Source organism: Psychrobacter glacincola, from assembly GCF_904846215.1.
Classification (GTDB): Bacteria; Pseudomonadota; Gammaproteobacteria; order Pseudomonadales; family Moraxellaceae; genus Psychrobacter; species Psychrobacter glacincola.
Genome location: NZ_CAJGZK010000008.1, coordinates 57,672 through 115,342, shown reverse-complemented (window position 1 = coordinate 115,342; position 57,671 = coordinate 57,672). Strand labels below are relative to the sequence as shown.

General features: G+C 42.1%; 45 protein-coding genes, 1 tRNA gene, 1 other RNA gene and 1 pseudogene (2 of these 48 cut by a window edge). 33 read left to right on the top strand and 15 right to left on the bottom strand.

Features of this window, described 5'->3' with window-relative positions; all coding sequences use genetic code 11:
* The 6 genes from JMW90_RS06800 to JMW90_RS06775 all read left to right on the top strand — a co-directional run.
* Nucleotides 1-1,002, top strand: partial view of a hypothetical protein gene (locus JMW90_RS06800; RefSeq protein WP_201562504.1) — the 3' portion only. The gene continues 81 nt to the left of window position 1, outside the view; the window shows 1,002 of its 1,083 coding nt (coding positions 82-1,083); its start codon lies off the left edge, out of view; it ends in the stop codon at nucleotides 1,000-1,002.
* A gap of 791 nt (nucleotides 1,003-1,793) precedes the next feature.
* Nucleotides 1,794-6,257 carry a glutamate synthase large subunit gene (gltB, locus tag JMW90_RS06795; protein WP_201562502.1) on the top strand — a complete coding sequence of 1,488 codons (4,464 nt, stop codon included), beginning with the start codon at nucleotides 1,794-1,796 and terminating at the stop codon, nucleotides 6,255-6,257.
* Between the two features lie 197 nt (nucleotides 6,258-6,454).
* Nucleotides 6,455-7,876 (top strand): glutamate synthase subunit beta, encoded by a 1,422-nt coding sequence (locus JMW90_RS06790; RefSeq protein ID WP_201562500.1) that lies wholly within the window; start codon nucleotides 6,455-6,457, stop codon nucleotides 7,874-7,876.
* Nucleotides 7,877-8,031: 155 nt separating this feature from the next.
* Nucleotides 8,032-9,243, top strand: a complete 1,212-nt coding sequence (locus JMW90_RS06785; RefSeq protein WP_201562498.1) for an FUSC family protein — start codon at nucleotides 8,032-8,034, stop codon at nucleotides 9,241-9,243.
* A 595-nt stretch (nucleotides 9,244-9,838) separates the two neighbouring features.
* Nucleotides 9,839-10,630 (top strand): 3-oxoacyl-ACP reductase, encoded by a 792-nt coding sequence (locus JMW90_RS06780; protein WP_201562496.1) that lies wholly within the window; start codon nucleotides 9,839-9,841, stop codon nucleotides 10,628-10,630.
* A gap of 54 nt (nucleotides 10,631-10,684) precedes the next feature.
* Nucleotides 10,685-10,948 carry a hypothetical protein gene (locus JMW90_RS06775; protein WP_201562494.1) on the top strand — a complete coding sequence of 88 codons (264 nt, stop codon included), beginning with the start codon at nucleotides 10,685-10,687 and terminating at the stop codon, nucleotides 10,946-10,948.
* A 93-nt stretch (nucleotides 10,949-11,041) separates the two neighbouring features.
* Here JMW90_RS06775 and JMW90_RS06770 read toward each other — a convergent pair whose 3' ends face one another.
* Nucleotides 11,042-11,872, bottom strand: a complete 831-nt coding sequence (locus JMW90_RS06770) for a Cof-type HAD-IIB family hydrolase (RefSeq protein WP_227691891.1) — start codon at nucleotides 11,870-11,872, stop codon at nucleotides 11,042-11,044.
* A 499-nt stretch (nucleotides 11,873-12,371) separates the two neighbouring features.
* Between JMW90_RS06770 and JMW90_RS06765 the strand changes: the two genes are divergently transcribed.
* Nucleotides 12,372-12,857, top strand: a complete 486-nt coding sequence (locus JMW90_RS06765; protein ID WP_201562492.1) for a BLUF domain-containing protein — start codon at nucleotides 12,372-12,374, stop codon at nucleotides 12,855-12,857.
* 264 nt (nucleotides 12,858-13,121) lie between these two features.
* On the top strand, nucleotides 13,122-13,601 hold the full coding sequence (locus tag JMW90_RS06760) for a BLUF domain-containing protein (RefSeq protein ID WP_201562490.1): 480 nt from the start codon (nucleotides 13,122-13,124) through the stop codon (nucleotides 13,599-13,601).
* Nucleotides 13,602-13,879: 278 nt separating this feature from the next.
* Here JMW90_RS06760 and parC read toward each other — a convergent pair whose 3' ends face one another.
* Nucleotides 13,880-16,195 carry a DNA topoisomerase IV subunit A gene (gene parC / locus JMW90_RS06755; protein WP_201562488.1) on the bottom strand — a complete coding sequence of 772 codons (2,316 nt, stop codon included), beginning with the start codon at nucleotides 16,193-16,195 and terminating at the stop codon, nucleotides 13,880-13,882.
* Between the two features lie 690 nt (nucleotides 16,196-16,885).
* Here parC and JMW90_RS06750 point away from each other — a divergent pair.
* The 5 genes from JMW90_RS06750 (at nucleotide 16,886) to JMW90_RS06730 (ending at nucleotide 23,439) form a co-directional block, all read left to right on the top strand.
* Complete coding sequence (locus JMW90_RS06750) at nucleotides 16,886-18,613, top strand: AMP-binding protein (RefSeq protein ID WP_201562486.1); 1,728 nt, start codon at nucleotides 16,886-16,888, stop codon at nucleotides 18,611-18,613.
* Between the two features lie 453 nt (nucleotides 18,614-19,066).
* Nucleotides 19,067-20,851 carry an AMP-binding protein gene (locus JMW90_RS06745; RefSeq protein ID WP_201562484.1) on the top strand — a complete coding sequence of 595 codons (1,785 nt, stop codon included), beginning with the start codon at nucleotides 19,067-19,069 and terminating at the stop codon, nucleotides 20,849-20,851.
* Between the two features lie 230 nt (nucleotides 20,852-21,081).
* A complete protein-coding gene (gene rph, locus JMW90_RS06740; protein ID WP_011514467.1) occupies nucleotides 21,082-21,798 on the top strand; it encodes a ribonuclease PH in 717 nt (238 codons plus the stop codon).
* A gap of 45 nt (nucleotides 21,799-21,843) precedes the next feature.
* Nucleotides 21,844-22,335 carry a hypothetical protein gene (locus tag JMW90_RS06735; protein WP_201562482.1) on the top strand — a complete coding sequence of 164 codons (492 nt, stop codon included), beginning with the start codon at nucleotides 21,844-21,846 and terminating at the stop codon, nucleotides 22,333-22,335.
* Between the two features lie 279 nt (nucleotides 22,336-22,614).
* On the top strand, nucleotides 22,615-23,439 hold the full coding sequence (locus JMW90_RS06730; protein WP_201562480.1) for a hypothetical protein: 825 nt from the start codon (nucleotides 22,615-22,617) through the stop codon (nucleotides 23,437-23,439).
* 212 nt (nucleotides 23,440-23,651) lie between these two features.
* Here the strand turns inward: JMW90_RS06730 and hemJ are convergent, their stop codons facing one another.
* The 6 genes from hemJ to serB form a co-directional block, all read right to left on the bottom strand.
* A complete protein-coding gene (gene hemJ / locus JMW90_RS06725; RefSeq protein ID WP_201562478.1) occupies nucleotides 23,652-24,086 on the bottom strand; it encodes a protoporphyrinogen oxidase HemJ in 435 nt (144 codons plus the stop codon).
* Between the two features lie 91 nt (nucleotides 24,087-24,177).
* Complete coding sequence (gene bioB / locus JMW90_RS06720; RefSeq protein WP_201562476.1) at nucleotides 24,178-25,314, bottom strand: biotin synthase BioB; 1,137 nt, start codon at nucleotides 25,312-25,314, stop codon at nucleotides 24,178-24,180.
* Between the two features lie 343 nt (nucleotides 25,315-25,657).
* Nucleotides 25,658-26,164, bottom strand: coding sequence for a hypothetical protein (locus JMW90_RS06715; protein WP_201562474.1), 507 nt, complete (start codon nucleotides 26,162-26,164; stop codon nucleotides 25,658-25,660).
* A 169-nt stretch (nucleotides 26,165-26,333) separates the two neighbouring features.
* Nucleotides 26,334-26,723, bottom strand: a complete 390-nt coding sequence (gene aciT / locus JMW90_RS06710; protein ID WP_201562472.1) for an AciT family ciprofloxacin tolerance protein — start codon at nucleotides 26,721-26,723, stop codon at nucleotides 26,334-26,336.
* Between the two features lie 369 nt (nucleotides 26,724-27,092).
* Complete coding sequence (locus JMW90_RS06705) at nucleotides 27,093-28,118, bottom strand: DUF368 domain-containing protein (RefSeq protein ID WP_201562470.1); 1,026 nt, start codon at nucleotides 28,116-28,118, stop codon at nucleotides 27,093-27,095.
* A gap of 185 nt (nucleotides 28,119-28,303) precedes the next feature.
* Nucleotides 28,304-29,518 (bottom strand): phosphoserine phosphatase SerB, encoded by a 1,215-nt coding sequence (serB, locus tag JMW90_RS06700; RefSeq protein WP_201562468.1) that lies wholly within the window; start codon nucleotides 29,516-29,518, stop codon nucleotides 28,304-28,306.
* Between the two features lie 603 nt (nucleotides 29,519-30,121).
* Here serB and JMW90_RS06695 point away from each other — a divergent pair.
* From JMW90_RS06695 to JMW90_RS06670, 6 genes are all read left to right on the top strand, one after another.
* Nucleotides 30,122-31,684 carry a hypothetical protein gene (locus JMW90_RS06695; protein WP_201562466.1) on the top strand — a complete coding sequence of 521 codons (1,563 nt, stop codon included), beginning with the start codon at nucleotides 30,122-30,124 and terminating at the stop codon, nucleotides 31,682-31,684.
* A 194-nt stretch (nucleotides 31,685-31,878) separates the two neighbouring features.
* Entirely contained in the window at nucleotides 31,879-32,115 is a 237-nt protein-coding gene (locus JMW90_RS06690) for a PA3496 family putative envelope integrity protein (RefSeq protein WP_201562464.1), read from the top strand.
* Between the two features lie 407 nt (nucleotides 32,116-32,522).
* Entirely contained in the window at nucleotides 32,523-33,080 is a 558-nt protein-coding gene (locus tag JMW90_RS06685; protein ID WP_201562462.1) for a YecA/YgfB family protein, read from the top strand.
* 205 nt (nucleotides 33,081-33,285) lie between these two features.
* Entirely contained in the window at nucleotides 33,286-33,753 is a 468-nt protein-coding gene (locus JMW90_RS06680) for a YbjQ family protein (RefSeq protein WP_201562460.1), read from the top strand.
* A gap of 75 nt (nucleotides 33,754-33,828) precedes the next feature.
* Nucleotides 33,829-34,299 (top strand): YbjQ family protein, encoded by a 471-nt coding sequence (locus JMW90_RS06675; protein ID WP_201562458.1) that lies wholly within the window; start codon nucleotides 33,829-33,831, stop codon nucleotides 34,297-34,299.
* A 595-nt stretch (nucleotides 34,300-34,894) separates the two neighbouring features.
* On the top strand, nucleotides 34,895-35,818 hold the full coding sequence (locus JMW90_RS06670; protein WP_201562455.1) for a bile acid:sodium symporter family protein: 924 nt from the start codon (nucleotides 34,895-34,897) through the stop codon (nucleotides 35,816-35,818).
* Nucleotides 35,819-35,994: 176 nt separating this feature from the next.
* Here the strand turns inward: JMW90_RS06670 and JMW90_RS06665 are convergent, their stop codons facing one another.
* Nucleotides 35,995-37,080, bottom strand: a complete 1,086-nt coding sequence (locus JMW90_RS06665) for a formate/nitrite transporter family protein (RefSeq protein ID WP_201562453.1) — start codon at nucleotides 37,078-37,080, stop codon at nucleotides 35,995-35,997.
* Nucleotides 37,081-37,237: 157 nt separating this feature from the next.
* Here JMW90_RS06665 and JMW90_RS06660 point away from each other — a divergent pair, with 157 nt between their 5' ends.
* The 6 genes from JMW90_RS06660 (at nucleotide 37,238) to JMW90_RS06635 (ending at nucleotide 44,947) form a co-directional block, all read left to right on the top strand.
* Nucleotides 37,238-37,816 (top strand): hypothetical protein, encoded by a 579-nt coding sequence (locus JMW90_RS06660; protein WP_201562451.1) that lies wholly within the window; start codon nucleotides 37,238-37,240, stop codon nucleotides 37,814-37,816.
* Between the two features lie 119 nt (nucleotides 37,817-37,935).
* A complete protein-coding gene (locus JMW90_RS06655; RefSeq protein WP_201562449.1) occupies nucleotides 37,936-40,890 on the top strand; it encodes a valine--tRNA ligase in 2,955 nt (984 codons plus the stop codon).
* Nucleotides 40,891-41,025: 135 nt separating this feature from the next.
* A complete protein-coding gene (locus tag JMW90_RS06650) occupies nucleotides 41,026-42,069 on the top strand; it encodes an AAA family ATPase (RefSeq protein ID WP_201562447.1) in 1,044 nt (347 codons plus the stop codon).
* Nucleotides 42,062-43,771, top strand: a complete 1,710-nt coding sequence (locus JMW90_RS06645) for a hypothetical protein (RefSeq protein ID WP_201562445.1) — start codon at nucleotides 42,062-42,064, stop codon at nucleotides 43,769-43,771. Before JMW90_RS06650 ends, JMW90_RS06645 begins: the two co-directional genes overlap by 8 nt.
* 550 nt (nucleotides 43,772-44,321) lie before the next feature.
* On the top strand, nucleotides 44,322-44,546 hold the full coding sequence (locus JMW90_RS06640) for a TerD family protein (RefSeq protein WP_201562442.1): 225 nt from the start codon (nucleotides 44,322-44,324) through the stop codon (nucleotides 44,544-44,546).
* 134 nt (nucleotides 44,547-44,680) lie between these two features.
* A complete protein-coding gene (locus tag JMW90_RS06635) occupies nucleotides 44,681-44,947 on the top strand; it encodes a VWA domain-containing protein (protein ID WP_265089228.1) in 267 nt (88 codons plus the stop codon).
* Here the strand turns inward: JMW90_RS06635 and JMW90_RS06630 are convergent.
* The 5 genes and pseudogenes from JMW90_RS06630 to JMW90_RS06610 form a co-directional block, all read right to left on the bottom strand.
* A pseudogene (locus tag JMW90_RS06630) lies at nucleotides 44,940-45,077 on the bottom strand (transposase); the annotation flags it as partial. The gene JMW90_RS06635 and the pseudogene JMW90_RS06630 overlap by 8 nt on opposite strands.
* Before the next feature lie 95 nt (nucleotides 45,078-45,172).
* Nucleotides 45,173-45,709 (bottom strand): hypothetical protein, encoded by a 537-nt coding sequence (locus JMW90_RS06625; protein ID WP_201562440.1) that lies wholly within the window; start codon nucleotides 45,707-45,709, stop codon nucleotides 45,173-45,175.
* A gap of 257 nt (nucleotides 45,710-45,966) precedes the next feature.
* A complete protein-coding gene (locus tag JMW90_RS06620) occupies nucleotides 45,967-46,377 on the bottom strand; it encodes an MliC family protein (protein ID WP_201562438.1) in 411 nt (136 codons plus the stop codon).
* A 584-nt stretch (nucleotides 46,378-46,961) separates the two neighbouring features.
* Nucleotides 46,962-49,409, bottom strand: coding sequence for a YgiQ family radical SAM protein (locus JMW90_RS06615; protein WP_201562436.1), 2,448 nt, complete (start codon nucleotides 49,407-49,409; stop codon nucleotides 46,962-46,964).
* Nucleotides 49,410-49,591: 182 nt separating this feature from the next.
* A complete protein-coding gene (locus JMW90_RS06610; RefSeq protein WP_201562434.1) occupies nucleotides 49,592-50,059 on the bottom strand; it encodes an Lrp/AsnC family transcriptional regulator in 468 nt (155 codons plus the stop codon).
* A 274-nt stretch (nucleotides 50,060-50,333) separates the two neighbouring features.
* Here JMW90_RS06610 and rarD point away from each other — a divergent pair, with 274 nt between their 5' ends.
* On the top strand, nucleotides 50,334-51,356 hold the full coding sequence (gene rarD / locus JMW90_RS06605) for an EamA family transporter RarD (protein WP_265089227.1): 1,023 nt from the start codon (nucleotides 50,334-50,336) through the stop codon (nucleotides 51,354-51,356).
* Between the two features lie 110 nt (nucleotides 51,357-51,466).
* Here rarD and smpB read toward each other — a convergent pair whose 3' ends face one another.
* Nucleotides 51,467-51,943, bottom strand: a complete 477-nt coding sequence (gene smpB / locus JMW90_RS06600) for an SsrA-binding protein SmpB (protein ID WP_201562432.1) — start codon at nucleotides 51,941-51,943, stop codon at nucleotides 51,467-51,469.
* A gap of 239 nt (nucleotides 51,944-52,182) precedes the next feature.
* Here smpB and coaD point away from each other — a divergent pair, with 239 nt between their 5' ends.
* The 7 genes from coaD to lepA all read left to right on the top strand — a co-directional run.
* Entirely contained in the window at nucleotides 52,183-52,695 is a 513-nt protein-coding gene (gene coaD, locus JMW90_RS06595) for a pantetheine-phosphate adenylyltransferase (protein WP_201562430.1), read from the top strand.
* A gap of 71 nt (nucleotides 52,696-52,766) precedes the next feature.
* Complete coding sequence (locus tag JMW90_RS06590) at nucleotides 52,767-53,015, top strand: YfhL family 4Fe-4S dicluster ferredoxin (RefSeq protein WP_201562428.1); 249 nt, start codon at nucleotides 52,767-52,769, stop codon at nucleotides 53,013-53,015.
* A gap of 3 nt (nucleotides 53,016-53,018) precedes the next feature.
* Nucleotides 53,019-54,329, top strand: coding sequence for an adenosylmethionine--8-amino-7-oxononanoate transaminase (gene bioA, locus JMW90_RS06585; RefSeq protein ID WP_201562425.1), 1,311 nt, complete (start codon nucleotides 53,019-53,021; stop codon nucleotides 54,327-54,329).
* A complete protein-coding gene (bioD, locus tag JMW90_RS06580; protein WP_201562423.1) occupies nucleotides 54,326-55,045 on the top strand; it encodes a dethiobiotin synthase in 720 nt (239 codons plus the stop codon). The genes bioA and bioD overlap by 4 nt, the downstream gene beginning before the upstream one ends.
* A 66-nt stretch (nucleotides 55,046-55,111) precedes the next feature.
* An RNA gene (rnpB, locus tag JMW90_RS06575) (RNase P RNA component class A) lies at nucleotides 55,112-55,478 on the top strand.
* 175 nt (nucleotides 55,479-55,653) lie between these two features.
* Nucleotides 55,654-55,730, top strand: a tRNA-Met gene (locus JMW90_RS06570).
* A gap of 542 nt (nucleotides 55,731-56,272) precedes the next feature.
* Nucleotides 56,273-57,671: the 5' portion of a translation elongation factor 4 gene (gene lepA / locus JMW90_RS06565; protein ID WP_201562421.1), read on the top strand. Its footprint extends 398 nt past the window's final position; 1,399 of the gene's 1,797 nt are visible here — the first part of the coding sequence; the start codon lies at nucleotides 56,273-56,275; the stop codon falls past the right edge of the window.

Below are 57,671 nucleotides of genomic sequence, written 5' to 3'. Positions count from 1 at the left end.
CTGTTGGGTGTGACCACCGCTTTGGTATGGATGTTTAGTCAGACGCCAGCGATGGGTGCCAAGATAGAAAACGCGCCCATAGCAGCGCCGCAAGTACTAAGCGCAGAGCTTGAGCAGCCATTAAAAATTGAATCGCTGCATGAGCTTGATACCGATGTACAACCGATAAGTTTTGATGAAACGGTCCGTGATTTGCGCAGCTATCCTAATGAATTTAAAGATAAGCGTTATCTGCTTGCCAACAAAGGCAAGTGGACAGTACAGGTCATGAATGTTGCTGAAAATGAGGTGATTGTCAGTTATCTAGAAGGACGTGAAGACCGTAGTAAGTTTACATATTTTCGCTACCTTGATGAAAACAAGCAAGTGCGTTATATGCTCATCTATGGCGTGATGAGCAGTCCACAAGAAGCAGTCGGCGCGGCTAAGCTGATAGATTTTAAGCTGCCTGCCAATGTGCGAGTACTGCCTGAAGAGATTAATCGCTATGTCAGTATCATCGACAATTATGAGCGCCCTGATCCTGTAAAAGATCTGAGTACAAAACGCACACGTTCAGTCAATCTACGACCAACCAAGCGTGAAGTGCCCGTGCGTCAAAAAACATCAACAGTAAATAACAGCGAGCAAACTGCAAGCAGTGCGACCAATCGTACTCCTCAAGAATCGGCCAATAGCAATACAACTGAAAGCATTCGTCAGTCCGTTGATACCTCTGACACTTTGACGGTCAATGAAGAGCGTATTTTCGGTATAGAAGAGCAAGGTCCTACTACCTCAGTATCTAAGAATGCTGATACCAATATACCCCAAAAACCGCCAGTGGTTGCCACGCCTAAGCCGCCAACTGGCAGTGCTATCTCCAATAGTACAAACTTGGATAATAAAAATCCAAATGCAGCCTCGGCGAATAAAAACGCCAAGAATGGTTCTGGTAATGCGGCAGCGCCCAAAGCCAAAAACGACAGTATAAAGGAGCTCATTGAAGAAAAGAAAGATTGATTTTGAGTATGAATTTGCATTAAAAAGCTCACTTAAAAACATAGTGGGCTTTTTTATAAATAGTCTATTTATGGCTTCTAAGCTCTTATATCACAAATAATGATATAAACACTTACAAAATCTGACGGATGAATCGGTAGAAAAGACTAGATTTTTTGTCAATCATTCACTAATATAAGGATGGGCGACGTTCTGTATAGTTATCGTAAATGGTCATATATTAGCCAATTGGCTTTTATGAAATCCACAATAAACGATTAACAGAAAACATCGTATTCTCAAGCGCGGCTACTTACCAATCGGCTATTAGTTATCCACTATAGTCAGCATAGCGCAAGTGGCGCAACTTCTCTTATTATCATCCTTATTAGGATTGTTAAGGCGCTTGAATATAGGCGTCTTATATTCACATTTGATGGATAAACCGCGTTTTTTCAGCTACTTACTATTTTGGTCATTCAAGGTTGTAAAGCTCATATTGAACCCTATAACTGATACAAGATAGACAAGTAATTACGCTCAGTGCTCAATAACTTGGTTTGCTACGATTGATATTCAATGCTTTATCAAAGTTATCTTATCATTCCGCGTTAAATTGATGGCTTAAATGATGCTAACATACAGGGGACTGTGATAAGTATTTTATCCTACCCCATACAGTGGCAATAATTTTTCTGCTCGCGCTTTATTAATCCGGATATGTAAATATAATCCAGCCCGTTCTGCTTGCGGAAAACGGTTTATGCATCACATTGGTTGCATATACTGCCGCTTACTTAAAAGGACCAGCTATGTCAATGATTTCCTCCCATACGCATTTGGCCTCGCCAGATGACTTTTCTGACAATTGCGGCTTTGGTTTGATTGCTCATATTGAGGGTCAGGCCAGTCATGACTTGGTAAAAACAGCCATTCACAGCCTAAGCTGTATGACCCATCGTGGCGGCGTGGCAGCTGATGGCAAAACCGGCGATGGTTGTGGTTTATTATTAGCGACGCCCGTTGCCTTTTTTAGAGACATTGCAGCAGAGCAACAGTTTGAGATAACGGATAACTTCGCGGTTGGTATGGTATTCGTCAATCCAGATACGGCAACGGCTCAGCATAGCCTACAAGTATTAAATGAAGAGATTACCGCGCAAGGACTAGAGGTAGCTGGCTGGCGCGATGTACCACTTGATTTAAGTATTGTCGGTGAGATTGGTCGTCAGACATTACCAGATTTTAAGCAAGTATTTGTCAATGCGCCTGATAATCTGGCTGCAGATGACTTTAATCGTAAGCTGTTTGTGGCGCGTAAAAAATCTGAGCAACGCTTGGTTGATGATGAGCTGTTTTATGTGTGCTCATTAAGTTGTCAGACTATTATTTATAAAGGTTTGGTGATGCCATCAGATCTGCCTGCTTTCTTCTTAGATTTGCAAGATGCGCGCTTGGCATCGCATATTGTGGTATTTCATCAACGTTTTTCAACCAATACGCTACCGCGCTGGCCATTGGCACAGCCTTTTCGCTATTTGGCACATAATGGTGAGCTAAATACCATCTCCGGCAACCGCAGCTGGTCTGAGGCGCGTACGCCAAAATTAAAATCAGACAAACTGCCCAATTTGAACGAATTAACGCCATTGGTCAATAGCACTGGCTCAGATTCGTCTAGCTTAGATAACATGCTAGAAGTGCTGATGTCAGGCGGTATGAGCTTGTTTCATTCGATGTCAATACTTGTGCCACCTGCTTGGCAGAATGTCGATAGCATGGACATGGACTTGCGGGCATTTTATGAGTTTTACTCGCAGCATATGGAAGCATGGGATGGTCCTGCAGGTCTTGTGATTCAAGATGGTCGCTATGCCGTCTGTATGCTGGATCGAAACGGTCTGCGTCCATCACGTTGGGTAACGACGACGAATGGTTATATTACCGTCGCCTCAGAAGTAGGGGTTTGGGACTATAAGCCAAAAGACGTGCTTGCCAAAGGTCGTGTTGGACCGGGTCAAATGCTGGTCATCGATACGCAAATCGGTCAAATCATGGATACTGAGGCGATTGCAACCTTGCTTAAAAAGGCGCATCCATATCGTAAATGGTTACGCGACGAGGCGACCCATATCCGTGATGATGAGCGCTTAGAAGAAGAGATAGCTGCACAGGCATGTCGCGGTGAGCCGCTAAAGGCCTTGCAAAAAATGTATCATATCACCAATGAAGAGCGTACAGAAATCATCCGCCCGAACGCTGAAAATGCGCAAGAGCCAGTTGGTTCGATGGGTGATGATACGCCAATGGCGGTACTGTCACAGCAGATTCGTCATGTCGGTGATTTCTTCCGCCAGCAATTTGCACAGGTGACCAATCCACCGATTGATCCCCTACGTGAATCTATTGTGATGTCGCTACAGACGTGTCTCGGCGCTGAAACCAATGTGTTTGCGCCATCAGCACGCGACGCGCATCGTATTATCTTGTCATCGCCGGTGTTGTCAGCCAGCAAGATGCAGCAACTTGAAGCCTTGGCTGATCCTGCCTTTAAGATGGCACGTATCGACCTAAATTATGAGCGTACGCTAGAGCTTTCCGCTGCTATCATCGCTATCTGTGAGCAAGTTGCCAGCAGTATTCGTGCTGGTCATACCTTGATTGTCTTGTCTGATAGAGACATCGCGGCAGACAAAGTCCCTGCCAACGCCATAATGGTCACAGGGGCGGTGCATCATTATCTGATTGCACAAGGTATTCGTACCGATGCCAATTTAATTATTGAGACTGGTCTGGCTCGTGACTCGCATCAAGTAGCGGTCCTAATTGGCTTTGGCGCGACCTGCGTTTATCCCTACTTGGCTTATGATGTGATTGATGATTTGGTTGCCACAGGTGAGCTGCTTGGCGATCCAATTCAGGCAAGGGTAAATTTCCGTAAAGGCTTAGATAAAGGTTTACTCAAAATCTTATCAAAAATGGGCATCTCCACCATTGTGTCATATCGCGGCGCTCAGTTATTTGAAGCGGTTGGTCTTTCTGAAGAAGTGGTGAGCTTGTGCTTTAAAGGCGTGCAAAGCCGTATTAAAGGTGCAACCTTTGCAGATTTGGCCGCAGATCAAGCGCAGCTTGCGGCAAATGCCTTTAAACGTCGTGCGCCACTTGATCAAGGCGGCTTGCTAAAGTTTGTTTTCAATAAAGAGTATCATGCCTTCAATCCTGATGTGATTAATAGCCTACATACGGCGGTACGTACAGGAAACTATGACAATTATCTTCAGTATGCAGAGATCGTCAATAGCCGTCCAGTCGCCACTTTACGGGATTTATTAGCGCTTAAAACCGACAACCCTCTCGACGTTGATGAAGTTGAAGACATCTCAGCCATTTTGTCGCGATTTGACTCCGCTGGCATGTCACTAGGCGCATTGTCGCCAGAAGCGCATGAAGCCATCGCTATTGCTATGAATACTATTGGCGGTCGCTCAAACTCAGGTGAGGGCGGTGAAGACCCTGTTCGCTACGGCACTATGCGCAACTCAAAAATTAAGCAAGTTGCCTCTGGTCGTTTTGGGGTAACGCCTGCCTATTTGCGCTCAGCAGAAGTTATGCAAATCAAAGTCGCGCAGGGTGCAAAACCTGGTGAAGGCGGTCAGCTACCGGGTGGTAAGGTCAATGCTTTAATCGCTCGTCTGCGTTATTCTGTGCCGGGGGTGACGTTGATTTCACCGCCGCCGCATCATGATATTTATTCGATTGAAGATTTGGCGCAGCTTATTTTTGATCTTAAGCAAGTCAATCCAGATGCGCTCGTGTCGGTTAAGTTGGTCTCACGTCCAGGCGTTGGTACGATTGCAACTGGTGTGGCAAAAGCTTATGCCGATTTGATTACCATCTCAGGTTATGACGGCGGTACGGCAGCATCACCACTGTCGTCTATCCATCATGCAGGCTCGCCATGGGAGCTTGGTCTTGCTGAAACCCATCAATCACTACGCGTTAATGGCTTGCGTCATAAGGTTCGTATTCAAACCGATGGCGGTCTAAAGACAGGACTTGATGTGGTCAAAGCCGCCATTCTTGGTGCTGAAAGCTTTGGTTTTGGTACCACGCCGATGATAGCCGTTGGTTGTAAATACTTACGTATTTGCCATTTAAATAACTGCCCAACGGGCGTTGCCACTCAAAAAGCCCAGCTACGCGATGATCACTTTATCGGTGAAGCTGAGATGCTGATTAACTTCTTTAAATTTGTCGCAACCGAGACTCGCGAATGGCTTGCAAAGCTTGGCGTGCGTACGATGGAAGAGTTGGTTGGACGTACTGACTTACTTGATATATTAGAAGGCAACACGGCTAAGCAGCAACATCTTGATTTATCGCCTCTACTATTTAGCCATCCTGCTAGTAGTGGCAAAGCACAAACCTGTCAGGTTGAGCGCAATGAGCCATTTGACAAAGGCTTGCTTGCTGAGCAAATGATTAGTGATATGCTGCTTAATATTCGTCAAGGCAACGGTGGTGACTACAGTTATGACGTTGGCAACTGTGATCGCTCTATTGGGGCGCGTATCTCAGGTGAGATTGCAGAAGTATGGGGCAATCTTGGCATGAGTGACAAACCCATTAAGTTGCACTTGACTGGCACTGCAGGGCAAAGTCTAGGTGTTTGGAATGCTGGTGGTTTGCACATTGAGCTTGAAGGCGATGCCAATGATTATGTCGGTAAAGGCATGGCGGGTGGCGAGATTGTGATTTATCCACCCAAAGACTCCGGCTTTATGGCGCAGGATACTGCCATTATCGGTAATACTTGCTTGTATGGCGCAACAGCTGGCAAGTTATATGCTGCGGGTACGGCAGGGGAGCGTTTTGGTGTTCGTAACTCAGGTGCTCATGCGGTCATCGAAGGCACAGGCGACCATTGCTGCGAGTATATGACGGGCGGTATCATTACCATACTTGGACGTACTGGTCTTAACTTTGGCGCAGGCATGACGGGTGGATTTGCTTATGTACTCGATTTAGAAGGTGATTTCTTTGATCGCTGCAACCATGAGTTGATTGATTTAAATCGTATCTCAAGCGAGCAGATGGAAAGCCACCGTATCTACCTACAACAGGTGATTGAGACGCATGTCAATAAAACAGGTAGCGCATGGGGTCAGACCATATTGGCAGACTTCGAGCATTATGCGCGTAAGTTCTACTTGGTTAAGCCAAAAGCCGCGAACGTTGCTACTTTGCTTAAGACCACGACCGCTGATCCGCAATAGTTGATCTGATTTATGGATAGCGTTGTGTACCATAATGTATAGATAGTAGAGGTAGACAACGTTATTTCAAAGATGGATTTATAGATGTTTTGAGCAGGTAAATGACAGCCTATATAAGTAAATTTGTCTCATTGAGGCTGCCTATATCGACTGTCGTTAGCCACTATAAAAGACCCCTATATAAAAGAGACAATACCATGGCAAAACGCTTAGAAAATAGCTTTCAGTTTTTAGATGTGCCACGGCTTGAGCCGATCAAAAAAGACATCGCCACGCGTTCAACGGAGTTTGTTGAAATTTATCAGCCGTTTGAAAGTGAATCAGTCGCTCAGCAATCGCATCGCTGCTTAGAATGTGGCAATCCGTACTGCGAATGGAAGTGCCCTGTCCATAATTACATTCCTAACTGGCTAAAACTGGCGGCTGAAGGTCAAATCTTCCAAGCCGCAGAATTGTGTCATCAAACCAATACTTTGCCTGAAGTCTGCGGGCGTGTTTGTCCGCAAGACCGCTTATGTGAAGGTTCTTGTACACTTAATGATGGCTTTGGTGCCGTGACAATTGGTAATGTCGAGAAGTATATCAATGACACCGCTTTTGCACTCGGCTGGCGTCCTGATATGTCTAAGGTGATTTGGACAGATAAAAAGGTTGCCATCATCGGTGCAGGACCGGCAGGACTTGGCTGCGCGGATATCTTGGTTAGAAATGGTGTCAAACCCGTTATCTTTGATAAACGCCCAGAGATTGGTGGTTTATTAACCTTTGGTATTCCAGAGTTCAAAATGGAAAAAGATGTCATGCGTAACCGCCGTGTCATCTTTGAGGGCATGGGCATGGAGTTCCGTCTTGAGACAGAAATCGGTACTGATGTCAGTATTGATGAGCTGTTAGGCGAATATGACGCCGTATTTATGGGTATGGGTACTTATACTTATATGCGTGGCGGCTTCGCTGGTGAAGAATTGGAGGGTGTTTATGACGCCCTCGATTACCTGATTGCCAATGTCAATCGCTGTAATGATTGGGAAAAAGACTCAGCAGAGTATATCGACCTAAAAGGCAAGAAAGTCGTGGTATTGGGTGGTGGCGATACCGCGATGGACTGTAATCGTACCAGTATTCGTCAAGGTGCTGAGCAAGTATTCTGCGCTTATCGCCGTGATGAAGAAAATATGCCAGGCTCACGTCGTGAAGTGGTCAATGCACGCGAGGAGGGGGTTGAGTTCTTATTTAATCGCCAACCGACTGAAATAATTGGCTTAAACGGTAAGGTCAATGCGGTAAAAGTAGTAACGACGCATCTGGGCGCACCAGATGAAAACGGTCGTCAGTATCCTGAACCGATTCCAAACTCTGAAGAGATTATCCCGTGTGATGCGGTGATTATGGCCTTTGGTTTCCGTCCTAGTCCTGCTGATTGGTTTGACTCGCAGCAGATTTCTATGGACAAGTCAGGTCGAGTATTGGCAGCAGAAAAGCAAACCTTTAAATTTCAAACCAATAACCCCAAAATATTCGCCGGTGGCGATATGGTTCGCGGTTCTGACTTGGTAGTCACTGCCATCTGGGAAGGTCGCGAAGCGGCTGAAGGGATATTAGATTATTTAGAAGTGTAGTAATTAGCCTGATTGACACCCAAATGCTCACTTAACCTTGTCTTTTTTTGGTGATGTGCGAGCTTGTTTTGACACTTAACGTCTTTTATCTTTTAATAGGTAAAAGGCGTTATTTTTATACTTTTTTTAATTCTAATTCTCATTAATGATAAGAGATGTCCTGCGTGAAGCCGACTTTTTTACAACGATTTACCGCTCCCGTGATAGAGCCATACGCTCGCTATCAGCATGCTGATGTTCTGCATGCCATACGTTTGGGTATAGCTATCATACTTGCGCTCTTGGTCAATAAAGTGACTCACTTCCCGCATGGCGAATGGACGACCATTACTGTTTTTATCATTCTAGGGTTATTACAGTATCAAGGTGCCATATACACCAAGGCGAAAGAGCGGGTACTTGGCACGTTACTGGGTATTGGTACTGCGCTTGGGATTTTATGGTTTAACCAAAGTGCGGGCGCATGGTTGTGGGTAGATTATGCGCTCATTGGCCTGATCAGTGGCCTTATTGGCTATCTAGCGGTTAAGAATTTAGGTTATACAGGGCTACTTACCGGTATTACCATGTTAATGATTGTCTCAAATCTGGGTCAAAGCAGTATCGGTCAAGATGGTATTTATCGCGCTCTCAATATCTTACTCGGCACTGGCGTTGCGGTAGCGGCGACCTTAATTTTACCGCTGAAGTCTACTTTGATGTGGCGATTTTTATTGGCCAGTAACTTGGAGGCCTGTAGCAGTCTTTATGCTGGGGTGGGCAATCACATCGATGCGGCTGAGGTGTTAGGGGATGAGCACGTAAACCCAGCTGCCCTTGCCGTCGAAGGGGTACCTGTTGATAAAACATTGGTCGCGGAGCTACAACAGATTAACAATCGGCTATTGGCCGTGCGCCCGCATATTGCAGCAACCGCTAGTGAATCAGGAATCAAAAAAGGGACGCTGGAGACTATTCAGCGCACGCATCGAAATATTATTGGTACGATTGATTTACTGTTAAGTGCCGCGCCGCGCTTGGCTAATATTGAGATTGATGATGAAAATCATATCTTGCTTATACACTATCAACATGAATTAACGCAAGCGATGCAGCATATGGCGGCAGTACTGCGCAGTCCTAGCGATGAAGTGTTTCGTCCCATTACCCGTATCGCGGTATCAGCATACCCAAGTGTAGAAAGTTTGGGCTTTGAGTGGCAAGGTTACTTTTGGCTGACCCAAACCTTACAAGTACAGTTGCAGGAGCTCAGTGACTTATTACAAGAAACCAAACCGCAATGGTTTGCCGCCTCCGGTCTGCGCTACCAGCGCCGTGAACAACGCCGAATTGAACACAAAGGGAGCGAAACCGATTTGCATTTATAAATAGAATTGGTCCCAAATAAAAGAAGTACAAATGTTATAAAGCACTACTGGGGTTGATTTTTCTTGCTTGCTGTAGCTAGCCGACAGAGGCTGCGAATCATTAACCCCAGTAGTGCTGTACCCTTTTAAAAGTGGATTAACTATACCAAATATCACTCATAAAAAACGCTGACTATTTAAAATCAGCGTTTTTTTTGTGCAGTATATTCTATGATATAGGTATGGTATCGTTGATTATACGATTAGGGTTATGATGCGCGTTCATTTAACGCACAGTCATTTAAAGAGCAGCAGCTTGAGTAGGTTGGGTGCTATAGTCAATCCAAAATAATATCAATATAAAGAAACCGAGCGAAAGCTATACACTAGTATGGTCATCGGGGTTGATGCTGTGGTGACTTTATAGCGAACAGGCTATAGCCCATACTAGGAAGGTACTGCTCACGCAATGATAGCAATCAATCATGCTATGATGAGCATGATTTGTTCTATAGCCAGCGCGCTTTAAGCATGGTCAGAGCGCTTTAAGTATAGTCAGAGCGCTTTAAGTATAGTCATATTCTAACCATAACATAATAATAAAGGATGCAATCTCATGGCTCAAACCGTTATTCCGGTCATTCTTACTGATAAAGTCGCCATCGTCACAGGCGCAAGTCGTGGTCTCGGCGCTCAAATCGCCATGCAGATGGCAGCGGCAGGCGCGAGCGTTTGCGTGAATTATTTGCATAGTAAAGAGGCGGCTGAAAAAGTGGTTGCTGATATCGAAGCAGAAGGTGGGCGTGCTTTTACTTATCAAGGGGATGTAACTGATTTAGCACAAATGCAAGCAATGGCAGCAGAAGTTATAGAACGTTTCGCATGTATTGATATATTAATTAATAATGCCTTGCCGAGCTATCAGTTTAACCCGAGTGCTGATTACACCAGTATCGAGACTGTGAAATGGGCACATTTTTCTCAGCAAATTGACGGCATTGTCCAAGGTGCCGTCAATACAGTGCAAGCGGTATTGCCACAAATGAAAGCACAGCAGATGGGCAAGATTATCAATATCTCAACCAATCTGGTTTATAATCCGGTCGTGACTTATTACGACTATACCACCGCAAAATCTGCGCTTATTGGTCTAACACGTAATTTAGCGGCGGAGCTTGGGCAATATGGTATTCGGGTTAATTTATTAGCAGGTGGATTGCTCAAAACGACTGACGCTAGTCAATTAACGACCGAAGAAGTCTTTAACTATATCGCAACTACCACGCCACTTCGCCAAGCGACCTCAGTGAGCGATTTTGCCAATTCAGTGTTGCTGATGGCGTCTGATTTGAGCGCGGCTATTACGGGTCAATCTATTGCCGTTGATGGCGGCTTGACGATGCCTTAATAAGGGCACTGTTTTTTGGTCATCAAATTGATTCGATTGTACAAGAGAGACGAGATGACTCATCGTAAAATCGCTGGCATTGTCACTGCTGTGCTAGGTCTGTGCGCCATCATTGCATTTTTTAATGCTGGCATGGACACGCCACTTTTAAGCTGGCCGTTAACCGCGTATCTTGGCGTGGCATTTAGTATTGGTTGGTCAACTGGTATACCAAATTTTTTAGCGTATTTATTGGCAGCATTACTCTTTATTTTAGTTGCTGTTGGATTTTATAAGCTAGGCAGTTGGGTTTATGGCTTGGTATTTAAACGCAGTTAAATGTAGTGATAGAGCAGATGAATGGTCTGCCTATTTGCAGACCATTCATCTGCTTAACTAAACTCATAAATAACCCTATTCAAGCCCACACTGTCACGATGCTATATGCAAATGATCGAGTACCGCTTGTATTCCATATTCTTCAATTGTCCCAGTGACAAAATCCGCACGCGCGATCAGTTCAGGCTTTGCATCGCCCATTGCCACTGCATAGCCGACCAAATCAAACATCTCTAAATCATTTAGCCCATCACCAAATGCCATACAATCCTTCGCATCAATATCGTAATGCAGGCATAAATCTATGATACCGCGTGCTTTGGATGCCTCGATTGGTAATATATCTGCGCCAATATGATGCCAATGCACCAGTTTCAAATCATCTTGGGCAAAGTCAACCTCCTGCATTTTCTCTTCTTGAGTGTTAAAGAATACCGAGCATTGATAAACCGTATTTGCCTTATGATATTCTGGGTCAAGGATAGAGTTTGGTGTTATCGCATTGTATTCACGTAGGCGCGCGTTTTCATGTGACCATGCGATATGAGTCGCCGAGTCAAATTTATGAATGAGCTCACTTTTTTGGCATAGCATTACAATCTTGCTAGTTTGCGCATCTGATAATGGATAATGACTGATCATGCCCGCTTTATTAAAGCTGTATTGCCCATTCATACAAATAATGGCGTCCAATATATCGGCATCCAGTAACGCTAAGATATCCGCAGGTAATATGGCTTTGGAGCGTCCGGTTGAAATCACCAGTTTAATATCAGTCTTAGCCAGCGCTTCAAGCGTTGCTTGATTGTGCGCGGCGATAATGCCGTTACGGCTTAAGGTGTCATCGATATCAAAAAATATGATTTTGGGGGTGGGGGCTTTATTATTCATACTAGCTGCAGCAGCCTTATCTACAATAAACATGGTTGTCCTTTATATTTTGAACTCTATTAGGTATGAGTCTTTATCAGTCTAAGAGTCTTGGCTCATTATTATATGTTTTATCCTACAGGCTCATCAGCTAGAAATGACGAGATTTTTGACTAGACTGTGTAACACAGCGGCTGTTTGATTGTTTTTTTAAAACTGAATTCAAATTATTGGAAAATACAGAACGATTTTCAAACGATTAGGTTGAGCCTACAGCACTGATTGTGTCGTACTTTGTGATGCTACTGTAGAGCTATCAAAACAAATAGCTACTTTATCGGGATAAGCGATGGCAGGCCAACTTGTTAAAATAGATTATGTAATCTCTCAAAAAAATAATTATCATGTATCATCGTAAATGTTTGGCTAAATATGTCGCTAGCTTTATATGTAAATTACAAAAATTGAATGAAATAGGAAAAAATATCATTGATTACATTCTGCTTTAAATAGTATCTTAATTTGAATGATTTTTTTATTAATTGGATTTCTTATGAATAATATTATTGACTATATTTCCGAAGAGAAAGATAAGATTTCCGAAAAGAAAAATAGGGATGGCGAACATATTCTTGTCAGCCTAACGTATATTGGCAAAAATACCAAAAAGGATAATGGAGTAGGTTTGACTCGTACTCTTGAGAAATGGCGAAGAGATAACGAGAAAAGCGATATCACCTCAGCGCTTGTGCTTAATGACAGTTATTTGATACAAAATATCGAAGGCTCAAGACTTGTTATCAATGAAGTTTTGGCAAAGTTGATTAATGAATATTCGCACATGACACCTCATATTATTGATATTGAGGAAGTAGACACACGTAAATGGGATGACTTTTTAATTAAATATTTAACGTCAAGCGCTCAAGATGAGGAATATACACTTAAAAATTTCTCAGCAGGTGCTGACTTTAATCCCTATTTAATGAAAAAAACTCAAATTATAAGCTTTATGAAAGCAGTTTTTAAAGAGAAATAATCCAGCTAATCAAAAATCGATAATATCAGCACGTAGGTTGGATGAAGTTTGCGACACCCAATATTTAAAAGAAAGCCATAGGATGCGTAGGACGCACCAATAAAATCAATAGCACTTAGAAGTGGTGCGTGGAACGCATCCTACGCACTCTAAAAAATCATGATAGACGATAAAAAATCGGTCAAAATATAAAAACTTTATTGATTATTTTTTATAATAAAGTGTATCTTAGTTTAGATGAGCATTTCATAAATAAGGTTTCTTATGCGTACAATGACAAGCCATACTCCAGAAAGCAAAAAAAGAAATGGCGAGCATATTCTTATCAAAATGATATATATCGCCAAAAATGTCGATCTAGATTCGGGAATCGAGCTGACTCGTGCACTTGAGTTTTGGCGAAGATATTTTGAAGAAAACAATATAGTTTCAGCTTTAGTTATTAGTGAAGATTATTTCGTTCAAAGTTTTCAAGGAACAAGACCTGCTATCAATACTGCCTTAGAAAAGATACTTGACAAGCATTCAACCATTTTTCCTAATATTGTTAATATAGAGGAAATAGAATCGCGTCAATGGAATGGGTTTTTAGTCAAACATCTGACATCAAGCGCTAAAGATGAAGAGTATGCCCTAAAAAGCTTCTCAGCAGGTTCTGACTATAATCCCTATCTAATGACAAGTACTCAGATTGAAAGCTTTTTGACAGCAGTTTTTGAAGATACCAAATCCAGCAACTTTTAAACGAGTATTATCTTTTCACTATAATAGTCATCTGTTTTAGCTAGCAAAAAAAAGCCGTCTATACCTTGTGTATAGGCGGTTTTTTGTTAAAAATATTGTGAGCGTTAAATGCTAGAGACTAGAGCGCAAAGCATAGCTATAGTCAAAATACTCTAAAAACGCTACGGTACTGCTGGTATAAATTTTTCGCAGCCTCTGTCTGCATGGGTACAGCAAGCAAGAAAAATTAATACCAGTAGTACATAATGTGTCGATATTACTTTTCACTGACTATATTATCACCCAACCTCAACACTTGTCACATTTTGAAAGCCTCGTGGCAACTGACCACCACGGCTACCACGCTTAGCAGTATAGTTGGCTAAGTCCATCGGCTTTAAAGTCACATGACGCTTGCCAGCAGTAATGATTAGACTATCTTGTTTGCTAAGTGGCGTGATAGTGAGCACTTCTTCATCACCTTTTAAATTAATCATCTTATTACCCTTGCCGCGAGCCTGTTCAGGCAAATCATCAAGTGCAAATATCAATAAATAGCCAGCATTGGTCACGACAGCGATATGGTCAGGAGTAGAGCTGTTTTCGGGAGTAGAGATGCCATTATTCTCAGCGCTTACCATCAAATCAGCTTGAGCATCGATACGCGCGATAGGTAACAGTTGGCTATCAGCGGCTAGATTAATGATGTTTTTACCAGCTTTTTGATTGCTATCTAGATTGCCAATTGTGTTGATAAAACCATAGCCTTGAGAGCTGGCTAAGATAATGCGCTGGTCATTGTCACCGGTTAGCAGTTGCTCAAAAGTGGCACCTGCTGGCGGTTTTAAGACGCTGGTGAGCGGATCACCTTGACCGCGAGCTGAGGCAAGATTATGCGCATCAATACTATAACTACGACCCGTGCTATCTAGCACGTAGATTTTCTCATTAGATTTACCGCGGACGTGGGCTTGATAGCTGTCGCCTGAGCGATAGCTCATAGCAGCGGCGTCTACGTCATGACCTTTGGCAGCGCGTATCCAGCCGGCTTTTGATAACACAGCGGTAATTGGCTCGCTTGGTACGAGGTCGGATTCTTTTAACGCTTGCGCTTCTTCGCGTTCTGCCAGTGGTGACACGCGCTCGTTGCCATGTTCTTTCATATCGGCAGTAAGCTCATCGATCATCAGAGTGGTTAGACTGTCTGGATTGTCCAAATACTCTTGAATAATGGCGCGCTCGTTTGCCAGATCATCTTGCTCACGGCGCAGCTCAAACTCTTCAAGTTTAGCGAGTTGACGCAAACGAATATCTAAGATGGCATTGGCTTGGATATCGGTTAAATCATAACCTTGCATCAACGCTAATTTTGGATCGTTCTCTTTGCGAATAATGCGAATCACTTCATCAATATTTAGATAGGCAATCAGTAGACCTGTGAGGATATGTAAGCGCTTATCGATTTTATCGAGGCGATACTGCAGACGGCGAGTCACTACTGAACGGCGGCAGATTAGCCATTCTTCTAATATTTCCTTGAGGTTTTTGACCTGTGGCTTACCGTTTAAGCCAATCATATTCATATTGACGCGGTAATTGCTTTCTAGATCAGTACTGGCAAACAGATGACTCATCACACGATCGACATCGACCCGCGTTGATCGTAGCTCAAGCACGATACGGCAAGCGTTTTCGTGATCTGATTCGTCATGAATATCTGTAATCCACGGCAGCTTTTTATCGGTCATCAGCTTGGCAATTTGCTCTTGGATTTTGTTACCTGAGACTTGGTAAGGGAGGGCATTGATGATGACAAGATTTTTTTCTTTAGGGTCAATATGAAAGGTTGCGCGCATTTTATAGCTGCCACGACCAGTTTCATACATGGCTTGCAGATCTTTTTTGCTGGTGATGATTTCAGCAGGTGTTGGCAAATCAGGCGCTGGTATTGACTGGGTGAGCTGCTTAACCGATAGCTCAGGGTTTTTGAGCAGACGAATCGCCGCACGAACGACTTCATTAAGATTATGCGACGGAATATCCGTTGCCATACCAACGGCGATACCGGTCGTACCATTTAATAAGATATTGGGCAGGCGCGCAGGCAGGGTAGTCGGCTCTTGCATGGTGCCATCGAAGTTGTCTTGCCAATCGACTGTACCTTGACCAAGTTCTGCAAGCAACGTATTGGCATAAGCAGACATTTTCGCTTCGGTATAACGCATGGCGGCGAATGATTTTGGGTCATCAGGGCTGCCCCAGTTACCTTGTCCGGTAATCAGCGGATAGCGATAACTAAACGGCTGTGCCATGAGTACCATCGCTTCATAACAAGCGCTATCGCCATGCGGATGATATTTACCCAATACGTCACCGACCGTACGCGCAGATTTTTTCGCCTTTGCCGTTGATTTTAGCCCAAGCTCGCTCATCGCATAAACAATGCGGCGTTGCACAGGCTTTAGCCCGTCGGCGATATTTGGTAGCGCCCGATCCATGATGACGTACATGGCATAATTAAGATACGCTTGCTCAGCGAACTCCGCCACTGAGCGCGTATCCATCGGTTCGTTTGCTAGGATTGGGTCAATTGTATGGTCAATAACATCGGACATAAAATAGGATTCACTTATCAGTGTTAATAGGTATAAATAATTGGTTTAGTCAGGGCAAATAGGATAGTGCTATCCTAAAGGATATTGGCGCAATTAAAAAGGTATAAGTCAGTATAGACGACAGCGCATGACGTCCTCATATTGTGCTTTTCAAGATATAGTTAAAATATCTCAAAAGCGCTACAGTGCTGCTGATATAAATTTTTTGCAGCCTCTGTCTGCGTAAGCACAGCAAGCAAGAAAAATGAATATCAGCAGTACTTGATGTATCGATATTACTTTTCCCTGATTATAGCTTTTAGCCATTAAATTCAGTATAGTGAATTCAATGGTTATTTATTATTTCTCTGGTTTTTAGCGTTTTGTGTTTTTATTTATGTCGTCTACATCATTTTGATTATTTCGCTAATACATGCAGATAAATGTTTGATATAGATAGGGTTATATCTCGTCAAGCTACTTTGCAAACTCAAGTAGCATTTTTTTATATTGAGTAGTTTGTATAAAGTGTGTATGTTAAACAACAAAGGGCTATTTCCCATTAAATTGTTGACTCATCGCCATACACTTATACCGTCAGCCTCCCTCGCCATCATTGTGGTTAGCTTGTGCGTCGGGTTTTCGTGTGTTTATCACATTGTGATTGTTGTGGGTTAACAGCAGTGCACTATTACTAGGAGAAGTAAGATTATGGAAAATCAAGGCAACCTAATTCGTCGTAATGATAAAGTATGGGTCAAAACTTACGAAAAGCTTGGTATCCAGTACGATATCAATATGCCAGCTGATAATACCTCTTTAATCGACATATTTGAGCAGAATTTTATTAAGCACGCTGGTAAAACGGCTTTTGTTTGTATGGATGTAAAGCTCTCTTACGAAGATTTAGATCGCTATAGCAAACAAATCGCTGCCTACTTGCAGTCACTTGGACTGAAAAAAGGCGATAAAGTCGGCGTTATGATGCCAAATATTTTGCAGCTACCGGTTGCGGTATTGGGTGTGCTGCGTGCTGGCATGACCTTGGTCAACGTCAATCCGCTTTATACCTCAAAAGAGCTTGAGCATCAGTTGACTGACTCTGACACCAAAGCATTATTTATTTTAGAGAACTTTGCCAAAACTTATGAAGATATTGGTAAAGACTTGGTTGACCATGTAGTCGTGACCTCAATGGGCGACTTGATGAGTCCGTTGAAAGGCTTTATCGTCAATATGGTTGTACGCCATGTGAAAAAACTGGTACCTGATTACAATCTTAAAAACAGCGTAAACTTTAAAACAGCACTCAATCGCTTGCCTGCTAAACGTTATAAGCGCCCAACTGATATCGGTCTTGATGATGTCGCGGTTCTACAGTATACCGGCGGTACCACAGGCGTCGCCAAAGGTGCGATGCTCACGCATGGTAACTTAGTAGCTAATCTCATTCAGTGTGATACGTATCTTGGCGATGCTTTTGATAAGTTTGAGGGCATGAGTGAGCAGGCGGTTATTATGACTGCATTGCCGCTATATCATATCTTCTCATTTACAGTATGCGGCATGTTTGGCTTATATCGCGGTTGTATCGGTCTACTGGTACCAAACCCACGTGACGGTGCCAGCTTAATCAAAGCTTATAAAGATTACCCACCCGCGTTTTTCCCAGCAGTAAATACACTATTTAATGCGTTGGCTAATAGTGACGTATTCAAAGCCTTAGATCATAGCAAGCTTGAGATGTCTATGGGCGGCGGCATGGCTGTTTTAAAAGACACGGCCGACAAGTGGCAAAAAATTACCGGTAATGTGATCGTACAAGGTTATGGTCTGTCAGAGACCTCACCCGTTGCATCAGCCAACCCGCAAGGTACCGGCGAATTCTCCGGCAATATCGGCTTGCCGATGCCAGCGACTGACATGGCAATCTTGGATGAAGAAGGCAATGAAGTGGCACTTGGTGAGCGTGGCGAGATTTGTGTTCGTGGTCCGCAAGTGATGAAAGGCTACTGGAAACGTGATGATGCCACCGCTGAAGTTATGACGGCTGACGGTTATTTCCGTACCGGTGATATCGGCGTGATGGATGAAGAGGGCTACTTCAAAATTGTTGATCGCAAGAAAAACATGATTTTGGTATCAGGCTTTAACGTGTATCCAAATGAAGTAGAAGATGTGATGTCAGCCCATCCAAAGATTTTGGAATGCGGTGTCATCGGTGTCGAAGACGAAAAGAGCGGCGAAGTACCGAAGATTTATGTGGTGCGTAGTGATGACAGCTTGACGAAAGAAGAGGTGCTTGCTTATAGCAAAGAAAATCTAACCGGCTATAAACGTCCGCGTTATGTTGAATTTATCGATGAGTTGCCAAAATCGAACGTCGGTAAAATCTTACATAAAGATCTGCGCGTACTTGAAGAAAAGAACCACGGTTAGAATATTTACCATCAAGTTCAGAACGCTTTTTATCCGTTTTCATCTTTGTACGTTAGTGATAAACAGGGATGTAAGCCGATTGATAGTTGATGTAGTAGATATTAGAAATAGCTAGTAGAAGTGATTAGGGAATATCGTTGTAAAAGATGATTATCACTGATGAAATGATGATAAGGTCGCTTGTATAGGACCTTATCATTTTTTTGTTTTCCTATTCTGATTTGGCGGGTATTCATAGAGAATTCTCCCTAAAACTGATATAGTCCGTAGCAATATTTTTTGTACTTAACGATAATTTTTAATTTAAAATATTTGTGAATGAAAAGATTTGTTTGCTTATGAGTGAAAAGACTTCTTATTCACAAGTTTTTGATTTGGTAAATAAGTGACTAACGACCACGGTGATTTAATTAGACATATTCTATATTTTAACGGCAACATTTAAGGACAATTATGACTGACAATATCAATAAAGAGATAACAGACCATAAAGCTGCGAATAATACTCAATCAAAGGCTGAAACCAACGCGTTTCCTACTATGCCAACGATAGCGAGCGACAGTCCATGGTTAAGTGCTTATGAGCGCTATGGCATCAATCCTACTATTGAGATGCCAGATGACAGTACCTCTTTACTTGATGTGTTCGAGCGTAATTTTAGCCGTTATGGACAAAAAACTGCCTATATCTGCATGGGTGCTTCTATTACCTTTAAGCAATTGGATTTATACAGTCGTCAAATTGCCAGTTATTTACAGGCACTAGGGCTCGTCAAAGGTGATAAAGTCGGTGTGATGATGCCTAATATCTTGCAGTATCCTGTGGTGGCTTTGGGTATCATTCGCGCAGGTATGGTGCTGGTCAATGTCAATCCTTTGTATACCAGCCGCGAGTTATCGCATCAGCTGCATGACAGTGGCACCAAAGCATTATTCATCGTCGAAAACTTTGCAAAAACTTATCAAGATGCGCAAGATAAGGGTCAAGTGAAGCATGTCATCGTCTGTAAAATTGGCGATATGTTAGGCACAATCAAAGGGACAGTGGTCAATCTGGTCGCGCGCCATGTCAAAAAAATGATTCCTGCGTATCGTCTGCCAGAGAGCACCAGCTTTAAGCAAGCATTAAATGCTGTATCAGCTAGCAAGTATAAGCGTCCTGATTTGAACTTAAGCGATGTGGCACTATTGCAATATACCGGTGGTACGACTGGTGTGGCTAAGGGTGCGATGCTCTCTCATGGCAACTTAATTGCCAATATGCTACAGATTAGCGCGCTCATGGACAGCGCTTTTGAAGAGGATGTCGACGCTACTGATGTGCTTTTGACCGCGCTACCGCTATACCATGTGTTCTCGTTCATGGTTTGCGGGATGTATAGCATGTACCAAGGTTGTGCTGGTTTGCTTATTCCAAATCCACGTGATCTTGATGGTTTGATTAAAGAGATGGGCAAATACAAACCGGCCTTTATCCCTGCAGTAAATACCTTGTTTAATGGCTTGGTACATAAAGAAAGTTTTGCAGATTTGGATTTCTCTAGTTTAAAAGCCTCTATCGGTGGCGGTATGTCGGTACTGCCAAGCGTGGCAAAAGAGTGGCATAAAATCACTGGTCTGCCTATCGTTGAAGGCTATGGCTTATCTGAAACCTCACCAGTGGTTGCCTTTAACCCAATGACCATTGCTGAATTCACCGGAAAGATTGGTATCCCTGCCCCTAGTACCGATGTTATTTTGATTGACGATGATGAAAACACAGTGGCTATTGGTGAGCGCGGTGAAATCTGTGTCAAAGGTCCACAAGTTATGATTGGCTACCAAAATAGCCCTGAAGAAACGGCTGAAAGCTTTACTGCCAGTGGTTATCTCAAAACAGGCGACATCGGTATCATAGATGAAAAAGGCTTTATCAAAATCGTTGATCGCAAAAAAGACATGATTTTGGTCTCTGGTTTTAATGTCTATCCAAATGAAATCGAAGAAGCCATGAGCGAGCATTCAGGCATAGTAGAGTGCGGCGCGATTGGTATTCCAAATGATGATCGCGGCGAAGACCCAAAGCTATATGTGGTCAAAAAAGGCAATGTGACCGAGCAAGAGCTGCTTGATTTTGGCAAAAAACAATTGACCGGCTATAAGCGTCCGCGTCACATTCAATTTGTCGATGAATTACCAAAATCAAACGTGGGCAAAATCCTGCGTAAAGAATTGCGTAAGATGGAAGGTTTAGAATAACTTATACTGCTATTTTTAGCTAAAACAGCGGTGTAATAGCTTGTGTGAATCTTGCTATTGCACCGTTGTCACGTTAGGATAACCTAATATTTAGCCCTGCTAGAGCATTGAGCTGTCATTTATTTTAATATATACATTTTCTGCAAATACTGACTGGCTAACCACATAACCATAAATTTAAACCTTTTATTTTATAACACTGCTTTTACAACCTCGTACTAGGGAATTTTATGCGTATTGACAATCGTGAGCTTAACCAACTTCGCTCAATCAGCTTTGAGCGCCATTATACTAAGCATGCCGAAGGGTCAGTATTGGTCAGCTTTGGCGACACCAAGGTACTGTGTACCGCTAGTGTAGAGTCTGGCGTACCGCGCTGGCTCAAAGGTAAAGGCAAGGGCTGGATCACGGCCGAATATGGCATGCTACCACGCGCGACCAATACTCGTAATCAGCGTGAAGCGGCACGTGGTAAGCAATCAGGTCGTACCCAAGAGATTCAGCGTTTAATTGGTCGTAGTCTACGTGCCATGATTGATTTGAGTAAGCTTGGTGAAAACACCATTTACCTAGATTGTGACGTCTTGCAAGCGGATGGTGGTACTCGTACTGCGAGTGTGACTGGCGCTGCGATTGCCCTTATTGATGCGTTAGAGAGTATTCAAAAAACTAAGAAACTAAAAGCGGATCCATTGATTGGTTTGGTTGCTGCAGTGTCTGTCGGTATGAAAGATGGTAAAGCATATTTGGATTTGAACTACGAAGAAGATGCCAGCTGTGATACTGATCTCAATGTGGTCATGACCCAAAAAGGTGAGTTCATTGAGCTGCAAGGTACGGCAGAAGAAAAGCCATTTACGCGCGCCCAAGCTGATGACATGCTGATACTTGCTGAAAAAGGCATCGCTGAGCTTATTGCCATGCAAAAAACCGCACTCGGCTGGTAATTCCGTTATTAATAATATTTAATTGCCAATTGATAGGTATAACCCATGCTTAAGCTGACTGATGACGGCGCCAAAATCACTTTGCAAGGTCAGCCCCAAGCATTAGATAATGGGCTATTCTGGTTTGGTGCGGTGTTATTGGTTGGCGCAGTGTGCGTCGCGCTGGCGATGAGTTTGTTGCCGGTGCGATGGTCAATTGGTGCGCTTGCACTGCTGATTATCGGTAGTTTCTTTTTTAATCGGCAGCGCCAACAGCATAAAAAAGCCATGGCAGGTATGATTAACAGCGGCATATTATGGGTGCGTGCTGGCGAGCTGGTACATGACAATCAAGGAAAGCGTACGCCTATCAAGCTAACTGATGGCGATAAAATCAGTCTAGTAGGTGAGCAATTAGAGATCGTTGATAGGGATGCTAGGCGCAAATATCGTATTAGTGGTTTTGATAATATCCGAGAAGCCACTGCTACCAAAGCCATTCTACAAGGTCAAGCACTAAGCAAACGTCATGTCACTATCAAAATGAGCAGCGATTAGTGTGTTGATTCAACCATTCTAAATCTCCTAAAACCTTCTGATTTCCAATAACTTTTCAGTCTTAAAGCCTGTTTTAGATTACTCCGTTTTTCCTCTTTTTTACCGTTTATCTCTATATAAATACCTTTTATCGCCTTTTGCCACTTTTTTAAAAGCGATAGCGCTTGCAGAATCCTGTCCAAATGGTTTATAAGTAAGATTGAAAAATCTCATCATACTTATAATTGATACGGTTATCGCTACTACGGTTATTGATACTATATTGACAAGGAGCTAGTCATGTCGCGTTTGCCCATTTGGTCAATCACAACGTCGTGCAGTGTATTATTACTTACTTTGGGTGCCGTCGGTCAAGTTCACGCCGATAGTATGGGCAGCCTAATTGCTCAAAAATCTTATTTAACTGAGTATAGCGCCCGCTATACACCATCGTACCCCGCTGTCCCTGCTGCTAAAATCAGTACGCGATCCACTATCCAACGTGCTAATACCTCTAATAGTTATCGTTCGAATACAGGCAATACGCAACCAAGTTATTCTAATAGCAGTTATGCTAATAAAAGCTACTCTGACCAAAATGCCTATGCCGCTAACACCCGAACTAATTATCGTTATCCTCAAGTACAACGCCAAGTATCATCAGTTTTGCCTGCATTTTTATCAGGCAACTATGACAATGTCGATAGCGAGTATTTACCGCTACTTAATAATGCTGAGACGCAAAGTAGTTTGGCTGCCCGTGAAGTGATTAGCACTGCCCGTAAAATGGCGCTAAACGAGCGTACGATTATTCAAGGCGGCTGTTGGGATTATCTGAATGCGGTGTTTAAACGAGCAGGGGTGACACGCGACACCATCCATAAAGGCACCTACGGTCAAGGTCCTTATGCCAATAGTGGCGAGATTGAAGTTGGTGACTGGCTCTATTATATCAATCATGGTTATAACGGTGTCGAGCACAGCGGCTTGTTTGTCGGCTGGGTTGATGAACAAGCGAAACAAGCGCTTATATTAAGCTATGCTGGCGAGAGCCGCCGTGAGCCTGCGCGCTATCGTGTTTATGATTTAAGTAATGTCTATCAAATCATGCGCCCAAACGTTTAATATATAGTTAGAATATCTCAAAAACGCTACAGTGCTGCTGGTATAAATTTTTTGCAGCCTCTGTCTGCGTAGGCACAGCAAGCAAGAAAAATTAATATCAGCAGTACCTGATGTATCGATATTACTTTTCTCTGACTATAGTTATTCAAACATAAAAAAGCGTCCCTCATTTCATCAAGTGAGGGACGCTTTTTTATTCAGTATTGCCTGTACTAGAACGGTTTAACAACCACCAGAATAACAATAATGACTAAAGCGAAGACAGGTACTTCATTAAACCAGCGCCAAAATACATGCGACTTATATTGCGGATTATCGACCAGCTTTTTACGATAAAAACCACAAGCACCATGATAAGCGGACAATAGCACAACTAAGAATATCTTTACGTGTAGCCAGCCTTGGGTTTTGTAAACGTCCCAACCTAAAAACACCATCCATAAGCCAAAAGCCCAAGTCGCTATCATAGCTGGCGTCATGATGCCGCGATAGAGCTTGCGCTCCATGATAGTAAAGCGCTCTTGACTGATCTTGTCATCGCTCATTGCATGATAGACAAATAGGCGCGGCAAGTAGAAAATTGCCGCAAACCAGCACACCACGGATATAATATGTGCCGCTTTAATCCAATTAAAATAATCTGCCATGCGAAAGTCTCTTTGGTTATTTTGAACAATAATAAATGCGGGCAAGCTTAGCCCAGATTATCCCATATTGGTAGGGTTAAGCCAAAACTACTCAGCCCAAACTCGCCAAAGTAACTTGTGATTGATGACCGCTCATAGCATCCATGACGGGCACTTGCTTTGGTGCACGAGGAGCGGCAAATTGCTTGGTTAAACCAAGCTCACGCATGAGTCTATCATCGCCTGATTGACTGGCGTTGCCCGTGGTCAGCAGTTTGTCACCATAAAAGAATGAGTTGGCACCTGCCATAAATGCTAGTGCTTGCTCAGCGTCGGATAAGCTTTCGCGACCAGCAGATAAACGTACATAACTACTTGGACAGCAAATACGCGTCACAGCAATGGTACGAATCCACTCAAGGACTGGCAACTGACCTTCTGCCAAGACCTTATCACCGATTGGCGTGCCCTGAATCGGCACCAATAAGTTGACTGGAATAGACTCTGGTGCTTTGGGCATTTTTAGTAGCTCGTGCACCCAGTCAATGCGGTCATCACGGCTCTCACCCATACCGACGATATTGCCGCTACAGACGTTGATACCTGAGTTGCGTACGTTTGTAATGGTATCTAGACGCTCATCGTAGCTGCGCGTACTGACGACTTGCTCGTAATAACTTCTAGACGTATCCAAATTATGATTGTAGTAATCCAGTCCTGCATCTGCCAACTGCGCGGCCTGATCAGTATCTAGCATACCTAGGGTCATGCAAGTCTCAAGCCCTAAGGCTTTGACTTCTTTGACCAGCTCGACCACATAAGGCATGTCTTTCGCACTTGGGTGCTTCCATGCCGCGCCCATACAAAATCTTGATGAACCAGTGGTTTTTGCGCGTTTGGCAGCGGCAATCACCTTGTCCACCTCTATGCGTTTTTCAGCGACCAGTTTGGTTTTATCGCGGTGGTGACCCGATTGTGAGCAGTAGCCGCAATCTTCAGGGCAGTTGCCAGTCTTGATAGACAGCAAAGTGCTGATTTGTACTTCATTGGCATTGAAGTTCTGACGATGTATGGTTTGCGCTTGTAATAACAAATCCATCAATGGCAAATCGAATAATTGAGCAATCTGTTCGCGACTGTATTTGCCGGTAGTGGCTTGTGCAGCATCAGTCGTTAGTGACGCTAAAAAATCGCTATCATTGCTATTAGTGTTGTTATTTGGCTCTGTAATATTAAGCAGTGCTGACATAATATAAATCCTTTTATAATGATATTAAGCATGGTTATCGAAGATAAACACAGATGTCGCTCATCTGTTTTAATTTTTTAGTAGTCAAAATATCCTAAAAACGCTACGGTACTGCGGGTATAAATTTTTTGTAGCCTCTGTCTGCATAGGCACAGCAAGCAAGAAAAACGAATACCCGCAGTGCGTAATGTATCGATATTACTTTTCACTGACTATAAGTACTATCTACAATAAAAAAGGTTGCGCTATAGTATAGCGCAACCTTTTTAGAAAATCAGAAACTAGCGAAGCAGTCACTCAGCTATAAGTAGCAGATAGCTATCCATTACTTCTGTTTATTCGATTATTTACCCAACTTATGCTTAGCAACGCCGACCCAATGGTTGGCAAGTTTCTGTGCTTTATAAGCATACGGCTTGGCTTTTTGGATATAAGGTTTACATTCTTCTGGAACAGCTGGCACGATATGCTTAGCAAGTTTATTGAACCACATCATTAGGCTGTAATCGCCTTCTATGCTTAAGTTACCTTCTTGTACAGCAGTCATAAAAGCAGGCAAGCTGCCTTTAGTCAAAAGCTTAACGCCTGTCATAGAGTCTTTAAAGTTGATGGTTAAGTCTGCTTCTTTGGCGTGACCACTATGTTGGCTAAATTCACCATTATCAAAGCTATAATAACGCGCCACATCTGCTTCAGTGCTAGCAAGCTCAATGATAACCTTGCGATCTGCAAGTATTGCTTTAACATCTTCATTGTCGCTATCAGCCAGCATAGACAAGCGATAACCAATCACTGTCAATAAAACATCTAATGGGTCAGACTTAATATCCAAAACCGGTACAGTAAACATAGACAAACTCCTAAAAAATGAGACGCAAAATAATGCGTACTTTATAACAATTTTTGTGACAAATATATAAGTAAATTATAAACGATTGCTAGGTGTCAATTCTTTAGGAGTTACGTGAGAGCCTTAAGTATCTTGTAACATTCGATGACAGCAATATGATAACGCAAGTTTAATAAAATCGTGGCTGATAGTCGTCATCATAGACAGGGCTGTGCTCGATATAGCGTGCGGCTTCCAGTTCTCGCTGCTGCTGTACTGCTTGACTGACATCCTCATAGCGCAGCGCCCGATACAAAACCCATGCACCTAAAGGCAACCAACTGATGCCCATAGCAATCACATAATTGTGCCATTCTGACCATACAAACCAATGAGTCAGTAAACTATGAATCATTTCTACCGCTAACCAATATCCCATGCCGCCAAACAGATACCAAAGCAACCAGCGCTGTGATGACACAGCAATGGCGACAACTGCGATTAAAAATAAACCATAGCTCACTATGGCACTTGTGCTCAAGGCTTCGCTTGCAAATGTAGAAAATAGTGTTAATAACATTGTTCATCTCGCTCTTCATAAGGTGAATTCCAACAAGGCTATTATGGAAGTTTATAGCACAAAGCTAAAGCCTCTGAAGGCGACTTTGCGACAACAGCTGACGTTTGGTTTTTTAAAAGTATTTAGCAAGCTCAGCGACAAATTTTGCAATCGCAGGCATCAAAAAAGCGCCCATATTAAGGCGCTTTTTTGATGGTAAGATTTAATATAGTGAGTTCAATATAAAAGAGTTGCGTTCACAATAGCATTATGCTGGTTAAATTTCTCTCGCTTGCTGTGTGCTTCGCACTCCAGAGGCTTTGCAAAATTTATCCCAGCAGTACGATGTTCTTTTTAAATTGAATCGACTATAGCAAGAGTAGACAGGTATTAAGGGCGAGGGCTACGGCGACCCCAAAGCGATAAAGCAGTCACTAGAATGGCACCCAATAGCATCAAGCTCAAGGTCGTTAACCACTCTGCGCCAGTAGGGTAATGCCATGGCATGACGTTATGGGTGGCTTCACTATTTAACGTCCCTAGCGCATCGGTTTTCCATGGCCAGACTTTGACCAACGAGCCTGCGATAAAGCCGATAAGCAGCGCTAAAGTTGCTTGATAATAACGGGACAATAACCATTTGAGCATACGGGTAAAGATTAATAATCCTGTTGCCATACCAGCGACCAAGGTAAAGATAATAGCAAAGTTTAAAGTATGAACCGCTTCAAGCACCGTATCATAAGCACCCATCAATAATAAAATAAAGGATCCTGAAATGCCTGGTAATATCATCGCACAAATAGCGATAGCACCGGCAACAAACAAATATGGCAAACTTGGCGTTGTGTTCATCAGAGGCAAGCTGCTAATAATAACGGCAATGGCTATCCCAAGAAGGAACAATAGCGCCCGCCCGATATTCCAGCGCTTAATCTCAGTTAATAACAGAAAAACAGTCGCGACGACCAAACCAAAAAAGAAAGACCAAATCATCAAAGGCTGATTGTCTAATAAATGCTTGATCGTACCGGCTAACGTGACAAGGCTGGTGGCAATACCCATCAATAAGAACAATAAAAAAGTGGCATCGACTTGTCGCCATACCGCGATTAAACCTTTGATACCACCCTCTCGGCGAAAGACTTGCCAAAGGTTTGGACCGACACTGCTTAATGCATTGATTAAGCGCTCATAAATACCTGCAATCAGCGCAATTGTACCACCAGAGACACCCGGCACAATATCAGCGGCGCCCATTGCCAAGCCTCGTACATAGACACCCAGTAATTCTTTGGGGCTGTCGTTATAAACTGGGCTGCTCTCTCCAGCTATAGGCTGACTATCTAACTGGGTAGAAGATGATTGGGTGGGAGATGACTGGGCATCTGGCCGCGGTGATTGTGATGCCGTCATGGAAGATCCTTTTTATTGGACAAGATAAAGTTGCTGGATAATATAAAAGTGACAATATGAAACAACAATAACGAATGGCAGTATAGTAGCGCCAAAAAACGCTGTAAAGCAGAGAATAAACCATAAAAGCTGAACCAATTAAAATGTATCAGCCCAGCTTTTGGTTCGATGCAAATTGTCAGTAACTAAACTTTTCTGCTTTCACTGCTACGTTCACTGCTACGTACAAATGCCGGATAGCCTAGCGCATATAGCACCCCTTCAAGCCCTGTTACATTGACCGCGGCATCGGCGCGCGCTTGTACGATGGGTTTGGCATTAAAAGCCACGCCCAAATCGGCCAGTGCCATCATCGGTAAGTCATTGGCGCCATCACCGACACAAACCACTTGTGACATCGTAATACCTAAGCGCTCAGCCGTATGGGCAACGATAGCGGCTTTTTTGGCACCATTAACGATAGGCAACTGTATATGACCGGTGACTTCACCTTCTTCGATATCTAATGGGTTGGCGTGCACCTCATCAATACCCAATTGCTCAGCGATATAGCGCGCAAAATAGGTAAAGCCACCGGATACCAGTACCGTATGATAGCCCAAAGCTTTTAGAGCGCTGATGGTAGCACGGGCGCCTGTCGATAACGTTAAGCGACTGCAAATCTCATCAAGCACACTGGTTGGAATACCTTGCAATAGCGCCACGCGCTGCGCAAAAGATTCATCAAAATCCATCTCGCCGCGCATGGCCGCTTCAGTGATAGTTTCTACTTGCTCGCCAATCCCTGCCGTTTTTGCCAGCTCAACGATGACCTCTTGTTCAATCAAAGTAGAGTCCATATCAAAGCAAGCAAGCTTATGAGTACGCAGCATATGACCTACCGATAAGATATGACAATCGACGACATCTAAGTGATCGCTGACGACGGCGTTTTGAGCGTTGTTATACGCTACAGTCAAGTCGCGACGCAAACGCGTGGTCAATTGGTCATCAATGATGTGTGCGGCGGCAGTTTTTTTGGCAGGATGCATGAGCGTATCAGTCACTGGTGCCAATAAATAACGGAACACTTGAACATCGATAAATGAGCGTTTGGCAAAAGGTTGCGCCGTGTCTACATCAGCAATTTCAATATCGACAAAATGGGCATCGGCATCTTCTGCAACCGTGACCAGATGCCAATTTGGCTGCTCATCGACCCATGATTGCACGTACTGATGAATATCGAGTGAGGATACATGCGTTGGCAATACCACAATCAAAGCAAAAATAGGCAAGGATTGTAGCGCGTCAAAATCCTGTAAATTGGTGCCCTCTGGTAACAGGGAGCCCACGGAATCAACCGCCTGTTGCCATGCTTTGCTGTCTTTTGGTAACGAGTAAGAGGTATTGTTTGGCATCGCTCAATTGTCCCTTGTATGCTGATATAAGATTGGGAATAATAACAGCTTTACGGAGCAGCGCCTATAGATGAGACGCAAAGTATGAGCGGCAAATAAAACAGCGACTGTAGCAAAAAAAGCTGAGTAAAATTAAAATGAATTATTACAAAAAAATTATGATGCTCGCTAACGCTATAACCCTTACTATGGTGATATAGTAGATGTTAATGAGTGGGTGGACGAGTAATAAATACTGGTTAAATGTTTTACCCAAACATAATTGCACAACATAACTACTGTACGATGGCAGCGTCTAATAATCGGTCTTTTTTTAAAAAGATAATTTAGACAATGCGGTATAAAATTGAACAAATATAGCTATAGTCAGTCCTAAATAAAAGAAATACAAATATTGTCAATCACTGCTGAAGTTAATTTCTCTTGCTTGCTGTGCCTACTCAGACATATGCAGACATATGCAGACAGGGGCTGCGAAAAATTAACTTTAGCAGTTCTGTACTTTTTTAAAAGTGGATTAACTATACATACTCTTGCAAAAATGAGCGAATGAGCAATAGCCTCATTTTCTAATTCCATTTACCCAAAAAAGTTTACCATATCATGACCTATTTAGCGCCGCGGCAAGGGTTGTTTGCCATCATTCTTCTGGTTAGTTTTTGTTTGCAAACCCTATTATTGGTCATCAGTACCGATCAACAGCTGAGCAATACTCGTGCGCAAAAGGGCGAGCAGATGGTCGCCCAGCTCATCGATGAAGCACGCCTGTCTTTAGAAAATAAAGACCGCGTCAGCTTAAGCGTCATTGCCAATCGCTATACCAGTGAGCAGGACGTCACCCGTATATTGATCAAAGACAATAATGGCGATATTTTAGTGCCTGTCGGCAATGCGCCGATGCAGCAAGGCGATACCATTAGCCAGATTGCAACCAAAGGCGATGCGGTCATCGGTAGTGTGGCATTGACCCTAAAAAACATTAGTAAGGGTGAAATCATCGCCATGCAATGGCCGTTTGTGATTGGCTCCATGCTGCTGCATCTGTTGCTGTGGCTGATTTATAGTTATATCGCTCGCCCAACCAGAGAGCAAATCAATGCCATCAGCCGAGATGTTCAAGACTTGCATCGTGAGCAATATACGCCGCGCGACCAGCGCGGCTATGATCGTGAGCTAGAACGTCGCCAATCAATGTCTGCCGCTGATGGTGAGAGTGGTGAGAAAGGTACTAGCCAGAGTGATGGTTCGGTAAATGATGGTCACGCTCTTTTAGATGGCCAGTCTAACTCTCAAGAATCTACTAATGCGGCATATAACAAGCCGCCCAATACGCGTAAATTAGATATTCATAGTGCCGTCAATCAGTATGTCAGAACCCAACAAAATCCAGACACGACGCTCGATGGCAGTATCAATGACAGTGCTAATGGTGCAACTGAAGATACGGGTGCTGCCAGTAATATGACAGACCGTGATGTCACTGTTCATACCACTCATAAAGCTGAAGACAATAGTCAGCATGCTAACAACCATGCTAACAACCATGCCTCTCGATTGTCTGCTACTAGAGCATTTGATAGTGTCAGCGTCCAGATTGTCTTTCATGACGAGTTTAGTATGCTTGAGCGCTTGGCACCGTCTCAACGTCTGCCGTATTTGGCATTGTGTACGCAGCTACTAAATCAGGCGGTGACTGAGTTACTAAAACAGCCATTGTTGTTGGGTGTGAGCGCACTCAATGAACCACACTTTGATGAAAGTGGGGCTTATGTGATGCTTAAAGCAGAAAATAGCCATGCAAAAGTTGCATTGGCAGGCGTGATGCTAGCCAAACTTTACTTGATGCTTAATAAAATTATTCATGATAAGCATATTGAACTGTCACGCTTTGCCCTACCAGCAAAAGCTGGTGTGAGTGATAATGCCCAAGTCGATGCCATGACGCATCTACTAGATAGCGTTGGCAAAAAAGAGCAGATGCTGATTTTATTGCCGAATGGAGGTCTCAAACAAATCAGTCATCATGTACAAGTACAAAGTATCATGCGCCCAACGACGGTTTATGAGCGTGAGTGTGCGGTATTCGATGGCGGTAATGACGCGATGATTCAGCGTTTGGCCGATGTGCGTAATGCGGTACTTATGATTGATGACACAGAAGAGTAGGCTTAGATCGTCTCTTTAACTTGCAGAAATTCTATACAATTGCCTGTGCGATAATGACCAATAGCGTCTTGTTGTTGACTTGTAAATGCGTCATAGTAATAAAAAGCATTGACAACGCTCAATAGAGACTTTATAAGGCATATATATATTGATAACTTTTCAGTAATTTTGCCAAAAAAAGATAGGAGTTGGTCATGAGTGATGCTGATATTGATGACGATTTTGATGATAATTTCGTCGATGATGATGATGCAAAGATGGTTGAAGAAGCAGAGACGAGTGTACGTACACGCTTAAGTAGCCTTGAGAAGCGTCGTTTAATTGATAATTTGCTAGAAGAAAAGCGTTTGGCTAAAGAGCTAAAAGATGATCTTGATGATATTGATAATTTTGATGAAGATGGCGATGATTGGGATGATGACGAACTCTAATGAGTCGTCGCTACAATGAGGTTATCATGCAAATATTTTGCCAATTATTTCTAAGTTTTGGTTTGCGGTCTTATTGCTATTAGCTAACCATCGTTAACTAATTATCCTAAGCTTGCTGTGCTAAGCTGGTTGGGTTCTGCTTTTAATAGCAATTTCTCTAGTAACTATAATAATATCTATACTAGTAAATATAATTAATACTACCCATAATTAATAGAAACTATAATTAATAGAAACTATTTAACCAGCTGTTTTCCACAGCTTTACTTTCGCAATGCTCTATTTAAAGAAATTCTTTGGATAGATTGCCTCAGTCCAGATAACCGTCATCTTTATATCTCTTGTTATTTTATATAACCCTTATTTATTGCGCATGACGCAATCCATCTTTCAAGGACAACCACACCATGACCAACCAACTCAGTTTTGACGAATTACTCGATTATTTAGACAACGAAGAAAGCGCGTTTGTGCTCGATAGTGTTGCGACTCATGGTTTTTTGACTGCCACTGTTATCGGACGTCCATTACCTAATTGGTTAGAAGCACTGTTTGAAGGTCATGTGAGCGAGATTCCAGAAAACGTGATTGACGGCATTCAGCGCTGGCGCGAGTCGATCATCGCTGAGCTAAAAAACGAGACGCCTATTGAGCTACCGCTTGGTGAAGATGCAGGCAATGAAGAAGTGGCTGTCGACTTTTCAGATGAATCAGATATAGTCGCTTGGTCAATTGGCTTTGTCGATGCGATGTATGGCGATGAAGCCAGTGATTGGATGGAAAACGAAGAGACTGCAGAAGATGTGGCCGTTTTGACCTTGCCAATGATTGTGCTGAGCGGTATTGACGATGAAGACCCTGAACTTGCTGAAATGCGTAAAGATCAAGATAAAATGGTACAAATGGTAAATAGCATCGAAGGCAATTTAACTGAGCTATTTTTATTATTTCATACCAACGACTAGCATGATATATGGACGTTGTTTTTAATCAAGCAATCCAAATATAATCGATCCTAAATAAAAGAAGTACAAATGTTATAAAGCACTAATGGGGTTAATTTTCCTTGCGTGCTGTGCCTACGCAGACAGAGGCTGCGAATCATTGACCCCATTAGTTCTGTATCTTTTTAAAAGTGGATTAACTATAGCTCAAAGATAAGGTAATACTATGACCGTGCAACTCTCCAACCTTGAGTACTTGCCCAACTACCAAATAACAGAGCGCTTAGACGTGGTTTATGGTAGTACGGTACGCTCAAAACATGTGGGTAAAGACTTGTTTGCGGGTCTAAAAAACATCGTAGGCGGTGAGCTCACTGCCTATACCGAGCTGCTAGAAGAATCGCGTCAAGAGGCAATAGATCGTATGATCGTCAAAGCGGAAGCCTTGGGCGCTGATGCGGTCGTCGGTTTGCGCTTTTCGACGTCAAGTATTGCGCAAGGTGCCTCTGAGCTGTTTGTCTATGGTACAGCGGTCAAAGCCGTACGTGTGCAACAACAGTCTGTTTCGCCTCATCCTCCGAGCAACCATTCCGGTCATACTCATTATCAAGAACCAGCGCAAGCGCCCTCTGAATCGGCTACTACCGTGCAAACACCTTCTGATGACTTGCCACGTTTCAACCCTTTTGGTTAATGAGTCACGGTTTGAAGCGCTAATTTAAAGCGCTGATTTAAAGCAACGCTGCCTTTTGATGATAAGAGACGTCTCATGAATAACTCTCTCTCCCAAATGCTGATGAACTATTCACCGCTTATCGTCCTGTTTGTGGTGGGTTGGTTTTTTGGCGCACGTCATGAGCGCCAACATCTAGCACAGTTAGCGATTTCAGAAAAATCCCTAAGTCATATTATTGTATCCACTGAACGTTTCTATCAGCCAGTGCTTGCTGATAATACGCAAGGCGAATTGGTACTTGGTAGTGTGGTGATTGCGCAGGATTATTTTAAAATGGTCATTGCGCGGGTATCAAGCATATTTGGTAAAAACTTAACGACCTATGAGACTTTGCTAGCACGCGCCCGCCGTGAAGCCTTGGTACGTATGCGCACCCAAGCGCAGGCAAAAGGTTATAATCATATTTATGGTCTTCGTCTTGAAGTCAGTAATATCAATCAATTGGGTAGTATGGTCGAAGCGATCGCTTACGGTACAGCAGTTGTGACCGACGAGCAGACCTAAAGTATGGTTGCTTTATAGTCAGTGAAAATTTATACCAGCAGTACCGTAGTGTTTTTTAGAATATTTTGACTATAGTTGACATTATCTTAAGTGCTATAAACCTAAGCCCTGCCATATTTATACTCAATAATTTGCATTAACCTGCATATCACATCAGTGCCGCATCATAAAAGAACAAACTACGTTGCTTTTAAAAATTATTTTGGACTCATGCTAATGTATGCTTTTTTAAAATAGCGACAATGGTGACAGCGGTTCTGACAGCGGATCTGGGGGCGGTGGCGGCAGCGGTAATTAGAAAGTGCTTACAATTGAGTTTCAATTATCCTGTATTCATAAAGAACGTACTATCCTTCTTTTAAGCGTAATAAACCATACTTGACTGGTGAGTAGCAGAATAAAGCAAATGAAGATAACTTGACCGCTATATACTTCCTTTACCGTTTCCTAATTATTGTCGATGAGTAAAAATGACAGAGTATAAAAACGGTAGTGATGTCAGTTACCAGAAACGATTAGCAAGGATCGCTAATCAGACATCATTTAATCATTATAAATTGATCTATAAGTAGGTCTTATTTACAGGGATGTAGTTATGGAAAGTCTTGAGATAGTCACGTTAGTCAATTCAATTATCATTCCCATTTGCCTATTCTTGATTATGATGGGTATGGGTTTGACCCTCATTGCAAATGATTTTAAACGCGTTCTAAAATATCCCAAAGCGGTTGGTATTGGCTTGACCAATCAGCTGTTGCTTTTGCCGATTATTGGCTTTGCACTGGCAAATATCATGCCCTTAGAGCCTGAGTATGCGGTAGGGGTTATGTTACTGGTGCTGTGTCCGGGTGGCACTACTTCAAACTTGTTTACTTATTTGGCGAAAGGTGATGTGGCGTTATCTGTCACTATGACAGCGATTGCCAGTGTCATTACCGTATTTAGTATTCCGGTCGTTCTGAGTTTTTCGTTGGTGCACTTTATGGGAGCAGGCAGCGAATTTCAGTTACCCGTGTTAAAAACAATGATCACCTTAATCGTGCTGACCATAGTGCCTATTAGTATTGGTATGCTGATCAAACACTTTGCACCAAAAGTGGCTGATAAATCACAGCTTTATGTGTCTAGATTCGGGGTTATATTTTTGACGTTATTGGTGGTTTTTTTGATCTATGTGCAAAGAGATATCATCGTTGAGGCCCTAATCGCCACAGGACCTGTGTCTTTATTATTGAATCTCTCAACCATGGCGCTTGGTTACTATACCAGTAAATGGTTAGGCTTAAACTTAGCACAAAGAACCTCAGTGACATTAGAGGTCGGCTTACAAAACAGCACGTTATCGATATTTATGGCATTGACGCTATTGGCCAATTATAAAATGTCGATGACCCCAGCTATTTATACTTTAATTATGTTCTTAACAGCCGGTATTTTAGTCAGAGTATTTAGCGCTAAGTATAATAAGGTTAAGAAGTCTGAAATAGAAAGTAGTGTTTTGGCGGCACGCATGCTTTAGAGATGGGTTAGTGATAGACATCGTTTAATTATTAAGATTGAGTGGTCATGTGATCCCATAACAGCTTAAAGCCTCAAAGTTTGTTATGGGACATATATATTTTAATCTACATCTTTCAAGCTATATCTATCATGTTAAGCCTTAAATAATACCAAACGAAAACTAAGGCTGAGTGGTTAACGAGGTCGACGGGCTTTTAAAACCACTCTTGCCTCCGCTTTATCAATAGCCGTTTGTTCTTTTACTTTAGCGATATCGAATAAGAAAGTACGGTTTTTGAGTACCGCAACAAACACCACGCCGCCTACCGTATTGCCCACCAGTACCACCACTAAAAACCATAAATAACTCATTAGGCTGACGGTATTGCCATACAACAAGGCAGAGAATACCTCGATGTTGCCAACGATACTATGATGCAAACCTAAGAAGCCAATACTACCGGTAATCAGGGTGACTAATACGATTCGGCTAAGGGTATCGCGCGCTGAGGTCACAAGCCAAGCCGCCACACCCATCATCCACCCCGCTAATACTGAGCTACCAAATATCACCCACCACTCAAAGTCTAAAACATGCTGCGCATACGCATCAATGTCAGCAACGCTGAACAGATCCATATGAATACCCAAGCCAATCATTAGTGCGGCAAACAGACAACCACCGACAATATTACCAGCGATGACAATTCCCCAAAGCCGTAGCAGCTTCCATAGTGGTTCGATTTTATTGAGTACGGGCAAGCTTAAAAGGGATGTCTGCTCAGTGAATAATAACGACTGACCGATAACGACGATGATAAAACCGATTGGATATAATAGCGACGCCAATACCATTGCATAATGACTGGGTATTACCTCGCGCAGTAGCGCAAAAGCCGCTAGGATGACAAATAAACTGATGCCAATTTCAAGCCCAGCGGTAAAGGCACTGGTAAATAAAGAGCCAAGTGAGCGGTTAAAGGTTTCTTTGGCATCGATGACTTGTTCAACTAAGATACTGGCATAGCTTTTAGGCGCGCTAAGATTGTCATCGCTAGCGACTTCTTTGATGGAGGCCTGATCATCATCACTGATGGTTTCTGAAAATTCGTGGTCTTCTAAATTTTCAGTGGCATCAGTAGTATCAGTTTCACTGCTATCAATATCACCTTCTTGTTTATCTTCAGCTTTATAATCATAGTCCGCAGTCTCATCGATGACATTTTTATTGTCGACGTTATTGGCTTGAGAGTTATTTGTATGCTCAGTATCTTTGGACACGGTCAGCTCGCTATTTATCAGATAATGATTTTAGTATCTTGTCTATTCTATAGTAGGACTATAATCTATTATGTTTAGTATTCAGCTAATTGCTGTTGTTAATTCTTGATCCTGATTCTTAGTCAAATCTAGTGTTTTAATATAGTGGTGAGAGGTTATGCGAGCATTATCCAAATATAGTCCTTGGCAAAGCGAGATGGCAGTGACGGCTAGTCTTCTGAAGCTTGATTTATTATCCGATAAGAAAATTGTCGAATACACTCATTACCTACTCGATAACGAATACTACGATCATGAGATGTTATCGATAATTGATGATGACCCTATATATCCGAGAGGCAATAAAGAAGCGTTTCAAAGGGCGATTTTTAATTTAGGCTTTCCAGACATTAACACAGAGCAGGCTAAGTGGATTTATACTTATCAGATAATTAATAAGCATAATGTACAGCCAGAAAATTATAATATCCTGGATAATGGTGAGGCGGGGCTTTACTATAAATTCGAAGAGTTTTTCAGTTACGATAATAATTTACAAGATGTAGATGGTTTCACCAATTCTCTTTACTGTATAGATGAAGCTGTTGGTGATAAGTATATGGGATATGTTCAGAGAGGATATAATGACCCTAAAACATTATTTGCTCTAAAAAGAGATTTTTTTAAAATATGTCATCTTTGGTTGAGCAGAAATCAACCAAGAATAAAATCTATTTTCGAAGCGCTATACGCTTAAATTGCCTTAGCATCTAACAAAATCCTGCTATCTGCGTTAAAATCACTCTATTCATTATTTTCCCTATTTTTAACGTATTTATTTGACCACATTCATTATTCACAAAAGACCTTTTTATTATGAGCACTCCTGATATTCAAAGCAGCAAAACTAACCTGACCCAATCTATCCAAGCTGCTCTAAGCCAACTTGAAAACGCCTATAATCCTGCGGAAGTCGAGGCAGGCATGTATCAAGGCTGGGAAGAAAGTGGTTATTTTCAGCCGACCTTTGATAAAGACGAATCCTTCTCTATCGCCTTGCCACCGCCGAATGTCACCGGCTCGCTGCATATGGGTCATGGTTTTAATAATGCCATCATGGATGCGCTAACCCGTTATCACCGTATGGATGGCGACAATACGCTGTGGCAACCCGGTACGGATCACGCAGGTATCGCAACGCAAATGGTCGTTGAGCGTCGTTTGGAGGCCCAAGGTATCAAGCGCCGTGATATGACGCGCGAAGACTTCGTCGATAAAGTGTGGGAATGGAAAGAAGAGTCGGGCGGCAATATCACCAGCCAAATTCGCCGTTTGGGAAGCTCGGTCGACTGGTCGCGTGAGCGCTTCACGATGGATGATGGATTGTCCAATGCGGTAAAAGAAGTATTCGTTCGTTTGTTCGATGATGGTCTGATTTATCGCGGTAAGCGTTTGGTGAACTGGGATCCTAAATTCCAAACCGCGCTATCAGATTTAGAAGTCGAAAATCACGATGAAAAAGGTAGCTTGTGGCATTTCCGTTATCATTTCACCGATAAAGATATCACTACCCAAGATGGCAAAAACTATCTGGTCGTCGCCACCACGCGTCCGGAAACCTTACTTGGTGATACTGCTGTCGCGGTCAATCCTAGCGATGAGCGTTATGCGCATTTAGTCGGCAAAACTATTACCTTGCCAATCACTGGTCGCGTCGTGCCTATCGTCGCTGATGATTATGTCGAAAAAGACTTCGGTACGGGCTGCGTAAAAATCACCCCAGCACATGATTTTAATGATTATGAATTGGGTCGTCGTCATGAGTTACCGCTGATTAATATCTTAGATGAGCGCGCCAATATCTTAGCAGCGATGGAAGTTTATCCTGACCTGCAAACGCGTGAGTCAACATTAGAGACTACGCCTAATGAGTATGCAGGACTTGAGCGTTTTGCCGCGCGTAAATTCCTCGTCGAGCAAGCAGGCGAGCAAGGCTGGCTAGAGGAAATAGAAGATTACGCGCTAAAAGCACCGCGTGCTGAGCGTGGCGGTACGATCGTTGAGCCATGGTTGACCGATCAATGGTACGTCGCCGTAAACAAGCTTGCCAAGCCGGCGATTGAGGCGGTAGAAGATGGTCGTATTGAGTTCGTCCCTGCACAATATAAAAACATGTATATGTCGTGGATGACGGATCTACAAGACTGGTGTATCAGCCGTCAGCTCTGGTGGGGACATCGTATCCCTGCATGGTATGACGATGCGACTGGCGAGATTTATGTGGCGCGTGATGAGGCGGAAGTACGCAGTAAATATAATCTAAGCGATGATGTCACCTTGCGCCAAGATGACGACGTCCTCGATACGTGGTTTAGCTCGGGTCTATGGACGTTTAGTACGCTTGACTGGGCGGACGTCAATGCGGATCCGCGCGTGCTGAAAACCTTTCACCCGACCAGTGTGTTGGTCACTGGTTTTGACATTATCTTCTTTTGGGTGGCCCGCATGATCATGATGACCATGCACTTCGTGAAAAACGAATATGGCACGCCGCAAGTACCGTTTAAGACCGTCTATGTGCATGGTCTAGTACGTGATGGCAATGGTCAAAAGATGTCAAAATCGAAAGGTAACGTCTTAGATCCTATCGATCTTATCGACGGTATTGAGCTTGAAGCACTGGTTGAAAAACGCACCAGTAATATGATGAACCCGAAAGACGCGGCCAAAATCGAAAAGCAAACGCGTAAAGAGTTCCCAGAAGGTATCCCAGCATTTGGTACGGATGCACTGCGCTTTACCTTTACCTCGCTTGCCAGTACCGGTCGCGATATTAACTTTGATCTCAAGCGTGTCGAAGGCTATCGTAACTTCTGTAATAAAATCTGGAACGCCAGCCGTTTTGTACTGATGAACTGCGTCGATAGCGAAGGCAATGCTAAGCCTATCGACCAAGTGGCAAATCCTGACGTATGGGAATTACCAGAAAAGTGGATTATGAGTCGCCTAAACTCAACGGTTGCCAATATTCATCAGCATTTTTCTCAGTATCGCCTTGATATGGTCAGCCAAGATATCTATGAGTTTATCTGGAACGAGTACTGTGATTGGTATGTTGAGCTTGCCAAAGCCAGTCTAAACGATGACTCGGTATCGGATGAGCGTAAGGCACAAATCCGCTACGTATTGCTGCACGTGCTAGAGACGGCGTTACGCTTTAGCCATCCAATCATGCCGTATCTGACTGAACAAATTTGGCAGACAGTGGCACCGCTATTGGGTCGTAAAAATACCAAAAGCATCGTGATTGCTGACTATCCACAAACCGATGATGCACAAATCAGTGAGCAGGTTGAGGCGGATATGGCGTGGCTACAAGAGCTAATCGCTAGCGTCCGTAATATCCGTGGTGAGATGAAACTGGGCAACGCCGTACGTCTGCCCGTGCTACTACAAAATATCTCTGCTGATGAAGATGCGCGTCTATCACGTATCAAAAACCAGTTCAAAGCGCTTGCTAAGGTAGAGAGCTTAGAGATCGTCAAAGAAGGCGATGATGTGCCGCTATCTTCATCAAGTATGGTCGGTCAGCTACGTGTGCTTGTCCCAATGAAAGGTCTGATCGATCCAACCGCTGAGCTAGCGCGTTTGGGTAAGTCATATGATAAGTTGAAAGGTCAAGCGGAAGGTATCTCGCGTAAGCTGGATAATGAAGGCTTTGTTAGTAAAGCACCAGCCGAAGTGGTCGATGCTGAAAAAGCAAAATTGGCTGAGTTAGAAGGGCAGTTGACAGCGATGACGGCGCAGATGGAAGAATTAAAGGCGTTGTAATAAATAATAAGTTCACTTCTTATGGCAAATGAGCATCTTTATATACATTTGTCATAAGCTAGTCAATATGAATAGAGCAAGACAAAATTTTGTGATACGGTCATAAATACTATCAAATAATTTAGAGAAAATATAATGAGTTCTAAACCTATTCAAAAAATCATTTTTGGCAGTCCTGGTACTGGTAAAAGTTATATGATTGATAAAACAATCATACCTGAAGAGCTTAAAATAAATAAACCTGAAAACATCATTAAGGCAGTGTTTCATCCTGAGTATACTCATGGTGACTTTATGGGTAAATTATTACCCATGACGCAAGATGGGCAGGTAGAATATAATTTCTATGAAGGTCATTTTTTAAAAGCGTTAAGTCAAGCTTATAAAAATATTCTAAGTACTTATGATAAGCACGAAAACAAGATTGAGGGTAAAGAGGTAGAAAATGTAGCGTTGGTTATTGATGAGATAAACAGAGGAAACTCTTCTGCTATTTTTGGTTCTATATTCCAATTATTAGATAGAGAGGAAGATGGCTGGTCTAGCTATACAACCAGTATTAATGGTGTAATGTTCATTAAGTTATTGGAGTTATTAGATGGAGACTTTTCAAAGAAAAATAATGAGATTACTCATTTAAGTATCCCTCCTTTTAATAGCCAAAGTATTATGAGTTTACAACAAAAATTAAAATTTTTAAATTTCGATTTAATAAATAAAACTATAAGAATTCCACCAAATTTATCAATAATAGCCACTATGAATACTTCTGATAGCTCTATCTATTATATGGATAGTGCATTTAAGAGACGTTGGGATTGGGAGTTCATTGATATAAATTCAAATCTAATTAAGTCTGGAGGTACTGCATTTAATAACAGGTCGGATTGGGAGAGTTTTATTAGAAAGTTAAATTCATTTATTAAAAACAACCATTCCTACATTCGGGGAATAGAAGATAAGCAAGTTGGAAAGTACTTTATAAAGGGTGACGTGATTTCAAAATCAGTAGTACAAAGTAAGCTGATGTTCTTTATTTGGGATAGTGTATTTACTAGAGATAAAAAACCCCTTTTGGAATTACTAGATATTAAAGATAAAAATGAGTTAATAACTTTTGGAGATTTTTCTACAAAAATTGATAATTTTATTAAAAGAGTTGAAAGTTATAATGTTTAATTTTGATGAATTAAAGATAATCAAAGGTAAGGAGTCACAGGAGAGAAAGTGCGGTTCTTTTGTTGGCATTAGAAAAGATAGAAATACAAAAGAAATGCATTTCATTTTACCGAGAGGTTTTGAGGACTTTGATCCTAATTATAATAATGTAAAATATGTATTTTTTAACATGTATAAAACTTTTAAAAAATTTGTAGATGAAAGGAAAAATGTAGAAAAAATTCTTGATGATAAGCCCCAGTCAAAAGATAATGTTTCTGTTAAAGGTAATGGTTCATATCGTTTTACTGATAGTAATGATAACGAAGTTATTATGTACAGTAAAATTGAAATGATTGAAGGTATGATAGAAGTGCATAAAGAGCTAGACATTGAAACTTTGATACAGCAATCAGGTCTAGTAGAAGAAATTGATTACTCTAGAATTGATAGTTTAATAAATAATGGGGTTTTTCTAAAAAATCATAGTATTATTATTGATTTTATGGTTGGTGAAAGAAATATTATTCAAGGTATTCCAGCAGAAATCATAGAGATATACTGTTACATCTACAATGAGTTACTAGTTGAGCTTGATTACGATATAAATGACAGAATAAAAGATATTGCTTATAATTTTTCCTACAAAAATTTAACAGCCGAGCAAGGGCTTTTTAACGAACATACTTTTGACTCTACTATAACAATATTAAAAGATCGTTTGGATTTAGTGCATAGATACACTGCTTACAAAGACTCGTCTTACTGGTTAATGTACGATGCCGTCGAGAAATTTCTATATAGTGGTCTGATATTTGATAATGAAAACGAAGAAGGCTTTTGGGGTATAAATAACTTCTCTCAAATATGGGAAGATATCTGTAATACTTTTTTTATTAATAATCTAGATAAAAGTGAAATACTTTATTGCGATTCAGAATTGAATTTTGAAAACAAGTTAAATAATATTATAAGAAGAAATTTTGGTGGTTTCGGTATATTAATAGATAGAAGTTTTGATAATAATTTTTATATAAAGTTTAATGAAAATAAAAGATGGATGAGACCTGATTTAGTGGTAAAAAATAATGATATATCATCCTTTATAGAGCTATTATTTAATCAGGGAATTATATCTTATAAAGTGGAGAAGAATAGAAATATATTCAATAATGAATATATAATTGTTAGTTTTTCATCTAAAAAATTAATTAATTATGAAGCTTCTGAACAAATGAAAATAAGTGCTTTCAATAAATTTATAAATAAGTTTGAAGTAATGGGGTTTAGAAACCCTAGGAAAATATCTAAAAAATATAACAGTCTGATTGTAAAAAAAATAAACTCAAAACTATATTATTTAAATGGTATTTCCGAATCTATTTTTTTAGCTGAAATGAATGGGATTTTCGAAGATGATAGAAATAGACATTCCAATCCTGATATTCATTGTATAGATTGGAAATACCTACCATTAAGTTATTTTGAAGAGAATTCACCAGAGCTAAAATTAAATATAACTAAACAATTAACATATGATTTTTGTCTTCATAATAACCCATACTGTGAGAATAAGAGTATTCAGAGTCAATTTGGTATACCTTATTATACTTGCAGCGATGAATATTTTCAGCTTCATAATGATGAAGATGGTTCACTACAAGGTATTCAAATATGCAAGATGAACTTCAATAAAATACAGAGTGTATATTTAAATGCATAACTCTAGCTTTGAAAGTAACTATATATTGGATTTCAATTCCAATATAAAAAATGATATATCATCAAAATATATTAACGAAGTAGTCAGGAGTTTTTTAAATAAACTTAGTATAAGCGAGTTTTCATATATAGAACCTGAAAACCAAATAACTTATTTAGACTTTAAAAACAGAAATGTTAAGTTTAACTATTTTTATGAAAATATTATGTTTGATGCGCTTAAAAGTGATAGTTCTGTAAAATTAAGAACAAAGGTTTGTGTCACTTTTGATAAGCGAGTATGTGACAAGCTCAATGTGGACTCAGGTAGATATTATAATACTTTGTCTGTTGGAGGCGTTGATTTAGTATACTTCATATTATTTACACTGGATGAGGTATATGACTATATTTATAATAGCCATTAATTTTTATACAGTGAAAATATTTACTTGTAAAATATAGTTTTTTAATTCATAAACCGTTCTTTCTTTCAAGGTGAGTATTTCTTTAATATCAGTAATTACGCTATATTATCTCTAAAGGAATAACACGCTAACGTAAGGAACACCATGAACCATCTCACCGTCGGACAACGCGCGCCTTTAAGCAATCTTGCTATTGACGACACCGCACCAATCACGCTTAAGTTTATTCGCCAAAGCCCGATAGAGATGGATATCAGCTGCTTTGCCTTAGACGCAGCGGGCAAACTGATCAATGATGATTACATGGTATTTTACAATCAGCCAACCTCACCTTGCGGGCAAATCAAGCTCACCCATTACGAGTCGTAGCCGACGACTAATAAAGGCATTCAAGCCGAGTTTGGAGTTAATTTATCCAAACTGGCTACTAAGATAGAAAGCCTATTTTTTGTATTATCAGCCGACACCCCACTCAATCAAATTCAAGCGTTAGAGATTGGTATTTGGCAGCAATCACTAAAGTCATGACTGAAGCGGCAAAGCTTCCTATGTTTTGGCAATTTGTGGGCTTGGGTGGTCGTGGTTATGGCATCTTAAAAAAATTAGACGACATGACAGGGCGCGTGATTGATAACTGCAACTTTTTCGAATTAGATGACTTGGATGACATTAGCGAAGAAGCCTTGTACGAGAACATGCTAGAAGAGTTCCCAAGTTGGCTAAAAGAAGCACGCGAGATAGGATTGATACTAGGGCGTGTCATTAATTAAGCCAAACAATACAATAAACCAGATGAATAGCACTCAAGAAATGACGAGCTAGCTTGTCATATCGAGTGGCAATTGTACGGTACTGCTTAATTTTAGCAAAGAAGTTCTCAATTAAGTGCCGTGCTTGATAACCGGATTGACAGCATAAGTCACTTGTAGTTCTCGCTGCTCATCCGTTAAAGCATTGGCAGTTTTGATAGCACTATATTCAGACTATTAAACCCCCTATTCTGGCAGCTCACCCTTACTATGCCCCTTCACATCACTTTTCTTCCCATCTGGCTGAATCACGATAGGTAGCACTAGTCCTTTTGCAAAGTTCCCAGTCAGGACATAATCATAGCTGCTAGCTGCGATATCAGGCGTGGTATGAATGATCAGTGTCATATCTTTATCATCAGTCAACTCATGCGAGACATAACTTTCACTGAGCTGATCCAACGCTTTTGATAGCGCTTCATTACTTGCCATACTCACTGTCAGATTATGCTGAGCAGTGGCATTATCAACTTTAAAATAATCAGCGTAGTCGCTGACATTTTGGCTATCAAGTGCAAACGGATATGGATAGTTAGTAAGATCGGCTGGCTTCTCACCGCTATCCATGACTGACCAATCAATAGTCTTTGCCGCCGCTGAGTCCGTCGTCGATACCGCCGCATCCGTTTTTTTAGCCGTAGTATCAGCACTATTATCGCAGCCTGTTAGCGCCCAGATACTGGCAGTCGTAATAATGAGCATGGTTATAAGACGCTTTGGCATCGAGGTATCCTATTTATGATAAGTCATGAGATGTTTTTATACATGGGCTATTTTGACAGCTTTTTATGTGCTTCTCTAGCGAAATGCAAAAAAGGGCTATTTCTTATTTTAGCAGGTCAGTTAAGAAGGCGCGTTTTATATAAACCGTTTAACAGAGCAGGCATAAAAAACAGCCACCAAATGATGACTGTTTATAGTAATGCTAAGTTTAACAATTATAGGTTTATCGTTATCAATGGACGATTAAACCGAAATCATTATCTACCCACTTGGCAATTCACTTGGTATGCTTTACCGTCAGCCCATTTCATGGCGAGGATACCTTTGTCGCCTTTCATGTGCCATGCATAGATCACTTCTGGGTTCGACTCATTGACATAGCTTGCGGTATCACCTTGTACTGCACCATTTAAGATGATTGGCTGATTTGCCCAGTTTACTTTGGGCAGTGTGGCGTTTAGCATCACTTGTTTTTTATTGATTGACTGTTTTGCGTTGATAGTGCTGCCATCAGTACAGGTATAAGGCGCTGGTGCCATGCGATCATAAGCGGCGTCAGTCACATTTTCTGAAGCAGGTGTATTTGGCGTAGTAGGAGCAGTGGTGGCACAAGCACTTAGTAGAGCAAGAGTAGGTAGAGCAGTAGCAAGTTTGGTTAGGGTGTTCATGGCTTTCTCCAAAAGTATCGAAGTCATCGTGTATTTGTTATTAACTATGCGTTAAGCATATATAGTCGATTCATTTTAAAAACGATACAGTGCTATTGGCTATAAATTTTTTGCAGCCTCTGTCACGCCTGCGAACAGCAAGCAAGAAAAAATTATAGCCAATAGCACGTATTACAATCGTATCGCTTTTATTTTGAACTGACTATAGCGCATATAGTAACGATAACAGTCTTTAAAGAATGTTAGAAATTGTTTGTTACATGTTCACTGGGTTACGTAATCACTGATTACTGTAACGGTTATTTTAGGGTTTTTGATAAACTTGTGATTTATAGTCAAAATACTCTAGAAACGCGACGGTACTGCTGGTACAAATTTTTTGCAGCCTCTGTCTGCGTAGGCACAGCAAGCAAGAAAAATTGATACCAGCAGTACATAATGTGTCGATATTACTTTTCATTGACTATACTTAATTTTAACAAACATCATAAACCGCTTCAGAGTCAAATAAAAAAGCGCCTATCGATATTTAGTCGATAGGCGCTTTTGATCCACTGTATGACAGCAAATCAATAGTCATTTAATTACTTCGTTTTACGTGGTGGTAAGCCCGTATGCTGAGTTTGGAAGTTGCCTTTGCTCACTTGCTTTTTGCCACCCGTATTCTTGCCCGCAGTAGCTTTACTCGACCAGCTGTCAGCTGTTTTATTGCTACGTTTCACTGAGTCATTACCTAGACGGCTGTTTTTCTTACGCGCCGACTGATAGCTGTCTTGTGCGGCATCACGACCTTCTAAGCTGGCGTTAAATGGCGGGATTAAACAGCCACGATTTTTACCAATCAAATCACCGCGTCCCATTTCTTGTAGCGCTTTACGTAGCATTACCCAGTTCTTTGGATCATGGTAACGTAAGAAAGCTTTGTGCAATTTGCGCTGCTTACCAGATTTGACGATATCTACATCACCTTCGTCACGGCTGATTTTATGCAGTGGGTCTTTATGGGTGTGATACATGGTGGTTGCGGTCGCCATCGGGCTTGGGTAAAAAGCCTGTACTTGGTCAGCGCGGTAGCCATTGCCTTTTAGCCATAGCGCAAGATTCATCATATCTTCATCTTTGGTACCCGGATGGGCGGCGATAAAGTAGGGAATCAAATACTGCTCTTTGCCTGCCTCGAAGCTGTACTGCTCAAACATGGCTTTAAATTTGTCATAATTGCCCATGCCGGGTTTCATCATTTTTGATAAAACGTTTTCTTCTGAATGCTCAGGGGCAATTTTTAGATAACCACCGACATGATGACTGACCAACTCTTTAACATATTCAGGATCTTTAATCGCCAAATCATAACGCAGACCAGAGGCAATAAGGATTTTCTTCACGCCTTTGATATCACGCGCTTTACGATATAGCTGAGTCAAATTACTGTGATCAGTGATTAGGTTTTCACAGATATCAGGATAAACGCACGACGGCTTGCGGCAATTTTTCTCAATGGTCTCATCTTTACAGTTTAGACGATACATATTGGCAGTCGGACCACCAAGATCAGAGATAACGCCGGTAAAGTTCGGTGCAGTATCACGAATCGCTTCGACTTCACGTAGGATAGATTCTTCTGAGCGGTTTTGGATAATGCGTCCTTCGTGCTCGGTGATAGAGCAAAAAGTACAGCCGCCAAAACAGCCACGCATGATATTGACCGAAAATTTAATCATGTCATAAGCAGGGATACGCGCATCGCCATAACTTGGATGCGGCAGACGAGCGTAAGGCAAGTCAAACACATAATCCATCTCTTCCGTTGAAAGTGGAATCGGTGGCGGATTGAGCCACACATCGATAGAGGTATGTGAATTACCGGCGCCGCTACTATGACGTTGTACCAGCGCACGTGCATTACCCGGATTGGTCTCAAGATGCAAGATACGGCTGGCATGGGCATAAAGCACAGGGTCAGATTTGACATGCTCATAATCAGGCAAACGAATAACGGTTTTCTCACGTGGCGGCATCTTTATCTTATGCTTGCGCGCTGTCATTGGTTTATTAAAGCCGCGCATTTGTACAACTTGCGTCTCTTCATCGACTTGGTCAGTATTCAAAATTTTATTGGTCACCGGCTCAGACACAAATCCTGGATATTGCCCTGACATTCCTGATAATGATTGTCCAACAGGAGAGTCGCTAGGCTTATCTTGTTCAATTGAGCACTGGTCAAGATCTTCCGTCATCACATAGGGGTTGATAATAGGATCAACACGACCGACGGTATCGACATCATTACTGGCAACTTCGGTCATGCCCGCTTGCCAATGACGGCGCGTCGGCGTGAGCAAGTATGCTGTACCGCGCAAATTGCTCATTTGCTCAAAGCTATAGCCTTTAGATAAACCGTGTACCACATCGACGATGGCGCGCTCAGCATTACCATATAATAAGACATCGGCACGGGCATCAAGCAAAATACTACGGCGTACTTTATCTGACCAATAATCATAATGGGCGATACGGCGCAGACTGCCTTCGATACCACCTAAGATAATCGGCACATCAGGATAGGCTTCACGGCAGCGCTGGCTATAAACGATGGCCGCGCGGTCAGGACGTTTGTCCGCGACGTTGCCAGGAGAGTAGGCGTCATCACTACGGATCTTACGATCAGCCGTATAACGGTTAATCATACTGTCCATATTACCTGCCGTCACACCATAAGCGTAGACTGGCTTGCCAAGTTCCATAAAGGCATCTTTACTCTTCCAATCTGGCTGAGCAATGATACCGACGCGAAAGCCTTGTGATTCTAGTAAGCGCCCAATAATCGCCATACCAAAGCTTGGGTGATCGACATAAGCATCGCCCGAGATAATGATGACATCGCAGGCATCCCAGCCAAGCTCATCCATCTCTTTGCGGCTCATCGGCAAATAAGGCGCAGGCTCGTAGCAGCTCGCCCAATGTTTGTCGTAGTCGTAAAGGGGTTTGGTACCTTGTTTAAAGGCGGTGCGGGCGATGGTATCGGCAGACATGGGATAACCTTAATCAGAAAATATGCATATATATAATAGCCATTATGGATAACGGTAGTTAATGGCTAATTTAAAGGCGCTCATTTTAACATGAATAACGTTCATGATGTTATAAACCATTAATGATAAGTAATTGATAGCACAGAGTAATCTATCGATAGCTATTAGGCAAAAAGCAGCTATCAATCTAGATAAATCTTCGTACCACTCTTGGTAAAATTCATCACAAATTGACTCTTAAAATTACGTACATTATTTTCGTAAGTGAGCAAATTGCGAGTGAGCTGATGATAATCCTGCATATTTTTAGCACTCACCATGAGCATAAAGTCCGCATCGCCAGATACTTCATAACAGCTCATCACTTGCGCCTGGGCATTCATCAAACGCTCAAATCGATGCTGCATAGAGTTATTCGAGCGCTCCATCTCTACCATTACTACCGCCGTCAAGCTATAACCAACCTTATTAGGATCGACGATAGCCACTTGCTTAGTAATCACCCCATTGTCTATCAGTGCTTGCACGCGACGTTGAGCCGTAGCGATAGACACATTGACGTGCTCGGCGACGGTCTTTAGTGGCAAGGTCGCGTCATCTTGCAGTAAATTCAAAATAGCCTTGTCAGTATTATCTAAAATTTGGCTCATTGCGTTCTCTCTTCTATCAAGTATTTTCATTAACTATTTTTATAGTTATTATCACTATAAATTAAAAAATAAGAAAATATTTAGTTTTAATTAGATAAAAAGATAAATTTATTTATAAATTGGCTTTTATAGAGATAATATCTCACCATCACTCAGTAAAATAGACGCTATCAATCAAAGATGAGCAACCCAAGCCTAGCAACCAAAGCTTAGCCCTAACAGCTAAAAGCTAACAACTGGTTTTCTAAAATCTATTTAAACTTACGGTGTTTTTATGTCTACTTCAATGTTCTCTACTGTCTTCGCAAATACGCTAGCAACGACTGTCGCGCGCTTGCCATTGCCAGCAATGTGGACGAAAGGCAGCGTGCAGCAGCGCACTTTGATGATGGGTGTAGCACTAGCAATCTTATCCAACGTGTTATTTGGCGTACTTTATGCTTATAGCAGCTTTTTAGCACCGTTATCAGGGACACAAGTCTTTATCTGGCGGATGCTGGCGATGTGGGCGGCACTGATAGGCTATCTGCTTATTAGTGGGCGCTTAGGTTTTCATATGGATAAGTTAAAAGCGCTAGGCTCTGTTAAACAATGGGCATGGTTACTATTGCCCACGCCGATATTCTTAAGTCAGTTCTGGTTATTTATGTGGGCACCCGTCAATGGGCAAGGCGTACAGACAGCGATGGGCTATTTTTTATTTCCACTGATGATGGTGGTGTTTGGTTGCGTGCTGTTTGGCGAAAAGCTCAGCCGCCTGCAATGGTTGGCGGTTGCTTTTGCTGCAGTCGGAGTCGGTAGTGAGATTGTACGTACACAAAGCGTCTCTTGGGCTACTCTTTGGGTGTGCGGCACGTATCCTATTTATTATATTCTGCGCCGTTTACAAGGTATTGGTGCAGTGACTGGGCTGTTGATTGACTTAACGATATTCGCGCCGTTTGCCTTGGCTTATTTATTTTTTATTGCTCCAAGTAGTTTGATACTTGTTAGCGGTTCGGGTTTCTTTATTATAATGCTGGCAGGATTGGGTGTACTTAGCGTGCTGGCGATGAAAACCAACGTCGATGCCAGTCAAATGTTGCCAATGAACGTCTATGGCATGATGAGTTATTTGGAGCCAGCATTGTTGTTCATTTTGGCAATAACCGTTTTGGGCAATCCATTTGAATCAGCAATGATTTATAGTTATGGACTGATTTGGTTAGGTATTGTTTGTTTGATTACCCACGGTGTTTGTCAACTACGTCGCGCTCAGAAAGAGTCAAAAATCAACAAAACGACTGAAGCAATTTGATTTTTAACAATAAAAATGAGTGTTATCAAAGAAGATAGTTGGACAAATAAAAAGGACGATTCAACTTAATAGTGAATCGTCCTTTTTGTCATAGCGTAAATAGATAAGTTTTAATCTAAATGCTGTTTAAAGCCGCGCTGCTTATCACGTTCCCAATCACGGTCTTTAAGGGTTTTGCGTTTGTCATGCTGTTTTTTACCGAGCGCTAAACCAATTTGGCATTTCACCAGCGAGTTTTTCCAATAACAGGATAACGGCACGCAGGCATAGCCCTTTTGATTGACGGCCCCAAATAATTTCTCAATCTCGCGGCGATTGAGCAAGAGCTTACGCGTACGGATACTATCGAGGCTCACGTGCGTCGAGCTAGATAGCAGCGGCTGAATATGTGCGCCAAATAGAAATGCCTCATTATTACGGAAAATAATATAAGCTTCAGTAATGGTCATTTTACCGGCACGAATGGCTTTGACTTCCCAGCCTTGTAGCGCCAGACCTGCCTCAAATGTCTCTTCGATAAAGTACTCGTGGCGAGCCTTTTTATTGGCACAAATTTGATTGTCCGGTTTTCTTGATTTTTTTGACATAATTTCTCCATAAGGGCTGCAAAGTATATTGCCCTTGTCTAACAGTCCTCATCCGAACCCTTTAATATAGATTGTCTTTTATTATAAATAATAAGAGGGATGAGTCGAACCGCCTATTGTAGCAAAGCACCTTACAAAAATGTAAGTTAGCTGTTAGGACAAATGTAGCAGATAAGTATTAAGTTTAGGCAAAATTTGCTAGCATATAGCGTAATATTACCGACCAAATTAGCACTGCTATGAGCTTTTCTGCGACTTCCTCAAAATTGCATACCAAAATATTGTATCCGGGTACCTTTGACCCCATTACTAATGGTCATGTCGACTTAGTCACGCGCGCTACCAAACTATTTGATGAGGTGGTGATTGCTGTTGCCTCAGGCCATCATAAAAAGCCGTTATTTAATTTTGAAGAGCGCGTTACCTTGGTCGAAACGGTATTTGCTGATTTACCGCAGGTATCGGTGATTGGCTTTGAAGGTCTGTTAGTTGACTTTATGCGTGAAAAAAACGCCACTGCTGTCTTGCGCGGTTTGCGTGCGATGTCAGATTTTGAGTATGAGTTTCAACTCGCTAATATGAATCGTGAGCTCGATGAAAACTTTGAAGCGGTATTTTTGACTCCATCTCAGAATTATTCGTTTATCTCGTCTACCATGATTCGCGAAATCGCCAAACTTGGTGGTGATGTGACAAAGTTTGTGCCGCCTTGTGTGTCCGAAGCTTTTATTCAAAAGCTCGGTAGTAAATAGGTCGCGTATCTGTGTTAGATTGCGTATTTCTTAATAGATAGAAATGCCTTATAGAAAAAAAGGAGCAGTTTATGGCGCTATTAATCACTGATGAATGCATCAACTGCGATGTGTGTGAGCCTGCCTGCCCAAATGATGCCATCTCGGAAGGCGATGATATTTATGTGATTGATCCTGACTTGTGTACCGAATGCGTCGGTCATTTTGACGAGCCGCAATGCGTGGTCATTTGCCCTGTCGACTGTATTCCTCATGATCCCAATCATGTCGAAACCGAAAGTGATTTGATGTCAAAATATAAGCGTATTACTGGTAAATAAAACATGACCATCTTATCTGAGCCATCGACAAGCGAGTTTGACCAGCAACATCTTTGGCATCCTTATGCAAGCCTGCCGCCGACTTATCCGAATATCGTAATTGACCACGCTGACGGTATTTATATCGTCACCCAAGATGGGACGCGCCTGATTGATGGTATGTCGTCATGGTGGGCAAGCGTGCACGGCTATAATCATCCCAAGCTAAATGCGGCGATTATTAAGCAATTGGGCAAAATGGCGCACGTGATGTTTGGTGGTTTGACCCATCAGCCAGCAATAGACTTGGGTGAAAAGTTGCTTGCAATCGTGCCTGCTGGACTCGATGCGATATTTTATGCTGATAGTGGCAGCATTGCGGTAGAAGTTGCGCTTAAGATGGCGTTGCAATATCAAATTGCTGCTAAGCGTCCAAGCAAGCAGCAATTCGCCTCGACTCATTCTGGTTATTATGGCGATACGTGGCATGCGATGAGTGTCTGTGATCCTATCAACGGTATGCACAGCCTATACGGTAAGCAATTACCGATGCAGCATTTTGTAGCAGCGCCGCCTTTAGGATTTGAGCGTGACTTAACCCAAAGTGAGCGTGATGAATTAATTAATTTTTTTGCTAAAGACAGTGACAAGCTTGCCGGTTTTATTATTGAGCCTATTATTCAAGGCGCAGGCGGCATGCGCTTTTATAGTCCTGAATATTTGCAGTTGTTACGCCAGTTGTGTGACGAGCATGACGTAGTGCTCATTGCCGATGAAATTGCCACGGGCTTTGGGCGTAGTGGCAAACTATTTGCTTGTGAGCATGCGGGTATCAGTCCTGATATTATGACCATTGGCAAGGCGCTGACTGGCGGTTATATGACCTTTGCCGCGACATTATGTACGCGCACTATTGCCGATACGATTAGCCAAAGCGACTATCCGGCTTTTATGCATGGTCCGACCTTTATGGGCAACCCGTTGGCATGTGCCGTGGCTTGTGCGTCGATTGATTTAATACTGTCCTATGATATCGAAGCACGTACGGCAAATATGCAAGCCATAATGGAACAGCAGCTCGAACCCGCCGCGCTATTAAATGGAGTAGCAGAGGTGCGTTGTTTGGGTGCAGTAGCCGTTATTGAGCTAAAGACTAGCGTTGATGTGCCAGTTTTCCAATCCTTACTGATTGACAATGGCATTTGGGTGCGACCCTTTGGTAAGTTGGTTTATATTATGCCTCCCTTTGTCATTACGGACGCTGAACTAGTGACTTTATGCCAATCATTGTTAACGGTGGTTCGTATTTATTTAACAAAGCAAGGTCAACTATGAGCGTGCTCTTTATTTCCGGAATTGATACTGATATCGGCAAAACTTATGCGACGGGAATGATTGCCAAAGCGCTGATGCAGCAAGGCGTCAATGTCATTACCCAAAAGCTCGTGCAAACTGGCGTTAGTATTAATCCAAGCAATGGCGAAATGAATATTGCCGATGATATTATTACCCACCGTCGGTTAATGGATATTCCTCTCCAACCGTGTGATATTAATAGTACGACTTGTCCTTACCGCTATGAGAAGCCTGCGTCACCACACTTATCTGCTAAACTCGCAAATGAGGTGTTAGATCCTAATGTGGTTACGAGCGCCACAAAAAGTCTGCAATCAGACTATGACGTGGTGTTATTAGAAGGAGCAGGTGGCTTACTGGTGCCAATCACTGAGCAATTATTAACCTTGGATTATATTGCTGAACAAGGTTATCCCGTTATTTTGGTGACTTCGGGACGGCTTGGCAGTATCAATCATACCTTACTCAGTTTAGAGGCGATAAAATCTCGTGATCTAGAAATCCATAGTGTTATTTATAATCATATTCATGACAATGCTGCTCAGACGGATGAACAGATAGCCGCTAGTACGATAGAATTTTTGCAAAACTATTTAGCTGAGCATTATCCAACGGCGCATTGGTTAGCCTTACCTGTGCAAGAAGATGATGGCTGTAGTAATGTGGATTTTATCCTCCCTCAAAACTTTATATAAATCACCATTAAAAATAAGCTAAAAACACTTTCCCAAATAAGCATTATTTTTGCTATACTAGCGCGCTTGGTAGACTAGGCAATCGCCGCTGCACACTGGCAACAGATGAGCAGGGGAGGAAAGTCCGGGCTACATAGGGCAGCGTGCCAGCTAACGGCTGGGCAGGGTAACTTGACGACCAGTGCAGCAGAGAGTAGACCGCCTTTGGCATCGCAAGATGTTATCGGTAAGGGTGAAAGGGTGCGGTAAGAGCGCACCGCGTGGATGGCAACATCTCACGGCATGGTAAACTCCACGCGTAGCAAGACCAAATAGGCATCGGCATGGCGCGGCCCGCGTTCGATGCGGGTAGGTTGCTTGAGCGTACGAGCGATTGTGCGCCTAGAGGAATGATTGTCCACGACAGAACCCGGCTTATCGGTTTACCAACCTTTTTAGTAACGTTTTAAATATGTTTCTTTATTAGCTAATCTTTAAAGAAGCATAGCAGTACCGGTTCGGTGTTTTAAAATTGCAGTTATTTTGAATTTAATTCAATTTTTTTGCAAAAAATGCCTTTTAAGGGTTGACGCAAGTCACTCATATCGGCATAATACCGAGCCTAAAATGGCGATGTAGCTCAGCTGGTTAGAGCGCATGACTCATAATCGTGAGGTCAAGAGTTCAAGTCTCTTCATCGCCACCATTTTTAGCAAGACCTGTAATATTAAAAATGCCAATCATTATTTGATTGGTTTTTTTTTGCCTGTTTTATGGCTTAGAATAAATATAGTTAAAATATCTCAAAAACGCTACAGTGCTGCTGATATGAATTTTTTGCAGCCTCTGTCTGCGTAGGCACAGCAAGCAAGAAAAATTAATATTAGCAGTACTTGATGTATCGATTACTTTTCCCTGACTATAGCTCTCTACAAGATTTGTATCAGATCTAATCAAGTAAATGTTTTGTATTTGAAGTCGGCTTGTTTACTCTCATTTATAAAACCAAAGCTTGCTGATAAAATCCACTTACTTTACAGTGGAAAACTGCTAGAATACCCTCACATGCCTGCGCGTAGCTATAACTGATAATCAGCGCTGTAGGCACTTCACTTGCCACAATACGGTTTGCTCAATATAGTGACATTGGTGTATTGACCAATATCAACTATGATTAAGTATTCTATTGTTGCCATCTGACAGCATTTATATTCGTTATTCAATCTTCCATTATTTAGTAGGCGCTTTGTGACTGCATTAGCCAATATTCGTAACTTTTCTATTATTGCCCACATTGATCATGGCAAGTCGACCCTTGCCGATCGTTTTATTCAAATGTGTGGCGCGCTGCAAGATCGCGAGATGCAGGCGCAAGTCCTTGATTCAATGGATATTGAGCGTGAGCGCGGTATCACGATTAAAGCGCAGTCGGTGACGCTATATTATGATCACCCAAATGGTGAGCGCTATCAGCTGAATTTTATTGATACGCCTGGTCACGTGGATTTTTCTTATGAAGTGTCACGCTCATTAGCGGCTTGCGAAGGTGCGCTATTGGTCGTTGATGCGGCACAAGGCGTGGAAGCGCAGTCGGTTGCCAACTGTTATACCGCGGTTGACCAAGGTCTTGAGGTCATGGCAGTTTTAAATAAAATTGACTTGCCACAAGTTGAGCCTGAACGAGTTATCCAAGAAATTGAAGACATTATTGGTATTGATGCTGTTGATGCGCCACGTGTTTCAGCGAAATCTGGTCTTGGCGTCGATAAATTACTTGAGGCGTTGGTTGAATTTATCCCTGCGCCAACGGGTGATCGTGATGCACCGCTGCAGGCGTTAATCATTGATTCATGGTTTGATAATTATTTGGGCGTCGTATCATTAGTACGTGTCCGCCAAGGTACGATAAAAAAAGGCGATAAGCTTTATATTAAATCGACCAAAGATGCGCATTTAGTCGGATCAATTGGTGTCTTTACCCCGAAGCCATTAGATACGGGTATCTTAGAAGCAGGTGAAGTGGGCTTTATTATTGCTGGCATCAAAGATATTGCGGGTGCGCCCGTTGGTGATACGATTACTCATGCCAGTACGCCTGATGTCGATCGTATTCCTGGATTTAAACAGATTACTCCGCAAGTCTATGCTGGTATGTTCCCTGTTGAGTCTACTGACTTTGAAAAATTCCGTGAAGCGCTACAAAAGCTACAAATTAACGATGCGTCATTATTTTTTGAGCCTGATACCTCTGATGCACTAGGTTTTGGTTTCCGTTGTGGTTTCCTTGGTATGCTGCATATGGAAATTATCCAAGAGCGTTTAGAACGTGAATATGACTTGGATTTAATTACCACAGCGCCTTCGGTGATTTACGAGATTGTGAAAAAAGATGGCAGCATTATCTATGTTGATAACCCATCAAGATTGCCTGAACCGAATAATATTGAAGAGTTCCGTGAGCCGATTGCACGCTGTCAGATTTTAGTACCGCAAGATTACTTGGGTAACGTCATGACCTTGTGTATCGAGCGCCGCGGTGTACAAGTTGATATGCGCTTTATGGGTCGTCAAGTACAGCTGATTTTTGATATTCCGATGGGTGAAGTGGTCATGGACTTCTTTGACCGTCTAAAATCAGTATCACGAG

Excerpts from the sequence above, each read along its gene's own strand:
- JMW90_RS06780 (WP_201562496.1), top strand. The coding sequence starts at position 9,839 with ATGGCTCAAACCGTTATTCCGGTCATTCTTACTGATAAAGTCGCCATC.
- JMW90_RS06640 (WP_201562442.1), top strand. The coding sequence starts at position 44,322 with ATGAACCATCTCACCGTCGGACAACGCGCGCCTTTAAGCAATCTTGCT.
- JMW90_RS06670 (WP_201562455.1), top strand. The coding sequence starts at position 34,895 with ATGGAAAGTCTTGAGATAGTCACGTTAGTCAATTCAATTATCATTCCC.
- bioA (WP_201562425.1), top strand. The coding sequence starts at position 53,019 with ATGACCATCTTATCTGAGCCATCGACAAGCGAGTTTGACCAGCAACAT.
- aciT (WP_201562472.1), bottom strand. The coding sequence starts at position 26,723 with ATGTTATTAACACTATTTTCTACATTTGCAAGCGAAGCCTTGAGCACA.
- rph (WP_011514467.1), top strand. The coding sequence starts at position 21,082 with ATGCGTATTGACAATCGTGAGCTTAACCAACTTCGCTCAATCAGCTTT.
- bioB (WP_201562476.1), bottom strand. The coding sequence starts at position 25,314 with ATGTCAGCACTGCTTAATATTACAGAGCCAAATAACAACACTAATAGC.
- JMW90_RS06680 (WP_201562460.1), top strand. The coding sequence starts at position 33,286 with ATGACCGTGCAACTCTCCAACCTTGAGTACTTGCCCAACTACCAAATA.
- parC (WP_201562488.1), bottom strand. The coding sequence starts at position 16,195 with ATGTCCGATGTTATTGACCATACAATTGACCCAATCCTAGCAAACGAA.
- serB (WP_201562468.1), bottom strand. The coding sequence starts at position 29,518 with ATGCCAAACAATACCTCTTACTCGTTACCAAAAGACAGCAAAGCATGG.
- JMW90_RS06690 (WP_201562464.1), top strand. The coding sequence starts at position 31,879 with ATGAGTGATGCTGATATTGATGACGATTTTGATGATAATTTCGTCGAT.
- JMW90_RS06785 (WP_201562498.1), top strand. The coding sequence starts at position 8,032 with ATGTCCTGCGTGAAGCCGACTTTTTTACAACGATTTACCGCTCCCGTG.
- JMW90_RS06695 (WP_201562466.1), top strand. The coding sequence starts at position 30,122 with ATGACCTATTTAGCGCCGCGGCAAGGGTTGTTTGCCATCATTCTTCTG.
- gltB (WP_201562502.1), top strand. The coding sequence starts at position 1,794 with ATGTCAATGATTTCCTCCCATACGCATTTGGCCTCGCCAGATGACTTT.
- hemJ (WP_201562478.1), bottom strand. The coding sequence starts at position 24,086 with ATGGCAGATTATTTTAATTGGATTAAAGCGGCACATATTATATCCGTG.
- JMW90_RS06655 (WP_201562449.1), top strand. The coding sequence starts at position 37,936 with ATGAGCACTCCTGATATTCAAAGCAGCAAAACTAACCTGACCCAATCT.
- rarD (WP_265089227.1), top strand. The coding sequence starts at position 50,334 with ATGTCTACTTCAATGTTCTCTACTGTCTTCGCAAATACGCTAGCAACG.
- JMW90_RS06650 (WP_201562447.1), top strand. The coding sequence starts at position 41,026 with ATGAGTTCTAAACCTATTCAAAAAATCATTTTTGGCAGTCCTGGTACT.
- JMW90_RS06770 (WP_227691891.1), bottom strand. The coding sequence starts at position 11,872 with ATGTTTATTGTAGATAAGGCTGCTGCAGCTAGTATGAATAATAAAGCC.
- JMW90_RS06760 (WP_201562490.1), top strand. The coding sequence starts at position 13,122 with ATGCGTACAATGACAAGCCATACTCCAGAAAGCAAAAAAAGAAATGGC.
- JMW90_RS06705 (WP_201562470.1), bottom strand. The coding sequence starts at position 28,118 with ATGACGGCATCACAATCACCGCGGCCAGATGCCCAGTCATCTCCCACC.
- JMW90_RS06735 (WP_201562482.1), top strand. The coding sequence starts at position 21,844 with ATGCTTAAGCTGACTGATGACGGCGCCAAAATCACTTTGCAAGGTCAG.
- bioD (WP_201562423.1), top strand. The coding sequence starts at position 54,326 with ATGAGCGTGCTCTTTATTTCCGGAATTGATACTGATATCGGCAAAACT.
- JMW90_RS06590 (WP_201562428.1), top strand. The coding sequence starts at position 52,767 with ATGGCGCTATTAATCACTGATGAATGCATCAACTGCGATGTGTGTGAG.
- JMW90_RS06765 (WP_201562492.1), top strand. The coding sequence starts at position 12,372 with ATGAATAATATTATTGACTATATTTCCGAAGAGAAAGATAAGATTTCC.
- JMW90_RS06610 (WP_201562434.1), bottom strand. The coding sequence starts at position 50,059 with ATGAGCCAAATTTTAGATAATACTGACAAGGCTATTTTGAATTTACTG.
- JMW90_RS06685 (WP_201562462.1), top strand. The coding sequence starts at position 32,523 with ATGACCAACCAACTCAGTTTTGACGAATTACTCGATTATTTAGACAAC.
- JMW90_RS06620 (WP_201562438.1), bottom strand. The coding sequence starts at position 46,377 with ATGAACACCCTAACCAAACTTGCTACTGCTCTACCTACTCTTGCTCTA.
- JMW90_RS06715 (WP_201562474.1), bottom strand. The coding sequence starts at position 26,164 with ATGTTTACTGTACCGGTTTTGGATATTAAGTCTGACCCATTAGATGTT.
- JMW90_RS06750 (WP_201562486.1), top strand. The coding sequence starts at position 16,886 with ATGGAAAATCAAGGCAACCTAATTCGTCGTAATGATAAAGTATGGGTC.
- JMW90_RS06730 (WP_201562480.1), top strand. The coding sequence starts at position 22,615 with ATGTCGCGTTTGCCCATTTGGTCAATCACAACGTCGTGCAGTGTATTA.
- JMW90_RS06675 (WP_201562458.1), top strand. The coding sequence starts at position 33,829 with ATGAATAACTCTCTCTCCCAAATGCTGATGAACTATTCACCGCTTATC.
- JMW90_RS06660 (WP_201562451.1), top strand. The coding sequence starts at position 37,238 with ATGCGAGCATTATCCAAATATAGTCCTTGGCAAAGCGAGATGGCAGTG.
- coaD (WP_201562430.1), top strand. The coding sequence starts at position 52,183 with ATGAGCTTTTCTGCGACTTCCTCAAAATTGCATACCAAAATATTGTAT.
- smpB (WP_201562432.1), bottom strand. The coding sequence starts at position 51,943 with ATGTCAAAAAAATCAAGAAAACCGGACAATCAAATTTGTGCCAATAAA.
- JMW90_RS06745 (WP_201562484.1), top strand. The coding sequence starts at position 19,067 with ATGACTGACAATATCAATAAAGAGATAACAGACCATAAAGCTGCGAAT.
- JMW90_RS06615 (WP_201562436.1), bottom strand. The coding sequence starts at position 49,409 with ATGTCTGCCGATACCATCGCCCGCACCGCCTTTAAACAAGGTACCAAA.
- JMW90_RS06790 (WP_201562500.1), top strand. The coding sequence starts at position 6,455 with ATGGCAAAACGCTTAGAAAATAGCTTTCAGTTTTTAGATGTGCCACGG.
- JMW90_RS06625 (WP_201562440.1), bottom strand. The coding sequence starts at position 45,709 with ATGCCAAAGCGTCTTATAACCATGCTCATTATTACGACTGCCAGTATC.
- JMW90_RS06775 (WP_201562494.1), top strand. The coding sequence starts at position 10,685 with ATGACTCATCGTAAAATCGCTGGCATTGTCACTGCTGTGCTAGGTCTG.
- JMW90_RS06645 (WP_201562445.1), top strand. The coding sequence starts at position 42,062 with ATGTTTAATTTTGATGAATTAAAGATAATCAAAGGTAAGGAGTCACAG.